This is a genomic window from Vagococcus sp. 211, assembly GCF_056322705.1.
In genome coordinates, this window is record NZ_CM150475.1 from 692057 (window position 1) to 749727 (window position 57671).

The following is a 57671-nucleotide window of genomic DNA, read 5'->3' on the forward strand; positions in this document are numbered from 1 at the left end:
TATTTTGAGCTTCGTCTACTAGCTCGATAATTTTACTAAAGAGGGTATCTTGGCTCTCTTTAGATACTTTCATCGTAAAAGCATCTCCTACGTTAATGGTTCCAGCAAACACATCATCATGAATGGTTTTTTCAACAGGTAAGGATTCACCCGTAATCGCGGCTTCATCAATGGAGCTGTGATGAGACATGAGAATACCATCGATTGGAATACTTGCCCCTTTTGGTACTAGTAATAAATCATTAATATGCAATGTTTTGACGGATACTTCTGTTGTTTGGTTGTTAGCATCTAATAAAAAGGCTGTTTCTGGTTGTATTTTCATTAGACCTTCAATTTCTTTTTTACTCTTATTGGTTGTAAATTCTTCTAATGAGCCACTAAGTGAGAAGATGAAGGTAAGCATAATACCTTCAAAATAATACTGAATGGTACAGGCGCCAATTGCGGCTAAGGCCATTAGTAAATCGACATTTAAGTGTCGGTCGTTAATCGTATCAATGATGCCATCTTTGGTTTGATGAAACCCACCAATAATCATTCCGATGATAAAAATGTAAGGAAAACTTTGCCCTCCTGTTTTTTCAACGATGAGTCCAACGACCATGAAAATTCCACATAATAATGTAGCGAACATACTGCTTTTTTCTTTTATATATGACATGTTAATCCCTCCTACATGTTGAGTATATCACAAAAAAAAATAGATTAGAATGATTATAATGTACACGGGATTGATAGTCATTATCAATGAGAAAAGATAAAAAAAGAAGCCTTATAAGGGCTTCTTTTCGTGTTTATTTGGCAATTAACCAGTAAGCAATAACGATGATTCCAAGTGCGATTCGGTACCAACCAAATACTTTAAAGTCATTTTTCTTAATGTAACTCATTAAGAATTTAATGACAACAATTGATACAACGAAGGCGACGACAGAACCAATTGAGAGCATCATAATTTGGTTGAAATCAAATTGATTCCCTTTAAGCACAAATTTCAATATTTTAAGGCCACTGGCACCGAACATCACAGGGATACCTAAAAAGAAAGTAAATTCTGCAGCAACGAAACGAGAACAGCCAATTAAAATGGCACCAATAATGGTAGCACCAGAACGTGATGTCCCTGGAATAAGTGAGAGCACTTGGAATAGCCCGATGATAAAGGCCGTTCGGTACGTCAAACTTTCTAGATTCGTTGTGGTAGGTTCTCTGTCTTTGTTACGGTTTTCAACTACAATGAAGAGGATACCGTAAAGGATGAGCATAATAGCTACTGGCAAGAAATCATGAAAATGAGCTTCCAAGTAATCATCTAAAAAGATACCCAATACTGCTGCTGGGATACAAGCAAAAGCGACTTTAAACCACAGTGACCACGTTTGTTTTTTTTCTAAGGATGATTTTGATGGAGAAAAAGGGTTTAATTTACTAAAGTAGAGTACAACCACAGCCATAATTGCGCCAAGTTGGACGACCACATTAAACATCTCCATAAAGTCTTTAGATGCGTTCACTTTGATGAATTCATCCACTAAAATTAAGTGCCCTGTACTACTAATAGGTAACCATTCTGTGATGCCTTCAATGATTCCTAAAAAAATAATTTTTAGAATATTAATTATATCCATAGGTGTGTCATTCCTTTCTTATAAAACGTCATAAATAAAGCGTCTTTTCCTAGTTTAATCAAATTGAGAAGAGAAAGAAAGGTTTTTTTCTATTTTTCAACGAACAAATATGTAAGGTGTGGAAAAACATTTCCATTGTGGAGAAATTATAGTAAAATTGTAGGGAACAATGAAGGGGAGTGTAAACCATGTTTAATTTTTTAAAGAAAAAGAAACAGCCTGTTGAAACAAAACAAGATAATCAATTATATGCTTTAGGCAATGGTGATATTGTAGGGATTGAGGAAGTTAATGATCAAGTGTTCTCTCAAAAAATGATGGGAGATGGGTTTGCTCTTGTGCCGACAAGTAATACTGTATTCTCACCAGTATCAGGGAAAGTAACGAGTGTTTTTCCAACAAAACATGCTATTGGCTTTTTAATGGATAATGGATTAGAAGTCTTGTTACATATGGGAATTGATACAGTTGAACTTCAAGGTAAGCCTTTTTCAATCAAAGTGAGTGAAGGGGATACGGTTCTTGGAGGACAAGAAATTGGGACGATTGATTTAGAGATGTTAAAAGAAGCAGGGAAAGATAATCCTCTAATGGTTGTTTTTACAAACACTGCAGATAAATTAGACTCATTAAGCTTAACCAAGGGAACAACAACAGAAACAACGGTTATTGGTGAAGTGGTACCGAAATAATAGGAAAAGATAGTCTGCTTTTAAAGCAAGACTATCTTTTTTTTAGTATAATGAGACTATTGTTTTTAATCACATGTCCAAGCACCTTCCTTAGTTATCTTACAGGTGTCACCTTCAGCTATTTCAAACGTTTCGTTGTTAGAACTTTCTATGGAATGAATCTTGTCTAAAGTTTGCTGGATGACAGTCAGAGGTTGGGCTCCGTTTAGGGCGTATTCTTCATTGATGACAATAAAAGGAACGCTGGTAATACCATAATTATGAGCTATTTGTAAATCATCTAAGACAAGCTGGATGGTATCAGGTGAATAAAAATAATCTTCCCAGGTAGTTAAGGATAGATTAAGGGAACCCATGGTTTGTTTTATGACGGTATCATCGCTAATGTTTTCATTTGTTACAAATAACGCGTGTTGAAGGGCGTCAAAAGCATCCCAAGCTAAGTCATGACCGCCGATTAATTCTGCTGCTTTAACAGCAATGAGCGGTTTTTTTGATGTTGGAAATAAAAAAGATTGCTGTGTCATCCCTTCAATATTGAATCGGTGAAGATCATCGTTTTGGTTCGCGTGAGCCCAGTGGGACAAAATAGATTGTTTCGCTTCTTCGTGGGAGCCAAACATGGTGGCTAAATCACGACTAGTAAAAGCCAAAGCAAAGGGACGATGAATGATGTCAGCTTCCGGATAGAGCGCTTTGATTTGTCTCATGCGATAAGACATGGGGAAACAGAAACTACAAATAACATCATGAAAAAATTCTATTTTCATTTAATTCACTCCTTTAGGTTATCAAGAGTATAATCAAAAAAAGGGGATAAAACAATAAAAATGCTTATTATAAGTAAGCTGTTTGGAAGGGGAAAAAGAAAGTCTATGACAGAGCAAGGAACAGAATATATAAATGAATTAAAGGACTTTAGACCTCTAACGATTAGGGAGCGATGGGAAATTTATGCCAGATTAACGATTCCACAAAGGAAAGTGATAGATGGTCATCGGAAATTTTTGATTCGTTCAGCTTTTATAGAAGACTCTTATTTAAATCAATCCGATTGGGAGTTTGTTGATTTAAAGATTGATGAGACGTACCCAAAGAAAGATAAAACAGAGCGTCTGTTGTATTGTGAGTGTGGAAGACGTCTGAAATTCCAATATATTTTACGATCAAAAACAAGTGGCGATAGTATCAGATTAGGTATTCAACATTTTAAAGATCATTTAAACATGCCAAGTGAAGTGGCAAAAGAAGTGAACCAAAGAATGAATCAAGTTGATTTTGGTTTGGATGAATTATTGTGGCGAAAAAGGCATAATCAGGATTTTCCATTATTTTTATGGAAGAATCTGGTGGATGGGTTATACATACATCAGCTAACGAACAGTGACGTTAAAATAAACGAGCGACTTATTGAAAGAATAAGAGCGTTTAAAGAAGCTAATATGCCTATCTATCAAAGCGATATGAGACAAGTAGAAGCGTTCATACTTGAGATAGAAAAAAACAGTTTGAAAACAGTGACAGAAGAGGACCGGTTAACAAAAGAGTACGAAAGTTACGTCAATCGTCTATCAGAAACACCTAATATAGCTGACTTATTTGATCAAATGTTGGTGTGGTCGCATCAAATAAAGGCCAATTGGCACATTACCAATGCGGGACCAACCTTGCCGCCTACTTTCTTTTCTCAGTTATGGAGCATATTAGAACAAAGTACAGATGGAAATCAACGTCAAGTGATGAAGAAGCTTCATCAGTTTTCTAACAAAGGGATGGGCAAATGGTTGCAACCTGTTGTTTATGAAGAGTTGCTAAGTGCATACACCTGTTATGGTCCGAGCGCTGACTTCTTAGCTAATATTCCCTCCATCTTAAGAGATGGATTCTCACCGTTTATCGTCTCAGCGTCTCAACAAGAAGTTAGAAATGAGGAAGCTGAAATACGTGTTGTTAACCAGGATACACTACCAGAAGTGATGCCTGATCAGTCTATCTTGGAGATGTTGTCTCAACTTGATTCAGACAAAAAAGACTCCGTTGTCGCCCTAATACAGGACATGTTAAAAAATGACAAATAACTAGTATCAGTCAAGGTAGTTACGTATATTAACTGAAAATTGATACATAACTACCTAAAATGATGAACATCACTTTAATAAGTAGGACACTCGTGATAAAATGAAAGCATAGACATTAAGTTATCTGTGTATTTAAGTAAGGTAGGTTTGAGTGTGAATCTAACCATAGATAATTTGGAAGAAAGTGGAGGGAATAGGATGAAACGAAACAATATGACCAAAATAATTACCGTATTATTCACAGCCTCACTCATGTTTCCAATGACACAAGTGTTTGGGGAAACATCGGGAACAACAGAAACAACGGAATCAAGTGAAACAATAGGAACAACTGATACTGTAGAAACAAGTGCTACAACAGAGGAGAACGAACCTAAAAAAGTGGTGAAAAAAACAGTATCTGTCATGCATACCAATGATATTAATAATAAAGTAGCCTTTGATTCAAACAAAGATAACCCATCGATTGGTTTAGCAAAGCTTAAAACATTTAAAGAAAAAGAAAAGCCAACATTACTCGTTGATGCGGGTAATTCAATTTATCCTTCTGAACAACAATCAAAGGAAGCCAGTGATACGAATATTAAGGCAATGAATTTAGTGGGGTATGATGTCATGTCCGTAGGTTGGAGTGATTTGGCATCAGGCCTTCATAAAGACAGCGAGCGACAAAAGAAACTCGCATTTCCGATTGTATCAACTAACATAACGTATAAAGAGAAAAAAGAAGGTCCTTTTAAACCGTATCAGCTCATCACTAAAAAAGTAAACAATCAAGATGAATCCTTTGCTATCTTAGGACTAACATATCCAACAGATGAACAAATGAAAGAAGTCGATGATTTAAACTTTAAAGAGCCAATGACAGCTGCAGTTGAAACGATAGATGCCATTGGAGATAAGGCTGACTATGTTGTGATTATGACACATCTAACGAATAAAAAAGTCAAAACAGCAGACTTAGCTCGTGACTTAAAGAAAGAATTCCCAACTAAAAAAATCTTCATTGTTGATGGGGACTCTACTGAAAGTAAAAACAAAGTGACAAAAGAGAATGATATTCTTTACAGTACGACTGGGAAAGACTTTAAAAATGTTGGTCTTATGACCGCAACAATTGAAGAAGAAACAGTCAATGAGATTGTTAAGGAAAGTATTGAACAACGCGCAGATATCCATCCGTACGACGAACTAAAAAACGTGTCAGGGGACAAGGACATCGTAAACATTGTGGATAAAATAATAGAACCTGAGGCTAGTGAAAGCTCTTCTACTGATAGCGACATAGAAGAGCCAGGTGTTCCCAAAGAGCCTACAGACGAAGTTGAAACAGCTATTGATCAGCTGAAGAAAGAAATTGCAGTGATGAATAGTTTAAAAGAAGAGGATTTTACGGCTCATAGTTTTAAACCTTTCTCAGTGGCATTAGAGGAAGCAAAAAAAGGAACGGATTCAGAAGAACATGCTTTATTCTCACTACAAGAGTTACAGGATAAGGAAAAAGGCTTGGTTTCGATTAAGGAATTAAGAGAGACAGTTGAAAAGGTAAAAAATTATCAACAAAATGCATATACACCTGCTTCATTTAAACCTTTTGAGGTCGCACGAGGGGAAGCTTTAACTTTATTAGAAGAAGCTAAAAAGGTTGAAAAAACCATTACAAGTGAAGATGTGGTACGTATCAAAACAAAATTAGATGCCAGCATTGATGGGTTAATTCCAGCGAAGAATTTGACAGGAAGTCAAGGACTACTACCTAAAACTGGTGAGGCAAAAGCCATGTATGGATTAGTTGGTGTTGCTATCATTGCTTTAGTGATAGTCATGATCATGAAGAAAAAGAAAAAAGATTAGAATGAATTAAGTGAAAGTAAAGCTGAGATGATGTGTCTCAGCTTTTTTTATTTAGGAATAAATGATAATGATTTTCAATTATCATTTATGTTATAATAACCAAACAGGCTTATTTTAAGTCTTGTGAAAAATAAAATTTGTTTAATGTATGAGAGGGATGGACAATGAATAAGTTAAAAGTTCAAGAGTTAATATCAGTTGGGGTATACGCGACAGTTTATTTTTTTGTAGTGGCGATAGGTACCTTTATATTAAGGTTTACAGTACCTACTTTCAACACGATTTTAATACCTAGTATGTGTGCGTTATTAGCAGGAACGGTTTACTTACTAGTAATAAATAAAATACCTAAATTTGGTGCGATTACATTGGTGGGATCAGTTATGGCTATTTTTTTCTTAGTATTTGGCTATTTTCCATTAGCTTTTATTCCGAGTGCGTTGTTCCCATTATTGGCAGATATCGTGCAAACAAAATCCAATTTATCTGAAGGTATCAAAACAAAAGTAAGTTATACCTTGTTTAGTTTTGGTTTAGTTGGGCCTATATTACCTTTATGGTTTATGAAAGAAGCATACATCACGTCTCTTGTATCTAAGGGAAAGGATATGGACTATGTAAATAGTGTCTTTGCACCTATTACATCTGTTTCTTTTATTGTTTCCATGGGATTAACCATTATAATGAGTTTGATTGGATTAAGTATTGGTCAACGCATCTATAATAAACATTTTTCTCCTAGTCTTAAGAAAGAACAGATTCATGGCAAGTAAGGGGATATCATTTGACCCAAGGAGTAAGCTAGCAACGGTATTTGTTGCTAGCTTATTACTAATGTTACGGGTCCCTTTAAGAATAGAAGCAGCATATATCACTTTTCTCTTTGTTTTACTGCTCATCAATGGTGGGATAAAAAAAGGAATGGCTTTATATAGTTTGTATTGGGTCCTTTTATTACTAGAACACTTTGTTTTTACAAGCATTACAAATGGTTTAACTGCTCTTATTTCTTTTTTATTAGTAGGGAATCGATTGATGTTAGGACCAGTCATGGCTGGTGTTTTTGCAGTGAATAGAACAAAAATTAGTGAATGGATTACGGCTTTAAAGCAATGGCACTGTCCCAATAGTTTGTTAATCCCATTTATTGTGGTCTGTCGTTTTTTTCCAACAATCGTTCAAGATTTCAAACACATTAGGAATGCCATGAAGTACCGTGGAATTATTACTCATCCTTTAGACATGATAAAAAAACCTTTCCAAACATTAGAGTTTATAATTGTACCTATATTAATTTCGGTGGAGACAACATCCTTAGACGTCTCAGCAGCAGCTTTAGTAAGAGGTCTTGGGAATCCTGGAAAGCATACGAGTGTCTATGAGGTGAGGTTGAAAAGACAAGATTATATCTTACTTGGTCTTTTAGTAGGGGGATTATTGTGGGGAGTGATACTAGGATGATTGAGTTAAAAAACATGAGTGTTTCTTATGAAGAAACGAAGATACTAACAGACATTAATTTGTCTGTTTCCACAGGAGAATGCCTAGTACTATGTGGCCCTAGTGGTTGTGGTAAATCAACGCTTATTCGAGTCTTAAGTGGTCTGGCGCCGGAGCTTTATCCAGCAACGATTGAAGGTGATGGGAAAGTAGGAACACTGTTTTTACCAACGGATCATTTCACTCAATATGTTCAGCAATTAGGCGTGGTTTTTCAAAACCCTAAGACACAATTTTTTACTAACGATGTGTATTCAGAATTAGCTTTCTCTATGGAAAACCAAGGAGTTGAGCGTCAGACAATGATTGAAACCATTGATTATGCCTCTCAAGAATTTGGTTTGACTTCTTTATTGGATAAGAGCATGTTTCACTTGTCTGGAGGAGAGAAGCAACGTGTCGCTTTTGCTTCTGCTTCAATATTAAAACAGCCCTTATTACTTTTAGATGAGCCGTCTAGTAATTTAGATGAAGCAGCGATTCATCAAATTAAAGAATATTTGTACATGGTGAAACAACAAGGAGTGACTATTGTTATTGCAGAGCATCGCTTACACTATTTGATGGATGTAGCGGATCGCTTTGTTTTAATGACAGAGGGGACTATTAAGAAAACGTTGACAAGGGCTGATATGTTGGCATTAACATCTGAGCAGTTACATGACTTAGATTTGAGAGAAACAAGAAATACGCCTCTTTCGTTATGTAGTGATCCAGTCAATGTTCCCGTTATGACGACCATTGACTTAGAGCGTGTGACGTATCAAGAAAGAAAAGGGACAAGGAAAATTAATATTGATCACCTTACGATAGATAATCAGGGAATTACAGGAATCATTGGCCCTAATGGTTCGGGGAAAACAACTTTGTCACATGTATTGACCGGGTTAATTAAAAAAAGGAAGGGTATCATCACAATAAATGGCAAGAAGATGACACCTAGACAGTTGGTTGAGTGCAGTTTTTTAGTGATGCAGGATGTCAATCTACAATTGTTTTTTGAAACCGTAGAAAAAGAATTAATCACCTATGCTAAAAGGCTAGATTTACTTGATTCAGTCATACATCAGCTGAACCTAGAATCGTTACTTTGGCGCCATCCCAAAACGCTCTCTGGTGGAGAGAAACAAAGAGTAGCCATAGGAAGTGCGATATTGTCTGGAAAAGAGATGATTATCTTTGATGAACCGACCAGTGGCTTAGATTTAAAACACATGGAAGAGGTTAGCCATCTGCTTAAGTGGTTAAACGAATTAGGTGTATTAGTGATTGTTATTACTCACGATAAGGAATTTATCAAAAAAACGTGTCATAAAGTAATTAACTTAAACGCAGGAAGTGTTATATAGTTTTAGATTGAATCTATTTTTTGTGTGATTAATCAACTTTTTGTCGTTCTATTATTTGAAATATGTTAAACTAACAACTAGAAATAGTTATAGGAGGTAAGTAATGTCAGCAACGGTGGTTTGGGTTTTATTTTTTGTTGTGGTTCCTGTTCTGTGTTTTAGTTACAGCGTGTTTTATCGTCCCACAAGTTTGTGGACAGGTTTTTTATTTTTCATATCAGTGTCAACCATCTATTTAACAGTTATCGTCAAGTTAGAAGCAGTTAATAGCAGATTAGCTGTTTTCCTCGCATTACCAGCTATTATCTTGCTATTATTGATCAGTATTTTTGGCATGACTGCAGGTGTTATTGGCTTGTTCTGGAATGAACGGGTCTTGTTAAAAAAAGAAGGTTTTTCTATCAGTAATTTATTGCCACTCATCGTAGGGGTTGGTTTAATTTTATTTCAAGTGATGCTATTGGTTGTTGCTTATTATAGTAGTAATCCGTATATTACAAGTTTATCTAGCTTCATCTCACTGAGTTTTGGCTATATTGTAAGTATTTTTTTCTTTTATTTTTTAACGTCTCTTCTTTATAATTGGTTTCCAATCACCTATAAAGTAGACTATATTATTGTTTTAGGAGCAGGATTGATTAATGGAGAAAGAGTGACGCCTCTTCTTGCTAGTCGTATTGACGCAGGGGTAGCGTTGTATGACAAACAAGTTAAAAAATATCAGCATCATCCAACGATAATATTATCAGGTGGACAAGGACCGGATGAAAAAATATCAGAAGCACAAGCGATGATGAATTATATTGAGGACAAAGGTTATGAGATTAACTGTGTTTATTTAGAAGAAAAATCAACGAATACAAAAGAGAATTTACAGTTTTCTGAGCAAATTGCTTATAAGAATGATAATATTAAAGATTTTAATCGTAAAAACATTGTCTTGGCATCTAATAATTACCATGTGTTAAGAGCGGGCAAATTAGGGAATAAGATTGGAATATTTGCAAGAGCAGTCGGATCAAGGACCAAATGTTATTATTTACCAACAGCATTTATTAGAGAGTACATTGGGTATTTACATTTTTCTAAAAGAAAACATATCATCGTGCTGAGTTCTATTTTTGTGGTGTCCTTATTGTTTTTAGTGATACAACTTATTCTATAAAAGAATGATTACTTAAGATAACTATCAAAATAATATATTTTGATAGTTATCAACTAGTAACCATTCTTTTTTTTGGTAACATGCTTATTTTTATAGTATTCAAAGGAGACTTTGTTTGATATAGTTAATTTAATTAAATGTGTAAGGGAAGGGTTTGTTGTATGAAGAACAAAGGATTTAAATTAGTAGCACTGTTTTGCTTAGTGAGTATCGGCTTATTTTTGACAGGTGGTAAGGCATATGGAGAGATGCCTACAATGATGGATTTGATGAATCAATCTGACTATACTGTTAATCCATCGGACCAACCGAAATCAGCCATTTTAATTGATGCCAATACGGGGCATGTTTTATGGGAAGATAAGAGTGAAAACTCTCATAACCCAGCGAGTATCATGAAATTGATGGCAATCTATTTGACGTATGAAGCCATGGAACAAGGAAAATTTAATAAAGAGACGATGGTTACAGCAACAGAACGTCATGCCCAAATCGCTCAGATTTATGCGATTAGTAATAACAATATTCAGGCAGGGGTGTCGTATCCAGTGAAAGAGTTAATTCCAATGGCTCTTGTTCCGTCATCAAATATTGCAACAATGATGTTAGCGGAATTGGTAGAACCTGATGCGGTGACATTTTTAGAGAAAATGAATGCCAAGGCACAAGAGATGGGAATGAAAGAGACTCATATTGTGAATGCAACGGGCGCTGAAATATCTGCTTTTCAAGGATTATACGGAATGCCTGGTGTCGACCAAACAGCCTTGAATCAAGAAGGGTCTAATGTGACAACAGCGAAAGATTTTGCTATTTTTACGTATCATCTATTAAATGATTACCCAGATATTTTAACGTATACGAAAGATCCTAAGGTCACAGTAATGAAAGGCACACCTTATGAAGAAACCTTTGATACTTATAACTATTCACTGCCAGGATTAGAGTATGATTATCCTGGTGTAGATGGATTGAAAACGGGATCAAGTCCTTCAGGTGCTTTTAACATCGATATGACAGCAGAAAAAGATGGCTTACGTTTGATTGCTGTGGTGTTTGGTGTTGGAGATTGGTCAGATCAAACGGGAGAATACAAACGTCACCCATTTACTAATGCGATTTTAGATTATGGTTTTTCTCACTTTACCTACAGTAAGGTTTTAGATAAGGGAGAGCAAGACTTGAACGGTGTTCCGGTTATTCTTCAAGAAGATGCCTACGCTGTTGTTAAAGATAAAGCAACACCAACCTTTAATGTGACGAATCAAGGGATTTTAGAAATAGAGACATCGTTACCTCTTGTATCCGAAACTGTCAATGTCCCACAAGTTAAAGTGTTAGACAAAAAAGGCAAAGACTTGGTGTCCAGTGATAAAAAAGCACCCAAAAAGAAGACAAGTTTAAAGACGATAGGGAAAGATTTATTGAATCATGAGTTAGATTTTAACCGTCCTATTGTGAAGTATACAACGATTGCTTTGCTTATCATTGTTATCTTGTTGTTAATGATGATTCTTATTTTGGCTAATCAAAATAGAAAGAGAAAAAAAGCACGGAAAATGCGAGGAAAAAGTGGTAGATAATTGAAATGAGGGTAGGTTATCTATACTATGGAGTAAGGAGGAGATAACATGATATCATTAACGAGTACATATGAAATGAACAATGGCGTTGAGATTCCAGTTTTAGGTTTTGGCACTTGGCAAACACCAGATGGAGACGTTGCTGAGAAAGCTGTTTTAGAAGCTTTATCTGCCGGTTATCGTCACATCGATACCGCAGCTATTTATGGGAATGAAGAAAGTGTAGGCCGTGCGATTAAAGCAAGTGGTATTCCTCGAGATGAGTTATTTATCACAACCAAATTATGGAACACGGATCGTTTATATTCAGATGTTTCAAAAGCGTTGGATACCTCTTTGGAAAAATTAGGTTTAGATTATGTGGATTTGTATTTAATTCATTGGCCTAATCCAAAACCATTCAGAGATAAGTGGCAAGAAGTGAATCAAGAGACATGGAAAGCCATGGAAGAAGCTGTGGAACAAGGGAAGGCTAAAAGTATTGGCGTATCTAATTTCCACCCACATCATTTAACATCGTTACTTGAAACATGTCGCATTGTTCCTGCAGTGAACCAAATTTATCTTAATCCAAGTGACGCTCAACCTGATATTGTTAGGTATTGTTCAGAGCATAATATCTTGATTGAGGGATATAGTCCACTCGGGACAGGGAAAATTTTTGCTGTACCGGAACTACAAACCTTATCAAAAGACACTGGGAAAAGTGTGGCACAACTTGTATTACGTTGGTCGCTACAAAAAGGTTTTTTACCCTTGCCAAAATCTGTTACACCAGAGAGGATTATTTCTAATGCTCAGTTGTTTGATTTTGACTTAACAGAGGAACAGATGGCAGTGATTGATGCTGTTCACGGCAAAGCAGGTAACGCGCCAAATCCAGATACAAAAGATTATTAATAACCAAAGAGATAGCACAAGAAAGTAGTGCTATCTCTTTTTAAAATGATAGGCTATCAGTTGCAAGATATTTTTAATTAGGATATGATGTTTAGTTGTAAATAAAGAGAGGTGAAGAAATGGAAAAATTTATTAAGCTCATTTCGAATAGAGCCATTATTATTGGGTTACTCATACTACTTCAGTTGGGGTTATTGTTTGCTATTATCTTTAGATTTAACGAATATTTTGTTTATTTTTATACGACATACATTATCGTCTCCGCTGCAGTTATTATTAAGATTGTCAATAATCGAAGCAACCCCGCCTATAAGATTGCCTGGATCATTCCAATTATGTTAATTCCCATTTTTGGTACGATTATTTATTTGGTTTTTGGTCGTGTGCGGTTCTCTAAAAAAGACAAGCGGAAAATGCGGTTAATTCAAGCAAAAGAAAAAGAAATGAATGATAAAACAGTCAGGGACGTAGCGATAACAGATGGTAATTTAGACGCTATGATTCAGTCTAATTACTTGAGCCAATTTGGTGAAGGTGAGTTGTTTAGCCATACAACGAGTGACTATTTTCCTGTGGGGGAAGAGGCTTTTGCTGCCATGTTAGAAGAGTTAGAAAAGGCAGAAAAATACATCTTTATGGAGTACTTTATTGTCAGTGAAGGCAAGATGTGGGATGCTATTTTAGAGGTCCTTGGACGAAAAGCAAAAGAAGGCTTGGATGTTAGGTTTGTTTATGACGACTTTGGCTGTTTGTACACCCTTCCTCACTACTATTACCGTAAATTAGAAAACATGGGTATCAAGTGTTGCGTATTTAATCCATTTATTCCTGTTTTATCACCTATCTTCAACAATCGTAACCATAGAAAAATCACGATTATTGATGGGAAAGTTGCCTTTACAGGTGGCATTAACTTAGCAGATGAATACATCAATGAGTACAACAGAATTGGGCATTGGAAAGATAATTCCATTATGGTAAAAGGAGAAGCCGCTTGGGGCTTTACGTTACTATTTTTATCTTTATGGGAATTTATTAATGAACCAGATCCTGATTTGTCTCGTTATTATCCTGAATTTAAACCAGGGGAATTACCAGAACCAGAAGGATACTATCAGCCTTATGTAGACTCACCCTTTGATCAGGAAACAGTCGGAATGAACACTTATTTGAATTTGATTAACCGAGCGAAAAAATACGTCTATATAACGACACCTTATTTAATCATTGATAATTTATTGATGGAAGCCTTATGTACTTCGGCAAAAGGTGGCGTTGATGTTCGTATTATTACACCACATATTCCAGATAAATGGTATGTCCACGCTGTAACCAAATCAAATTATGCCCAGTTAATTGAAGCAGGGGTTAAAATATTTGAGTACACACCTGGGTTCATTCATTCTAAAACCTTTGTTGTGGATGATTTGTATGCAACCGTTGGAACAGTGAATCTTGATTACCGTAGTCTATTCTTACATTTAGAATGTGGTGTATGGATGTACAAATCTAAAGGTGTTGAAGCAGTTTACAGAGATCACTTAGACACAGAAGCTAAGAGTCACCAGATTACGTTGAAAGAGGCAGAAGATATTACGTGGGTTCAACGTGTTGGCCGTGCTGTTTTGGGTGTTTTTGCTCCACTGATGTAACGAAAGGACTCCTTATGAAAAATAAGGAGTTTTTTTCGTGCCCTAAAGAGAAAAGTATTATATGATATGTTACATAAGACTAGGAAGAAGTGAGAACAATGAAAAAAGCGGTTTATTTGGATCATGCAGCAACGACGCCTATGAGACCTGAAGTCATTCAAGAGATGGTCCGTGTGATGGAAACAGTGTACGGTAATCCGTCCAGTACGCATCAGTTCGGAAGAAAAGCACACTTTGAATTAGAGATGGCTAGAGAACAAGTGGCCAAGAGCATTCATGCTTTACCAGATGAAATTATTTTTAATAGTGGTGGAACAGAAGGGGATAACACAGTCATTATTCAAGCTGCTCTTGCCCGGCAAGAATTAGGGAAACATTTGATTACGACAGAGGTAGAACATAGTGCGGTCTCTGAAGCGATGGCTTATTTAGAAATGACAGGCTTTGAGGTGACCTATTTACCTGTAGATGCGACAGGTTCAATCACAGTAGAATCAGTAAAAGAAGCGTTGAGGGATGATACGATTTTAGTCAGTGTCATGTATGGTAACAATGAAACGGGTGCTATTTTCCCAATTAGAGAAATCGGTGAGGTGTTAGAACAGCATCAAGCCTTATTCCATACAGATGCCGTCCAAGCATTTGGTACTGAAGTCATCAATGTAAAAGAATTATGTGTTGATTATTTATCCATTTCAGGTCATAAAATAAACGGTCCAAAAGGGATTGGGTTCCATTACGTGAAACAGGGGGCTGTGATACCTGTGTTGTTCCATGGGGGAGACCAAGAAGAAAAAAAACGTGCTGGAACAGAGAATTTGTCTAGTATTGTTGGGTTGGCTAAAGCAACGGAATTACTAACAGATGAAGTGAAAGAACAGCATGCCACAACTTATCGCATGTTTAAAGACATCTTATTAGAAGCTTTGGAGCAACAAGGAGTAGCCTTTGAGTTAAATGGTCATCTTCCAAGCGATTTGGCACACATTCTAAACTTGTGGATTAAAGGTGTCCCTAATAATCTATTGTTGTCTCGTTTGGATTTGGCAGGTTTTGCTATTTCTACAGGCTCTGCGTGTTCTGCGGGGGATGTCAAACCTTCTAAAATAATAAAGAAACTACGTCCAGATGAGCAAATAGCCGCATCAGAGTCTATTCGGATTAGTTTTGGATTAGGTGTGACAGAAGAAGATATTCGTCGATTTTCTAGCACGTTGATAGAGAGTATCGAGCAATTAAAGTCATAAGAAAGATAGATTTTTGTTTGGAGTTTGTTATAATGGAGTAGAATTGATTTATTAGGAGGATGAGCATGGCATTTTTTGATAAAGCAACAGTAGAAGGTTGTTCAGTGTTTTATAAAGTGAACGAAAAAGCAAGACCATATGCTTTTAAAGATTATGGATTTAAAGAAACCGCTTCTGGAAACTTCCAGTTTGTCAGAGCATTGGATACAAATCCACAAAACAAACAAAGCCCTAAATTAAAATTAACCGTTGCTTCTGATTTGAAGACATTGAAAATGTCGATTACAACGGCGAATGGCATGAAAGCAATGAATGTCTTCAAAGATGAGAAACAAAAAGAAAAACAAGATCAATTTTTCTATATTATGGATGATATGATTCATTTTTCTTGCTTAGAAAAAGCATAAGACAGATAAGGGACCCTGTAATCGTGGGTCTCTTTTTTTGTTAAATTCTAATAAATTAAGTGAAAAAGATGTAATTTATGGAAAAAAGTTCTATAATAGAGGAACTGAAAATACGACCTTCAAATCGTAGTGAGATTCAGAATCGAGAAGAAATGATGGTGAAGTAATGACAGATAATAGTCAAACAAGAGTAGTAGTAGGAATGAGCGGGGGAGTGGACTCTTCTGTAACAGCCTTATTGCTAAAAGAACAAGGGTATGATGTCATCGGTGTGTTCATGAAAAATTGGGACGATACAGATGAGAACGGGGTATGTACTGCTACAGAAGATTATAAAGATGTGGCTAAGGTAGCGAACCAGATTGGTATACCTTACTATTCAGTTAACTTTGAAAAAGAATACTGGGACAGAGTTTTCGAGTATTTCTTAGAAGAGTACAGACAAGGTAGAACGCCTAATCCTGATGTTATGTGTAATAAAGAAATTAAATTTAAGGCCTTTTTAGATTATGCTATGCAACTTGGTGCTGATTTTGTCGCAACAGGACACTATGCACAAGTAGAAAGAGATGAAAACGGCCTATCTCATATGTTACGTGGTATTGATCAAAATAAAGACCAAACGTATTTCTTAAGTCAATTATCTCAAGAACAATTAGAGAAGACGATGTTCCCTTTAGGTGGCATGGAGAAAAAAGAAGTGCGAGAGATTGCAGAACGAGGAAATTTAGCTACTGCTAAGAAAAAAGATTCTACTGGTGTGTGTTTCATTGGTGAAAAGAATTTTAAAGAATTTTTAGGGAAATATTTACCAGCACAACCTGGAAAAATGGTGACTTTAGAAGGAGACGTTAAAGGAGACCACGCCGGTTTAATGTATTATACAATTGGTCAACGTCAAGGGTTAGGTATTGGTGGTGGACAAGGGGATTCAAGTGAACCATGGTTTGTTGTGGGCAAAGAATTAGCAACGAACACGTTATTAGTCGGACAAGGCTTCCATCATGACCATTTATATGCCACACATTTGGATGCCAGTATGATTCATTTCACAACCAATGAACCAAAACCAAAAGAATTTGAATGCACGGCTAAATTTAGATACCGTCAACAAGATACTCGTGTAAAAGTAATATTAAACGAGGATCAAACCAAAGCAAAAGTTATTTTTATTGAGCCGGTTAGAGCGATTACACCAGGGCAAGCTGTTGTTTTTTATGATGGCATGGAATGTCTCGGTGGCGGTGTGATTGATACGGCTTTCAAAGATTCAGAAACGTTACAATACGTTTAGTTATTTTATTATCGTTGTTGACAATGTCCAAAATATAGGATATAGTTCGATTTGTAAAACAACTGAATAGATTAGTTAGGTGAGGCTCCTATACAAACATAGGCTACTGCCCAAAAACATCGAGAGATGCCAATGGGTATAACAGAGATTATCGATATAAGGTATTCTTTAACGTAGCTAAAGCAACTGCTTTTACGTTGTATAGTGCTAAAACTCCACGAATTCAATCTTTGCTATTGGTCTTTTTAATATGCAGTGATACAACCTTTCGTCGAGTTTTGGCGGAAGGTTTTTTGTTTGTTTAACATCTATTTAGTGAAAAAAGAAAGGAATGAGGACAATGGTAAAACAGTAACATTGAGATTAACTTACTTTGGAAGCACAGAGTATTGGGCAGGGATTTATTTGCGGAATGAGTTGTTGAAAAAAACAGCTAATACCCCATTAATATCTGAACTACCCTTAGAAGAACAAGACAATTGGCATGTGGTAGTGTTAGAAGATGAGCGTGTTGTAGGAACATTAATGCTAAGCGAATGGGACAACAAAACGATGCGAATTCAGCAAGTCGCAATCGACCCTTCTATGCAAGGACAAGGTTTAGGTCTGAGATTAATGGCGTTTGCAGAACAACTTGCTAAGGAATTAGGATTCAAAAAAACCTATTTGACTGGTAGAGAATCAGCGTGGCGTTTTTATGAACAATTAGGTTATCTAACAAACCATGACATAATCACTGGAAAGGGTGTTCTTCTAAAGGAATTTGAGAAGAAATTAACCCATAATACATACTTAAAGGAGATGGAAACAAATGGATGACAGTAGTCAGAGTCGAAGTTTTAAGGGCTCGCGGAAAAGAATGAGTTTTATTAAGCAGAATGCTATTGTTTATTTGTTTCTAAATAATCAATACTAGGATGAATTTACTCTTTTTAATAAAACACTTCTTTCGCCAGCCCCATCACTAAAATGATACGGGAAAAGAAGAGAGAAGGTTAAACTAGTATGGAAAATAAAACGCATAAAGAAAAAAATTACACATTTTTTGCCCAAGCAAGTGCAGAAAATATTTTAAGCATGTTTAATAGCTCGTTAAGAGGATTAAGCAATCAAGAAGCAGATCAATCAAGGGAAGAATTTGGAGAAAATGTTATTTCTCATGGAAAAAAGACTCCGTTTATTGTTGAGGCGTTAAAAGCTTATTTTACGCCTTTTACAGTGGTATTAATCACATTAGCTATTATTTCATTTGTTACTGATTATGTGATTGCTCCAGCAGGGGAAAAAGATTTGATGGGTGTATTAATCATTGTTGCCATGGTTGTTTTGAGTGGAACGATGACATTAATTCAGTCTGTGAGGTCTAATCAAGCAGCAGAGAAACTAAGTAATTTAGTTAAAGTAACAGCAACGGTTCTTCGAAAAGGGGAAGAGGCAGAATTACCTATTGAAGAATTAGTGTGTGGTGATGTGATTAAATTATCTGCTGGAGATATGATACCTGCTGATATTCGGTTATACCAAACGAAAGACTTATTTGTTTCTCAAGCTGCGATGACAGGGGAAAGTTATCCTGTTGAAAAACGAGCACAGTATGACATGGATGATACGGCATCAGAAACAGATTTTGAAAACATGGCCTATATGGGAAGTAATGTCGTGAGTGGTAGTGCTCTTGGTGTTGTAGTAGCCGTGGGTAACGATACATTATTTGGCCAAATTGCCAAAGACGTAACAGAATCGTCTACTGTAACAAACTTTGATGTGGGGATTAGCAAGACGTCATGGTTATTGATTCGTTTCATGTTAGTTATGGCGCCTGCAGTCTTCTTAATTAACGGGTTAACAAAAGGGGATTGGTTAGAAGCTTTTCTATTCGGTTTATCTGTAGCCGTGGGATTAACACCTGAAATGTTACCGATGATTGTTACAACGAATCTTGTAAAAGGTGCGTCAACAATGGCTAAAAAAGGCACCATCGTTAAAAATTTGAATTCCATTCAAAATTTTGGAGCCATTGATATTTTATGTACAGATAAAACAGGAACATTAACACAAGATAAAATCATTTTAGAATATCATTTAGATGTGGATGGAAAAGAAGACAGTCGTGTGTTAAAACATGCTTTCTTCAATAGCTATTATCAAACAGGTCTGAAAAATTTAATGGATAAAGCCATTATTGATGCGGCTGGAGAAGAATTGGATATTTCAGTGGATGATTATAAAAAAGTCGATGAAATTCCTTTTGATTTTACTCGTCGTCGTATGAGTGTCGTGATTGAAGATAAAACAGGCAAGACACAAATGATTACTAAAGGTGCTGTAGAAGAGATGCTTGATATCTCTAGCTATGTTGATTACAAAGGCCAAATCATGCCTTTAACTGAAGATTTACGTCAAACGATTTTAAAAACAGTGGATGAGTTAAACGAGGATGGTTTAAGAGTAATTGGTGTCGCTCAAAAAACGAACCCATCAGTGGTAGACGAATTTTCAGTGAAAGATGAATGTGAGATGGTTCTAATAGGGTACTTGGCGTTCCTTGATCCGCCAAAAGAGTCAACAAAAGAAGCCTTAGAAGCCTTAGCAAAACATGGAGTCACAGTTAAAGTATTGACTGGAGATAACGCACTTGTGACTAAATCCGTATGTAAACAAGTTGGTTTAGAAAACGAAACCTTAATTTCTGGTAATGAGTTATCACAATTGAGTGACAGTGAATTAAAAGTGGTGGCTGAGAAGCATAACATTTTTGTTAAACTAACACCTGCTCAAAAAACACGTTTGGTTCGTGTATTGAGAGAAGCAGGTCACACGGTTGGATTTATGGGAGATGGTATTAACGATGCGCCAGCAATGAAAGAAGCAGATGTTGGTATATCTGTGGATACAGCAGTAGATATTGCCAAAGAATCAGCAGATGTTATCTTATTAGATAAGGATTTAATGGTATTAGAGCGCGGTATTTTAGCAGGTCGTATCACATTTGGTAACATTATGAAGTACGTTAAGATGACAGCAAGCTCTAACTTTGGGAACATGTTCTCTGTTGTAGTAGCAAGTATCTTTTTACCTTTCCTTCCAATGTTACCTTTACAATTACTATTCTTAAACTTAATTTATGATATTTCATGTATGTCTATTCCGTGGGATAATATGGATGATGAGTATCTAGAAGAACCTAAAAATTGGGACGCGTCAAGTATGGGGTCATTCATGGTGTGGTTAGGGCCAACAAGCTCTATCTTTGATATTACAACGTATGCTCTGATGTTTTATGTTATTTGTCCCGCTGTAGTAGGTGGCCCTTATGCCTCTCTTAATATAGAACAACAAGCATTATTCATTGCAGTGTTCCATGCTGGTTGGTTTGTTGAGTCATTATGGTCACAAACATTAGTCATTCACACGTTACGTACACCTAAGATTCCATTCTTACAAAGTAATGCGTCATTCGTTGTGACGACTCTAACAACATTAGGTATCGCCATTGGAAGTATTTTACCATTTACTGCTTTTGGTGAGAATTTAGGGTTAGCACCACTACCCGCTTCTTTCTGGGGTTGGTTAGGCTTAACCGTTGTTGCATACTTAATCTTGGTTATGTTTGTTAAGAAGTTATATGTTAATCGTTACGGTGAGTTACTCTAACAATAAGAATAAGGCAAACCATTAAAGGTCTGCCTTATTTTTTATTTGAACAAGGTCCATTTCTTTTTGACACAAAAGGAGAGATAGATAAGACTAATTAGTTGTTATATTTTGTGAAATCGCCTAATCTTATAATTAAAAGACAGTGAGGATAAAGGGAGAGGTAACAGAATATGTATCAAGTAGTAGAGATGTATGGTGAAAATGAGCCATGGTGGTTTTTTGAAGAATGGCGTGAAGACATTATAAGTGAGCAATTATTTTCAACTTTTACAGAAGCTGAAAGCTACTTCCTTTCAATGTATGATAAACTAGAAGACGAGTATGAAAAAAATAGATGTAAAAATCCGTATATGGTTGCATTTTGGAACGAGGGAGAACTAATTTTTTGTGAAGATTGCGATGAAGATTTACAAGCCTATAAAGGATTGATTCTATTAAAAGACAACAAAAAAATAGACGATAAGGATAATGAAAACAATGAAACAGTTGATCATAGCGGAAAAGCCAAGTGTTGCTCGAGACTTAGCAAAGGTTCTAGGTGCTAATGAAAAGCATAAGAGTTATATAGAAGGAAAAGATGTGATTGTCACATGGGCATTGGGGCATTTATTAGGATTGAAGATGCCTGAAGACTACAATAAAGAATGGTCAGAATGGCGTATGGAAGATCTACCCATGGTACCAAAGAAATCAGGAATAAAACCTTTACCAAAGACCCGTCCACAATTAAAAGCGATTAGTCAATTAGCGAAACGTGGGGATGTATCTGAAGCAGTAATAGCAACGGATGCTGGACGTGAAGGAGAGTTGGTTGCTAGATGGATTCTAGAGTATGCTAAATTCAATAAGCCGGTTAAACGATTATGGATTTCTTCTCAAACAGACCAAGCGATTAAACAAGGATTCCGTCAATTACGCCCAAGTAAAGAGTATGATAATTTATATGCCTCAGCTCTAGCACGTTCTGAAGCAGATTGGTTAATCGGACTTAATGTAACAAGAGCGTTGACTGTAAAATACAAAGATAATTTATCAGCAGGTAGGGTACAAACCCCAACACTTGCCATGGTTAGAAAGCAAGAACGTAAAATAGAGACGTTCAAACCTGAAACCTACTTTGTTATAGAGATGGAACATCAAGGCACTAAGGGGCAAATGACTTTAAGTCATCCAAGAAGTTTAAAAGAGGAAGAAAAAGTACAAGGAAAAGTAAAAGAGCTCATGGCTCAGTCGTTTTCAGTGACAGATATCACAGAAAAAACCAATAAAGAAGCAGCACCACTTCCTTATGACTTAACAGAAATACAAAGAGAAGCCAATATTCGTTATCAATATTCAGCGAAAAAGACACTATCTGTGATTCAATCTCTATACGAAACACATAAGATTGTCACGTACCCAAGAACGGATTCAAAACATTTAACGACAGATATGAAGAGCACCATGACGGATCGTTTACATGCAGTTCTTGTGATGAATCCAACTCTTGTTAAAGGGATTATTAAAAACGGAAGCAAGGTACAACAAACCAATGTATTCCAAAATCAAAAAGTAACGGATCATCACGGATTGATACCAACAGAACAAGCCCCACGCTTAGAAAAATTAGACAATGATGAAATGAAAATTTATCGGTTAATAGTTGAGCGCTTTTTAGGGTTATTCCAAGGTCCTTCTATTACAAGTAAACAAAAAGTTACGGTGTCTAGCGGCAAGGATTCTTTTGTGTTCCAACAAACAAAAGTATTAGAGGCTGGATGGAAAACAAACGCTGAAGGTCATAAACAAGGTCTATCAGTGACAAAAGGCCAAAAAGTAAAAGCTAATTTTTCTTACCGAAAAGAATTGACGAGCCCACCAAGTTTTCTATCAGAAGCAACTTTACTGGGGCAAATGGAAAAACATCATTTAGGCACGCCGGCTACCAGAGCTGAAATTATTGAGAAGTTAATCAGTAGTGAACTCATGGCTCGTAGTACAGGCAAGTTATCAACAACGCCTAAAGGAAAACAGCTACTAGAGCTTGTTAATCCTTCCTTAGTTACACCAGAATTAACTGAGAGTTGGGAAAAATCACTGGCAGCAATCGAAACAGGCCAATTAAGCAAAGCAGCCTTTATCAAAGAGATTGAAAAAGAAGCCCATCGTTTAGTGAAAGAGATCAAACACAGCGAGTCTAAATATGTAGACCATTCAGTAACCATGAAAGAATGCCCAGAGTGTGGTGAGAAATTAAGAGAAAAGAGTACTAGAGATGGTGTCATCTATCTATGTACCAGTGACTCATGTAAGTATCGCCGACGTAAAGATGCGAAAGTATCTAATAAGAGATGTTCCCAATGTAAGAAAAAAATGGTGATACTAGAAAATAAAAACGGTTCGTACTTTAAATGTATGACGTGTAATCTAACGGAAAAGTTAGAAAAACAAACCAAAAAGAACCGTAAAATGAGCAAACATGAAGAACGAAAATTAATGAAAAAAATGAATCAAGAAGAAGAGGAACAAGAAAGCCCCTTAGCGTTAGCTTTAAAAGCTGCGTTGGGACAAGAGACAGACTAGGCCTTAGTCTGTCTTTTTTTTATTAAGACCAAACCCAGACACTAGAAAAGCTTGTTTATATTTAGTATGATATTAGTAGTGGAATAGTCCGTAACGATTTGGATGAGTGATGTATAAAGACTGAAGCAGAGTTCAGACCTTAATTAGACAAATAAATCCAACTCAAGTCCTATGACAAATGATCGTTTAGATAGCATAATAGTAATGTAAGGTAAATGAGTTAATAAAACTTACTAGGGAGGCTATATACATGCAAGAAAGAGAAAGAATTTTAGAATTAGTAAAAGTAGGCGTGATTTCAACTGAAGAAGCGTTAATATTATTAGAGAATATAGCGACAGAAAAAGACGAAAAATTAATTGATAAAGAAGCCACTGATGCCAATAAAAGACAACCGGTAGTAGACGAAGCCAAAAATTATTATGATTCACTAGAGACTAGTCTAGAAACGGAAGACCAAGTCGCACAAGAAACAATGGAGGCTGAATGGAAAGACAAAGAGCAATTAGAAGAAATTTTATCAGCATTAGCGGAAGAGGCTAATCAAACATCTGTTAAGTTAGATGAAGTCAATATTAAAATTCAAGCCATTGAAAAAGAAATTCGTGAAAAAGAAGAAGAAATCATGGTTCTGAATACATTAGAAGATTTGGAAGAATTATCTGACTCTAAGCTAGCAGAACGTGAGCAAATGCAACATGACTTGGCTTATTTTAACGATACATTATCAGAGTTAAAAGAAAAGAAAGCTGATTTACAATTGAGCTTACGTACTATTAAGAAAGAACAAAAAGAAAACATGAAGGAAGAATGGAAAAATAAATTCGATATTCCTGAAGATTGGAAAGAACAAGCTAACGAAACCTTTGATCAAGTATCTGATCGATTAGGAGATGCGGGTAGCCAATTTGGTCAATTCATTAAAAAAACCATTGAAGCCGTATCGAATACTGTTAATGATAACGTTGATTGGAAAGATATTAACATCAAAGTACCAGGTGTTGCCACTCAAACCTTCTCACATGAATTTGTTTATCCTGCTAACGATGCGACAATTATTGATGTCAAAGTAGCGAACGGTAAAACAACATTCAAATCATGGGACAAAGAGGATGTTCGTGTGGAAGCAGAGATTAAGTTCTACGGAAAAACATCGAACCAAACACCTTTTGAAGCCTTTTTAGAACGCAGTGATATTGAGGTAGATGAAGATAAGATATCTTTCCAAATTCCTAACAAACGAATTAAAGCAGACTTAACCTTCTACTTACCGGCTAGACATTATGACCATATTTCAATTAAAATGTTAAATGGTGATATTAAGTTGAAAGACTTAGAAGTGAATGATATTTACTTAAAAACAACCAATGGTGACATGGCGATTAAGCGCATTGAAGCTAGCATGCTTGAATTGGAGAGTGTGAATGGTGACGTTGATATTAAAGAAAGTACCATCAAAGATTTAATTGGTGATTCTGTTAACGGTGATATGATAACAAAAGCAGCCATTGAAAACATAAAGATGTCTTTAATTAATGGAGATATCCGTGTTACGCCAGAAAAAGATGAGCTACAACGTATGGTAGGTAGTGTAGTAAATGGTACAATTAAAGTCGCTGTTCCAAAAGAAAAAAGCTTGATGGGAACCTGTAAAACAAGCTTTGGTAGCATTAAACATCGTGTAGAAAACATTGATATTACACGCGAAAAGAAAGACAGAGCAAGCCAATTGATCGAGTTTGTTCGTGGAGAATTATCAGAAGAGGCGTTAAGTATTGAATTAACGAGTACAACTGGTAGTATATTAATTAAAGATACTGATAAATAATCAGTGAATGATAGAGGGAGTGAAAGCAAATGAATCGTCGATTAACAAAATCAAGAACTAACATTGTCTTAACAGGGTCACTAGCTGGAGTAGCAGAATTCTTCGGGATTGATGCAACCATCGTTAGAATCATTTATGTCTTGTTGTCGTTATTTACACTAGGATCACCTGTTTTAATTTATATTGCTTTAGCCTTATTAATGCCTAAAGCACCACAAGGTTATTCAAGAGATAATAGAAATGACTATGATAGAGGATTTGACCATCCCTATAAAAGTAATCCATATACCAACAAAGAAGCCCGTCGTCCCAGAAAAGAAGCAGTAAAAGTCGAAAAGGACGATGATGACTGGAGCGATTTTTAGTGTCTTACCTACAACGACTTATCGTTAATACGATGGCATTTATTTCACTCTCAGTTTTATTTCCATCACAGTTTTATGTTAGTAGTTTTGTTATTGCTATTGTAGCAAGTGTGGTGTTATCCTTCCTTAACTTAATTGTTAAGCCGGTACTCCACATCTTGTCACTACCGATTACACTACTAACCTTAGGATTATTTAGTTTTATTATCAATGGGATGATCTTAAAATTCACATCAATTCTTGTTGGTGAACAAAACTTTGCTTTTTCAAGTTTTGGCTCAGCCGTATTCATATCAATGTTATTGTCATTAGTGAATGCGATTGTGGCAGATCATCATGCAAGTAAATACGATTAAAAGAAACCCATCAAAAAAGCCTATCACCTTTTATCAGGTGATAGGCTTTTTGTTATTTTGTCACATCTCCTGTGTTGATCACAGGTTGTGTTCCTTTGTCTGTAATAATAGAAACCAATAAGTTATTAATTAATTGGACTTTGCGATCATCTGTAAAGTGAATGTCTTGTCCGTCTTCAATTTGTTCCAGAGCCATTTGAGTCATTGAGACAGCTCCTTCAACAATGGTTTGACGAGCAGATAAAATAGCTTTAGCTTGTTGTCGTTGCAACATGGCACTAGCAATTTCAGTGGCATAAGCCAAATGATTGAGTCGTGTTTCAATAACCTCTACGCCAGCAATAGCTAAACGTTCTTCAAGCTCTTTAGCAAGTTCTTCTGAGACTTGGCTTGTGTTCCCTCTTAACGTTATATCATCGTCTGTAAAGCTGTCATAAGGGTACTGAGAAGCGATATGACGAATGGCTGTTTCGCTTTGTATTTCGACAAAATCACGGTAATTATCAACACCGAAGATTGAACGATAAGTATCTACCACTCGAAAGACAACCACAGCCGAAATTTCGATAGGATTGCCATCAGAATCATTAACCTTTAAGACGGAACTATTTAAGTTTCTGACTTTAAGAGAAATACCTAATTTTTGAGCTAAAGGAACGGTAATGAATAAGCCGCTTTCTTTAATAGTACCAAGGTATTTTCCAAAGAATAAAATGGCTTTGGCTTGATTAGGCCCAACAATGGTTAAGGAACTGATAAATAGGGCCGATATTAAAAAGATAATCACCCCAGTAATAATTAAAGACATGTTTTCATGGAGTGCCCCTTGAATAAATAAGTAACCACTGAGGAGAACTAAGGCTATTAATAGAACCAAACCTAAGTACCCATTCATATAAAATGTTTTTTTCTCTTTCATGTTATCCTCCTTTTAGTCTATTACTAAAAGTCTCACTGAGTTACCTTGTTTTTTTGTGAGTGCTAGTGTAGAAGGTGTACCCACCCAAACAAAACAGACCACAAATTAAGAAAAAGACAGCCATAGATGATGGATCAGAGCTGAAGCCTCCGATAACGATGATTAAACCACCGATAATGGCAAAAATAGGCGCGACTAAACCAACAAAGGTATGCTTAATTTCTTTTTTAAAGTATAATTGTAAGACTTTAATATATAATACCATATAAAAGACATAGCCAAAAACAATCGCGATTTCACTAATGTCACCGGTTTTCATCCAGCCAAAATATTGGGTCAGGTAATGCATAACGAACCAAAATAGACTGACAGCAAAACTAATCAAAGACGACGAGGTAAAGTATTTCCGTCTATCTTGTAGCGTTTCAATATTACCTGAGAAGGGCATCATTTCTTTGGTTGCAAGAGCATAAGGCATACGAATGTGACCAAGAACAACACCATTGACCACACCAAGCATGGCAATCAAAATAAATAAAAGGATAATGATACGGCCGCTGTTTCCAAGTAACATTTGTCCGACGGTCATAATAGACCCATCTCCAACAGACATGATGTATTCAGGTCCTAATATCTTATTCATACCTAAGAAATAAGCAAGATAGACAACCAGGACGATAATTGGCCCCATAATAAGTGCGAGAGGCATGTTTTTCTTTGAATCCTCTACCTCATCAGAAATACTCAGAGCAATGGCCCAGCCATCGTAAGAAAAGGCTGTAGGAGCAAGAGCAGCTAACCAACCCCATCCCACATTTGTTACGGGTTGAAGAGTAATATCAGAAGGAATAGTTGGCTGTGGGGCTTTCCAAAAAATGGCCAACAGACCGATACCTAGTAAAGGAATTAATTTAATCATGGATGAAATGATTTGGAAATGACCACCGATTTTACTTGATAGGATATTAATCAAGTAAAAAGAGACTAAGTAGACAAAACCAATGCCCATTTGGATGTTTAAGTCATTTGGCAGGTTGAAGAGTAGGCATGTGTAGATACCAGCAGCCCAAGACACAACAACAGCAATTGTTGGGTAATATAGAAAGGTTTGAAACCAACCAAAAGCACTAGCAATGCCATTAGAATAAAAATCTTCAAAATAGGCAACCATTCCACCATTTTTTTCTGTTCTCATTGCTAAACTACTTAAAGAGACACTACCAAAAATAATACTAAAAGCCCCAATGATAAAAACAAGTGCCCCAAGGAAAACATTTCCTCCGGTAAAACGTAAAATATTATCGACTTTGAAAAAGATACCAGATCCGACACATATGCCGACAATCATCGCAGTGGCAGTCCAAAGTCCGTAAGTTTTCTTCTCTGTAATAAAAAGTCCCCCTTAAATTCTCATATTGGCAATATACCATAAATCAATAAGTAGTAGAATAGTTAATAAACGCTTTCAAGAATAAATTCATAAATAAGTCAAATTTCTTTAAATAATTGAAAACTATTCATATTTTTTTCGATATGTTAAACTATAGTATAGAATAGAGTAAATGGAAAATGGAGGGTTATAATGACTAAAAAGGAAATAATTAGCAACATTGTATGGTTTGGAGGCTTGATTTTATTTCTGACACTGATGAGACTCTATGTTTTTTCTCCAGTGATTGTTTCAGGTGATTCTATGAATCCTACAATGGTCAATAAAGAGCGCGTTATCAGCTTAAAAAATAAAGAAATCAAACGTTTTGATATTGTGACATTCCCAGCCCCAGATGCCCCAAATAAAAATTACATTAAGCGTGTCATAGGCTTGCCTGGGGATAAGGTAGAATACAAAGATGATGTGTTATATATTAATGGTGAAGCGTTAGAGGAACCTTATTTAGCAGAATCTAAAAAGAAACCAGATGAGTTGCGATGGGGACTACCTTTAACACAAGACTTTGAGTTACAACGTTTAATTGATGATACAGGTCAGCCACTGTTTACTTCTGATACTGTACCTGAGGGTGAGTATTTTGTGATGGGGGACAATCGTCAAAATTCAAAAGATAGCCGCATGATAGGGACAATAAAAAAAGAAAACATTATGGGAGATGTCTGGTTTTCATTTTGGCCTCCTCAAAAAATGGGCTTTGTTAAATAAAAACATGATTAGGTATCATGTTTTTTTTTATACTCGAAACTATGATAAAATTAAGATAAGACTTTGTTGAGGGAGGTCACAGGATGAGTTTACAATTTATTATTGGAACAGCAAGTAGCAATGGACCAAGAGCATTGGTTGAGGAAGCAACAGAGTGGTTAGATAGCCACCCTAAAAACGAAGTGTACTATTTAGTGCCAAACCACGTGAAATTTGAAACGGAAATTGCCGTTTTAAAAACCATGCATGAGCTACCAGGTTATAAAGAATCCGACAAAATAGCAGCCATGCGGTTACAAGTGTTCAGTTTTTCACGGCTTGCTTGGTATTATTTACAAAACACAGCAGCCTATCAGAAAAAAAGCGTGACAGATTCTGGTAAATTTATGCTGATAAAACAAGTCTTGTTAGAGCGTCAAGAAGAGTTGACGTTATTTAAACACGACATCAACAAGGCTGGATTTATTCAGCAATTAAGTGATATTTTTGATGAGTTTTTTCAAGGGAATATTGACAATGAAGCCCTTCAGCGATTAGTTAATGATCCAGAGAATCATCAAGATTTTAAGAAAAAAATGGCAGATATTACGTTATTGTACAGTGCCTATCAAGATAAATTAAGCCTTCATCAGCAAGATGGCCAAGTATTACTGACAGAATTGGCTCACTATTTTTATGGCCAAGATATGAACCATGTAATGTTTATTATCACCGGCTTTTCTAATTTTACAGCGCAAGAACAAGTGTTGCTAGAAAGCCTCTTAAAAAATGCAGGAGAGGTGAAGCTCCATCTTATTTTAGATCAAGGGCGTCCGAATCAAGGGTTGAGTACACAAGAGCTATTCTTTACCACTCAAAAAGTCTATCATTTAGTGTATCACTTAGCTAAACGTCATAATGTCCCTATTTTGTTTGACAAAAAATTAAAAGATACCGCAACACCTATGACCACGCTAGATGAGTACTGGCAAGAAACGCAAACCTTGTCCCCTGCCAAAAAAGTTCCGGCATTAGATGAAGCCTTGGAGATATGGTCAAGTGATGATAGTTACGGAGAAGTATTAAATATCGCTCAAGATATTCGTCGCCGAGTTAGTAAGGGAGGGCTGAGGTATCAAGATATTATTATTTTAACGCGAGACATTGAAGGGTATAGTAAGCTGATTGAACCCATGTTTATTGCGAATGATATTCCTATCTATATTAACACTGAATTATCCATGGTACAGCATCCTTTAGTAGAGTTCATTGGCGCATTGTTTGATATTAATCAATATTATTACCGTTATAAAGATGTGATGCGCTTTTTACGAACAGAATTATTCATGCCTAATAGGACGGAAATAGAAGACGTATCCATATGGAAAACCACTCAACTAGATTACCGTCGTAGCATTGATTACACAGAAAATGTGGTCCTAGCCTACGGGTATAATGGGACAGATTGGATACAACAAAAGGATTGGGAATATGTTTACTATGAGTACAATCAAGAAGAGGTTGGCTTAGATAAAGATGTAGAGATTCAACAAGTATCGAATAAGATTCGACAAGATATTAGAGATCTACTTCCTCCTTTTTTTAAAGAATTAGAGGCGTCTCAAACAGGCATAGAAGCCTGTACTATTTTTTATCAGTTTTTGATCACTTCTGGTGTGGAAGAACAAATAAAATGGATGAGAGAGCAAGAGATTCAGCGTGGAGATTTGGTTAAAGCTAAAAATCATGAACAAACATGGCAAAGTTTGATGGCCTTACTGGATGACTACGTTACTTTATTAGGAGACCTTCCTTTTGTTATAGAAGACTTCATTCAGATTTTGACCAGTGGGATGGAGGGAGCGAATTATACCAAGGTCCCAACTACCCTTGATCAAGTCACATTAACCTCCATTGATATGGTTCGTGGAAAAAAAAGCAAGGTATCTTATATTATTGGCAGTACAGATCAAGTATTGCCACAAAAAATTGAGAATAAAAGCTTACTGTCAAATGAAGAACGAGTGGGGATTGAACCTTTCTTACAAGAAGACCAATACTTTTCTAGTAATGTGAGCCATGATACAGCCAAAGAGCCTTATATTTTTTATTTATCTTTATTATCTGCAGAAGACAAAGTTATCATGACGTATCCAAGAAAAAGTGACAGTGCCAAAGAGTTAAACCCATCTCCTTACATAGGGATATTGAAAAAAGGGTTGGATAAAGGGGTTATCTACAGAGAAACCTACAGCCACCGTGGAACACCAGCTCAAGAGTTGTTGGAGCAATTTATTGTCACAGACCAACAACTTTTAACGGATATCATTCGTATTCATAGAGAAGTTAAAGAAAATAATCATGGGATACCATGGTTGTGGCAACGATTAGAACAACGAGTGAGGACTAAGCTACCTCTCAAAACAGAGCGAGTGCTAGCCAGCTTAACCCACAAAAACATTCCAGAAAGCTTGAATACAAAAGCCGTGGATTCTCTTTATGGGGATACTGTTTATGCTTCTGTTTCTAAAATTGAAAGTTTTTATCAGTGTCAGTACAAGTATTTTTTAATGTACGGACTTAAGTTAAAAGAAAGAGATGTGTACGAATTATCCCCGGCTGCGGCTGGAGATTTTTATCATGAAGCTCTGGATATTTTCTTTAAAGAACTAATCAAACAGAAAAAAGAGTTAAGCACCATGAGCGATATAGAAGTACAACTCTTTGCAGAAGATGTCTTAAGAGAAGTATTGGGTGAAAGTAAGTTCAACATATTAAGTTCTTCTAATCGCATGCTTTATGTGAAGTACCAGTTATCACAAACGATTCAGCGTGTGGGCTGGTCATTAAAACAGCAACAAATAAAAAGTAACATGACCACTGTTCAAACGGAAGTTCTTTTCGGTGAGGCACTGCAACAGGTAGGGTTATCCAGTCTTGTGATTCCTCTTCCAAAGGATAAAAAAGTGAAAGTGCGTGGAAAGATTGACCGAGTGGATAAAATGATGGTGGATCAGGAACTGTTTGTTTCAGTGATTGATTATAAATCAAGCAAACACAATTTTGATTATGTGGATGCTTATTATGGACTGGCATTACAGATGATTACTTATTTAAATGTGGTCTTACAAAACGCAGTAGAGCTTGTGGGGCAAGAGGCTAAACCTGCTGGGGCTTTCTATTTACATGTCAAAAATCCGATTCTATCAGACCCAACAGTGGATGAAGAAGAGGTTTCTATTAAATTATTAGAAGAATACCGTATGAGTGGTCTATTGGTTAATGATGAAAAAGTACTAGAAAACTTAGATAAAACCATGGAGCCAGGTGTGAAATCCCTGGTTTACCCGTATCATCAAAATAAAACAGGACAACAAGCCTTGGTGTCGAAACAATTTGTGTCAGAAGAAGAGCTAAACTTATTGATGTCACATGGGAACAAGAAATTTGAAGAGGCTGGTAAAGCGATTTTTAAAGGATCAACGAAACTGGATCCTATATACAAAGATAAAGAACGTGTCGCCTGTCGGTTATGTCCTTTTAGAAGTGTGTGTCAATTTGACGTCATGTTAGAAGAAAACGACTACCACAGACTAGAAGCATTATCAGACGATGATATCATCCGAAAAATCAACGAGGAGGGATAAGGAATGAGCCAGACAACCACAAAGAAACGATTCACTAAAGACCAACAAAAAGCCATTTATGATGGCGGAGAGAATCTACTTATCTCTGCCTCAGCAGGTTCGGGTAAAACCACCGTACTTGTGGAGCGCGTGATTCAAAAAATTAAATCTGGGATTAACATTGATGAATTATTGATTGTTACCTACACTGAAGCTGCTGCCAAAGAGATGAAGCAAAGGATTCAAGTAGAAGTACAAGAAGCAATCAATAAGGAAGAGGATTTAGATAAAAAACAACATTTGATTCAACAGTTAACTCTTTTACCAACCGCTCATATAAGTACATTACATGCCTTTTGTTTGCAAGTGATTCGAAAGTACTATTATTTAATTGATATTGATCCTGTCTTTCGACTATTGACAGATGAAACAGAAATGCTGCTGTTAAAGGAAGATGTTTGGGAAGAAACGAGAGAAACCTTATATGGTGAACGTAAAACCTCTTTTTATCAATTAACAGAAAATTTTTCAAATGATCGAAACGATCAGGGATTAACAGACTTAGTCTATTCCTTGTATGACTTTGCTAAGGCCAATCCTGAACCAGAGGTCTGGTTAGATTCCTTAGCTGAAGTTTACAACATAGATTCTTCTTTAAAAGAAAGTGACTTGTATCAACAATTCATGCGTCCAGAGATTCGACAAACTGTAGATCAAGCCTTAATTAATGTGGAGAAAGTAATTAAGATGATAGAAGGCGAACCTGATTTTGATAAGACGCTAGAAGTGTTATTGACTGATAAAGCTCTCATTACGTCTTTGTATCAAAGTATTGATGAAGACCGCCTGGAAGACTTTTACGAAATACTTACTACGGGAAAATTTGTCACAATCAAAGGGCCTAAAAAAGACAAAGTACCAGAGGAAGTTATGGAGCTCTACGGAGAAGTCAAAGAGCTAAGAGACAATCAAGTCAAAAAAATCATAACTAACATCAAGAAAACCCATTTTAATCAGTCTCCTGAAGTGTTGGTGTCACATATTCAACAAAGTAAAGCCATGGTTCAAGAAATGATTTTAGTGGAGAAAGCCTTTATCAAAGCTTATATGACTGAAAAACAGCGTAAAAATGTGGTAGATTTTAACGATTTGGAACATTTCACGTTGAATATATTGAGGAAAAGAGGAGAAGAGGGCTTTGAAGCCTCTGAAGCCTCGACTTTTTACCGTGGGAAGTTCAAAGAAGTATTAGTGGATGAGTACCAAGACATCAATCAATTACAAGAGAACATTATTTATTGGCTCCGTGACATTACCACAGATAAAGGGAATTTATTTATGGTTGGGGATGTGAAACAGTCTATCTATGCCTTTCGTTTAGCTGATCCGAACCTGTTCATTGAAAAATACGAAAGGTACGAGCAACACGAAGACGGTCGTTGTATTGTATTGGCTCAAAACTTTCGATCAAGAGGAAGTGTCCTTGATTTTACTAACTTAGTCTTTAGGCAATTGATGAACAAAGAATTAGGTCAGATTGTTTATAATAAAGATGCGGAACTGGTAGTTGGAGCTACTAATTTCCCAGATAGCCAAGAGCATGATACGGAGTTATTATTATTTGAAACAGAATCCGATGACCGTTTTGAAGACTCAGAGGGAATGGATGTCACCTTTGAAGTAGACAGTAAATCTGAAGGTGAAATTCTCATGGTCGCTCGAAAAATTCAAGAGATGATAGCCACAGGATTTCCAATTTTTGATAAAAAGAAACAAGAAAACCGACCTCTGACTTATAAAGACATTGTTTTGTTGACACCTACTAAAAAGCATAATTTGGTGATATTAGATACGTTTAAAGAGCTAGGTATTCCTTTACAAGTGAACGACACACAGAATTACTTCCAAGCAACAGAAGTTAAGATTATGGTGTCGCTGTTACAAATGATTGATAATCCGTATCAAGATATCCCTATGGCTTCTGTTTTAAGGTCTCCCATTGTAGGTATAAAAGAAAATGATATGGTCTTAATCCGCCAGTATGATCCAAAAGGCTATTATTTTGATGCGTTGGAGACGTATTTGAAAGAGGAAACAAGTCGAACAGAATTATATATCAAAATAGAAGCCTTTTATGCGTCTTTTAATCATTGGCGAGAGGTGTCACGCAGAGAAAAATTAATGACACTAATTTGGCATATTTATGAAGATACAGGCTTTTTGGATTATGTAGGAGGGCTACCATCTGGCGCTCAGCGACAAGCTAATTTACATGCTTTATACGAGAGGGCAACGATGTATGAAGAGATGAGCTTTAAGGGGTTGTTTCAATTTGTTCGCTTGATTGAAAAAATGCAAGGGAAAAACAAGGACCTGGCAGAACCACTTGTGGCGGCAGAAGAAGACGCAGTTAGAGTCATGACAATCCATGCCAGTAAAGGGCTAGAATTCCCAGTGGTATTTGTCATGGATATGAGTAAACAGTTTAATCTGACGGATATTAATAATCAATCTTACATCTTTGATGAAACCTTGGGTGTGGGGATTAAATACTTCGATGCGAATAACCGAAGTAAGCATCGAACGGTTCCTTTTAATATTTTAAGAGAGCAAAAACGTCGGAAGATACTAGCAGAAGAGATGCGTAAGTTGTATGTTGCTTTAACCCGTGCAGAAGAAAAGCTTTTTTTAGTTGGCTCTTATAAAAATAAAGAGGCGGCATTGAAACAGTGGTCACAACACGTGACATCGGAGAATATGGTCTTATCGGTTACCGCTAGGTTATCTCAAAAGAGCTTAATGGACTGGGTTGGCCAAACCTTGATCCGCCATCCTAAATTGATGGTACAATACCCAGAAATACAATGTGACCCATTAAGAGGGTTAGACACCGCACCAGGTGATTTTAAGGTGACGTTCTACCGAATCGATGACATATTGGTCGGAATCGATGGTGGTGAAAAGGTGGAGAAAGCGTTGATTGATACGCCAGATACGCCTAATCCTAAGTTGTTAAAAGAGATTGTAGACCATTTGAATTTTGACTATCCTCATCATTTAGCAACCATGACAACGAGTTACCAGTCTGTGTCTGAAATTAAGAGCATTTTTGCCGAACCGGACACAAAAGAACTGAAGATTATTGATCTTAGTCGTCAAAAGGAAACAGAACTAGGCTTAAAACTTACAAACAATGAACTAGCCACACCTAAATTTTTAGAGAAAACAACAGAGGTTAAGAGTACTGATATTGGGACAGCGACCCATTTATTGATGCAACTATTACCCCTAGATACCCAACCGACGAAAGAAAGTGTCACCCAGTTGTTGGAAGAATTGGTGGCTAATAAAGTGGTGGAAGAATCTGTCGCTAAGAGAGTATCCATTCAACATATTTTAAGCTTTTTTTCTTCTGATTTTGGTTCGTTTATTCTTGAAGAGCAAGAAAACGTTGTGAGAGAACAACCCTTTTCATTACTGTTAAAAGCATCAGATATCTTTGCTGATTTTGATGGAGGAGAGAAAGATACAGTATTAGTTCATGGGATTATTGATGGCTTTGTTGAGACAGATACGGAATTAATCCTGTATGATTTTAAGACAGATTACTTATCACCAACCCCAGATCAAGAAGAAATAACGAAACTGGTGACTAAATACAAAGGTCAGCTGAATTTGTATAAACAAGCCTTAGAACAGGTCAAAGGAAAAAAAGTGACAGGAGTTAAATTAATTCTTCTTCAAAAGAATATCCAGGAAGAGGTCTTGTATCTACTATAAACATCTATTAGAATAAAGTAACATAGAAAAGTAAAGGAGTGAGGCAATGTATAAATCAACAAAGGAATTAAAAGCGGATGCTAAAGAGTCCTTATCTGGACGTTGGAGCGAGGCAGTTAAGTTAAATTTAGTACCTTCCTTGATTAAAATTGGCATGGTATTGTTTACGATGATACTGGTATCTGGAGTGGTCTTTTTTGTGTCTAAGATGGATATTTATGAATCAAGTACAACGTACGGTAGAAGCACAGTATACGAGTCTGTTTTAAACGTCGATGGGGAAGATCTTTATACAGACGGAGGTAGTGCCTCTCCAGTAGCTGCTATTACGTCAGCAATGAGTTCAAGCAGCTTTAGTCCCATTCTTATGTTTATCATGACGTTCTTGACAGTAGGGATTTCTTTTACGTTCTTAGATATTGTTAGAAGACAAAAAAAAGAACAAGTTAGAATGAAGGATGCTTTCAGATTGTTTAATGGGATTGATTTTGTTCCGGTATTATTAATCAATGTGTTAATGTACTTCTTTAAAATGTTTTGGACGATGCTATTTATTATTCCAGGACTTATTAAGGCATATTCTTATTCTCAATCTAACTTTATTTATTACGATATTTCTTCTTGGAAAGACACAAGAAGCATGGGCGCAACAAGTTTTATTACTGAGAGTCGTGAATTAATGGATGGTCATAAATGGCGATTGTTTTGGTTAGACATTACTTTTATTGGCTGGCATTTATTAGGAATGATGACAGGTGGTATTGCTTACCTTTGGATTTATCCCTACATTAATGCAACAAAAGCAGCTTTTTATAATGATTTAGCGAAAGATCAATTTTTACAACCAGCTGTTCCTGAGATGGATGTAGAAGAAGATTGGACGAACTTCTAAAGAATGAGATAACTCTCATTCTTTTTTTATGAGATTTACATCTATTAATCAACTTAATCTAAGAAGAAAATAGTATAGTAAGAACATACCAATTTTCCCGAATTGGTTTTTCATACTTTAACTCCAACCGAGAGATAAAAGTAAATAACAACCTTCATTTCCACTAGAGCGACGGCTTTAGTGGTTTTTTATTCTCTTTTTTAGTATAATAAGAACAAATGTTCGTTATAAAAAGAGGTGATAGCATGAGCGATTTAACATTCCCATTACAAAATGACACGTCCCGTAAAATTATTCATATTGATATGGATGCTTTTTATGCATCCGTTGAAGAACGGGAACACCCTGAACTGAAGGGGTATCCTTTAGTTATTGCTAAACATCCTAAAGATACTGGGGGACGTGGGGTTGTGACGACTGCTAATTATGAAGCTCGTAAGTTTGGTATTCATTCAGCCATGAGCGCTCAAAAAGCGTATGAGCTATGTCCGAAAGCTAATTTTATTTCAGGTAACAGACAATTGTATGCACAAGTATCTCAGAAGATTCATCAGATTTTTCATCGGTACACTGATATAATTGAACCTCTTTCTCTAGATGAGGCTTACCTAGATGTGACTGAGAACAAGTTACATGCTAAAAGTGCTATACGGATTGCTCGAATGATTCAGCTAGATATTTGGAAAGAAGTGGGGCTGACCTGTTCAGCTGGTGTGAGTTACAATAAATTTTTAGCTAAGCTAGCATCTGATTTTGAAAAACCAAAGGGCCTGACCACTATATTACCGGGAGAAGCTATTGCTTTTTTAACCCCTTTACCGATTGAAGATTTTCAAGGGGTTGGTAAAAAAACGGTGCCTAGGATGCATGAATTAGGGATATATACGGGGGAAGATTTATTGAAATGGTCAGAGATGGACTTGATTCGTGAGTTTGGTAAGATGGGGTACTCTTTGTATCGAAAAGTAAGAGGCATTCATTTAGCACCGGTAATGGCTAATCGGGAGCGTAAATCAGTAGGTAGAGAAAATACTTATGGCAAAGTATTACGTTCAGAGTTAGAGGTGATAAAGGAACTAAGAGAGTTGTCATCAGATGTAGAAAAGGCATTGGAAAAGACTCAGTTACATGGTCAAACGGTGGTGTTAAAGGTTAGAAACAAGGCCTTTGAGACGATAACTCGACGCAAAACATTGCCTGATTTTATTTCCAAAGAAGAAGATATCTTCTTTTATAGCCAAAGTCTTTGGGAAGAGTTGGGAGAGATAGATCAAGGCATTCGTTTATTAGGCATTACGGTGACAAATTTGGAACCAACCACGTTTGAATTAATTAAACTTCCTTTGTGGGACAAGGGTTAAAAAAAGGAAAAGACCGGTGTCTTTTCCTTTTTCTACTTAATATTGATGTGTCATTTCTAATAATTTGTTCTTTAAATCTTCTTCCATTACAGTCAATTCAATTTCTGCATGTTTTCGTTTCTCTTTTCCTTCTTTTTGAATACGAAGGGTTTCTTGAATGGTTTCGATTAAGTCGTTTTGTGTTTTTTGTAATGTCTCAATATCCACAATACCACGCTCATTTTCTTCTGCTGTTTCAATGGCTGATATTTTTAGCATTTCAGAGTTTTTAGTTAATAGATCGTTAGTGGTTTGAGAGACTTGACGTTGGGCTGTGACCGCGTCTTTTTGTCTTAATAAGGTTAAAGCAATAGCCACTTGGTTCTTCCACAAAGGAATGGCTGTATTAATAGATGCTTGTATTTTTTCAGCAAGGGCTTGATTCGTATTTTGAATGAGGCGAATCTGCGGTGCTTGTTGAATGGTAATTTGTCGAGCTAATTTTAAGTCGTGGGTCCGTTTTTCAAGACGGTCGACAAATTGATTTAAATCACTGACGATTTGAGCATCCATTTGATCACCTGTTTGTTCGGCTTGTCTAATGGCAGCAGGAATGGTTTCGTTAGTTAACTCATCAATTTTTATTTCTCCTGCCGCTATGTAGATATTCAGCGCATCAAAATAGTCTTTATTTTGGTGATATAGCTGTTCTAACATAACATTATCTTGTAAGAGACCATTCTTTTCACGATCTAATTTAATAGCGATCTTATCAATTTGTGCTCCGATTTTTTGATATTTTGCTGTAATCTCATAAACAGATTGTTTTACTTTACCAAACATTTTTTTAAAGATGTTTTTTTCTTGGGCTTCTAATTCATTAGGACTTGCTTCATTTAAGCGATACATTAACTCTGTTAAAGAGTCACCCATAGGTCCGATGTCTTGGGCTTGTACATGAGTCAACATCGTATGAGAAAATTCGCTTAATTTTTGTTGGGCAGCGGCACCGTAACTTAACACGGCTTGACTGTCTCCAGTGTCAATTTGAGCGGCCAAGTTGATGGCTTGCTGTTGACGTTCGGCAGGTAATTTATCAATCATCTTGACGGGTTGAGTATCCTGATTGACAAGAGGAGAACCTGTTTGTTGTGGACTAACCTCTTGTTTGGGTAAATCAAAGGGATTACTTAGTAAATCATCTAAGGTTGAATCGTTTAGTTGGGTAGGGTGTGTATTATTCTCTGTCATTGTTTGTCTCCTTGTCTAAATGTAGTTCGTCTACTGTTGCTTGACGTTGTAAATTTTGCTTCGCAATAGACATTTCAACGTCTAAATCAGCCAAATCATCTGATACAAAAGAAGTGTAATCTTTTACGATTAAACGAGAGACCTCTTCAATCGCTATCGCACTTTTATTAAGGTATTCGTAAGTGTTTTTATTTTTAATGTCGTGATCGTTAATTTCTTTGTATTTATTGGTTAATTCAACAATGTTTGGTAAGTGATTATATAAGAAACCATTTGCTAATGATAGTTTTTGTGGTTCTTTTACTAGTTCTTTAAAAAGACCTTTAGAGGCTTTTATTACGTCGGTTTTTAGATTAATGGCTTTCAGTTTTGCCACATCGTCCATGTTTTCTTCAAGGGTAGCAATGTGTTGCTTCGTTTCTAACATGGTTTGACGGAAAAAAGCAATGTCTTTTTCAGACATACCATTGTTGTGATAGTGAGTATCTAATTCATCTGTTAAGTAAGGCAAAGATGTATCAGAAGAGGCTTTGTGTTTAGTAAAGATGCTTCGAAACAGATAGAAGACACCTAAGATAATTGCCATTAGAAGACCTAAAGAAATTATCATATTTGTTATACCGTATGTGCTATTATTGAAAAACAGGGCGAAAAAGGACAAGCCGATAATGAGCCATAGGGTTCTGCGTAGTACTTTGTTATTTTTTTTCATTGTTTCACTCCTCAAGGTTTTAGTAGTAGTTATGTCCTTGTTATTAACCATAGTTTATCACACCTGAAAAAATTGAGTATCAGTCCCGAGATTGATTTATTTATCCTCCTTCTATTTTAAGCTATAATCCAACTTAATTCATCACTTAAGATTGAAAAGGACAAATGTTAACGGTATTATGAAAGTAAGACGACCCAAGATAGGAGAAAAGCTTATGAAGGATCCATTTGAAGAAAAAACGCTACATCGAGAGACGATATATGAAGGTCAGGTCATTACAGTAGTGGTTGATGATGTGTTATTACCAAACCAAGAGACCTCTAAGAGAGAATTGGTGTATCATCAAGGAGCTGTTGGTATATTAGCTATTACAGAAGCTAATAGAATAGTGTTAGTCAAACAGTATCGAAAAGCGTTAGAACAAAGTTTAATCGAGATACCTGCAGGAAAAATAGAACCAGGGGAAGTAGCACCTTTAGAAACGGCTAAACGAGAGTTAGAAGAAGAAACCATGTATCAATGTCAAGAGATGACTTACATGACTAAATTTGCAGGATCCCCAGGATTTTGTAATGAGTGGTTATATTTATATAGAGCTAAAGGTTTAAGGAAAGTTGACAATCCGTTGCCAAGGGACGATGATGAATTTTTAGAATTATTAGAGTTAACTTTAGAAGAAGCCACATCTGCTGTGGCTTCAGGTCAAATATGCGACGCTAAAACGATGATTGCTATCGCACAATGGGAAATAGAAGAACTAAAGAAGGGATAGTCCATGTTTAAGAAAGAAAAGAAGCAAGTAAAAGAAGTAGCAAGAGAGACTCAGAAACCAGAAGAAAAAAAGCCAATGCAACAACAACTATTAACTAGAAGTAGAGTCAGAGAATTTAACAAAGATAAGAAGCGAAACACGTGGTTAAACAAAGCAATTATTCTCGTTGCGATATTATTAATCATCATGATTTATGCCATCTTAAATTATTAGTAGGAGTGACTAGAATGAAAATTGGAATTATTGGGGCAATGGAAGAAGAAGTAACTATTTTATCAAAAGAATTGAGTAACATGAAGGAATGGTCTGAAGCAGGAGCAGTCTTTTATTCGGGGACAATAGGGGAGCATGAAGTGGTGCTGACTCAATCAGGCATAGGCAAAACATTAGCAGCTGTAACGACAACCTTATTAATTAGCCATTACCATGTGGATTGTGTCATTAATACAGGTTCAGCAGGAGGGATAGGATCAGGTTTATCGATTGGGGATGTGGTTATTTCGGATAAATTAGCTTATTTTGATGCAGATGTGACAGCTTTTGGTTATGACTATGGACAAATGCCTCAGATGCCTTTGTATTATGAAGCTGATACAAACTTAGTGGCATCAGCGATGGAAGCATCTGTTAAGAGCTCTCTTAATGGAAAAGTGGGCTTGATTGTATCTGGAGATACGTTTGTGAGCAGTGAAGATAAGATAAAAGAAATCAAATCTCATTTTCCAGAAGTGTTAGCTAATGAAATGGAAGGTGCAGCGATTGCCCAAGTTGCTTATCGTTATAAGACCCCATTTGTTGTTATTCGTGCGATGAGTGATGTGGGAGACGACGAAGCAAGTGTGAACTTTGATGAGTTTATTGTACAAGCAGGTGAGAACTCTGCTAGAATGGTACTAGCGTTATTAAATAATTTAAAATAAAAGGAGTTAGCGATAATGGAAGCGTTAATATCTATTGATTACACGTATGATTTTGTTGCAGATGATGGCAAGTTAACAACGGGTAGTTATGGGCAACAATTAGAGGAAACGATTGTGTCCTTAACGGAAGAGTTTTTAGCTAATGGTGATTACGTAGTATTAGCCATTGATGGGCATGATCCTTCTGACCAATATCACCCAGAAAACACGTTATTTCCAGAACATAATGTCATGTGCACCACAGGAAGAGACTTATTCGGTAAGTTAAAAGAGGTCTATGAAAAAAATCAAGATAATCCAGGCATGTACTGGATTGATAAACGCCATTATTCTGCTTTTAGTGGCACCGATTTAGATATTAGACTAAGAGAACGACGCATTGATACGGTTCATTTAGTTGGGGTGTGTACTGATATTTGTGTCCTTCATACAGCGGTTGACGCGTATAATTTAGGGTATAAAATTGTTATACATGAAAAAGGAGTACAGAGCTTTGATGAAGAGGGGCATCGTTGGGCGTTACGTCATTTTAAACAGACCCTTGGAGCTGACATTAGATCATAAAAAAAAAGACGCCTGTTTTGGCGCCTTTTTTTAGATATGAAAGAAACGGATGAGAGTCATCGCAAGAATGACTTGTAGAGTACCAACCGATAAGCCATAAATCAAGAAACGTTTGCCTTCTTTGAAGAACTTAGAAAAGTCTAAACGTAACCCGATAGCAGCAAGAGCAGTGATTTCAAACCAACTACTAATAAAGTGAGCAGATTCTCCGATTTGTTGTGGTAATTGAGTAAAGCTATTAATGACGCAACAAACAAGGAAACCGAGAATATACCAAGGTAATGGTAATTTTTTCTTTTGTTTTGTTTCTGTTATAGACGTTTTATTTTCTTTCGCAGCGATGCGAGAAAAGGCGAAGACAACGACAACTAATAGCATGATTCTCATAATTTTGAAGAGAGTCGCGAATTCAACGACTTCAGGACTAACCATGCTAGCACTTGCGACCACTTGCCCAACGGATTGTAACGTCCCACCAATAAGTGCGCTTTGTGTCAGGGTATCTTGATAAAAATAAGTGGCTATTAGTGGTAAAGTCAGCATAAGAATCGTACCCAGTAAATTGACTAGAGTGATAATCTGACCTTTTTCTTCTTCTTTTGCGTTGATTTCAGGAGCGATAGCACCAATTGCGGAGGAGCCACATACCGCGTTTCCACCTGCCATAAGTAGAGACATAGTTGTGGAAAATGCCATTTTTTTACCTAAATAATAAGCAAAAAGAATCGTACCAAGCATTTGTAGAACAACAAACATAGCACCATTGATACCCATTTTTGCAATGGTTTGAAAGGTAACTGTTGTTCCTAACAGAACGATAGACCATTCCAATAATTTACTTTCTGAGAATTTGGTTCCTTTGTTGAGTATTGGTTGTTGTTTTAAAACGGTATTTCCTAACAGGATACCGAGCAGAATGGCTAGTGTTGCTGGACCTAAGGTGGGTAGCCAAAGGGCAATCACTTTACTAATTGACGCAACAATCACTGCTGCAATAAGCCCAGGTAGAATACCTAAATATTTATTTTTCATCGTATCACACTTTCTTAAGCTTAATAAAAAAAGTATACGCTTTAATCTTGCAATTGAAAAGTAAATAGTTACTATAGTTATTATAACGAAATATAATAGTTAGGAGACAACGACATGTTTAAGTTGCTAAACACATTTAAAATTGTTTATGAAAGCAAAAATTTTTCGGAGGCGGCTGAGATGTTATTTATCTCTCAACCGGCTGTTTCTAACCAAATGAAACAGTTGGAAGAGGAATTGGGGTGTCCTTTATTTACACGTAAAGGAAAACAAGAGATGGAACCTACTGAAGCAGCAACTATTTTGTATCAAAGACTGCTTCATTTAACGGATGACTGGACAGATACGCTAAGCGAGATGAAGCAGGACTATCACCCAAAAGTTGTTTGTAAAATCGGGGCGTCCCACACTTTTTCAGTTTACTATTTACCTGAATTAATGGTAGCGTTGACAACGGAATTTGGTCAAGTTGAATTTGAACTTGAGATGGGGAATTCGGAAGAGGTATTAGAAAAAATTCAAAAGCATGACTTGCATTTTGGCTTCATTGAAAAACCCCTTGTGACAGATGGCGTAGAGCGTGTCGCTATTTTGGAGGATTATTTAGTGTTAGCAGGAGATGTGGATAGTGACACTTGGTTGTGCCGAGAACCAACATCCGGGGTATTTCATTATATGGAACAATATTTGAGAAGCCAAAACATCACAGAGAAAAAAATGATTGTTAAAAACAATGAAATGATTGTTAAGTTACTGGAAAAAGGAATCGGTAAAAGTGTGGTATCGAGTAAAGCTATCCCTGTAGGTGTTCCTTACGAACGTTTAAATGATGCCTATAGACGTCCCTTTTATTATTTACAAAAGGAACATATCACCAATGATGATTTAGTGGCGGTTGGGGAGTATATTAAGAATTACTACACAAAAAAAGATGGGCTTAGTAATTAAGCCCATCTTTTTTCTTTATTCGTAGACAGCACGTGTGCCACCAATTAGTTTTGGCCGAGTACCAAGAGCTGTGACATGCGCCCCGCCTAATTCTTTGATACTAGGTCTAATCGGTACTTGCACATGTTTAATGTGCATACCAATAGAAGTGTCACCAATGTCAATTCCTGCTTTTGCCGTGATGTGCTCAACAACAACAGGATGAGTCATGTGTTTGTATGCAGCTGTAGCACAGGAACCACCAGCATGTAATGCAGGGACTACAGCGACTTCTTCTAGACCGTATTCGCGAGCAACGTGGGATTCTACTGTTAGGGCCCGGTTGATGTGTTCGCATCCTTGAACGGCTAAATAAATATTCTTTTCGTTTAGAATACTGAGTAGCGTAGTTATAATAATATTACCGACTTCTTCACTGGAATTTTTACCAATAACGCCACCCATCACTTCGCTTGAACTACATCCTAGGACAAAAATATCCTGAGATGACAGAGAAGCTTTGTCAATCAGTTCTAAAGTTATTGTTTCTAAATCCGTTTGTAATTGATGTGTATCAAGCATCTGTTATCATCACCTTTTCTTTGATTGTGTTAGACACATTATAGCACAAAGGGAGGGGCAATTATGTGACGAAGGGGCTAAAATCGTTTAAACTGTATGTATAAGATAAAAAGGAGTGGAGCAAATGAAAAAAGTTATTTTATTAGTAGCACCAATTACCTGTGCCCAACAAGAAGAATTAACTCAAATAGCACCAAACCATGATCTATTTCAATTATCAGAGCTTCCTGACAATAGATGGCAAGATATCGAAGTGATTTATGGATGGAGTAAAAAAATAGATGTCGAAAAATTAAAGACTGAAAGTACCAATTTGCGCTGGATTCAAGCAGAATCAGCAGGATTTAATCATTTACCACTACCTTTTCTCCAAGAAAAAAATATCATGCTATCTAATGCTAGTGGGGTACATGGTAACCAAATGAGTGAAACCATTTTAGGAATGATTTTTAGTCACACAAGAGGGTTGAAAACGTCGATTAATAATCAGAGAGATAAGGTATGGGAAACACCCAAAGGATTGACTGATTTAGCTAATAAGAAGGCTATGATTGTTGGAACTGGAGCGATTGGTCAGCGTTTAGCAGAAATATTAGCAGTGTTCAATGTTGAGGTCATTGGTGTGAATAGAAGAGGCGGGCAAGCACCGTTCTTTAAGACCGTCATTCAGCAAAATCAAATGGGACAACATTTAGGAGAGGTAGATATTGTTGTGTCATTGCTACCATCAACTTTAGCTACCAAGCATTTATTTAATAGCCAGTTGTTTGGTCAAATGAAAAAAGGGAGTTTGTTTATTAATGCGGGTAGAGGAGATACGGTGAAAACATCGGATTTAATTACTGCTTTGGAACAAGGACCTTTAGAGTTTGCAGGTCTGGACGTGTTTGAAGAAGAGCCTTTGTCGGTAGATAGTCCTTTATGGGAAATGGATAATGTGATGATCACACCACACACATCTGGTGTTTCTGATCAATACTATGAACGATTATTCCCTATTTTTAAAGAAAATATAGTCTCGTTTCAAAAGGATGACGTTCTTGTACGCAATCAAGTATCTATTGAGCAAGGCTATTAGTTAAATAGCAAAAATAAGTTAACAATGGAGTAGAAAAAATCCTTTGGTTATGATAAAATTAAAAGGATGTTAATTAGATTGGACAGAGTTGGAGGATATAACATGTATAAACTTCTATTATCAGCAATGATTATTTTATCAGTGCTAATCATTATTGCCGTTATGATGCAACCTAGCAAACAAAATAGTGCTGCTAGTGCCTTTAGTGGTGGTTCAAGTGAGTTATTTGGTAAAACAAAAGCAAGAGGCTTTGAAGCCTTCATGCAACGCGCCACAGCAATTCTAGGTGTCGCTTGGATGGTTGTCGCTATTTTACTGGCGGTATTATCTTCAAAATAATGATTTTCTAGTCTCCTGTTCTGACAGGGGACTTTTTTATTGGTACAATGTAGAAAAAGAATGCTTAAGGATGATGAGAAATGTTAGATAATGCAATTTATTTTAAAAATGGTAAGCGAGCAATTTTATTATTACACGCTTATACAGGAAGCCCAATGGATGTCAGAATGTTGGCTCGTCGTTTAGAAAGAACAGGTTACACTGTACTTGCTCCAATGTTTTCAGGTCATGGATCAAATGATCCATTTGATATATTAGATCAAAGCCCAACAGTTTGGTGGGAAGATGCAAAAGCTGCTGTTGATTTTTTAAAAGCAGAAGGTTTTGACGAAATTGCTGTGTTTGGTTTATCTATGGGTGGCTTATTCGCAGTTAAAATGTTAGAAGAATATTCGGAAGGCTTAATTGGTGGTGGTGCTTTTTGTTCACCGTTAAAACCAAGTTCGGCTCATAATATTCTCCCTAATTTTATGAAATATTGTGAATTCCTTTTTAATAAACAAGACTTGACACCGGATCAAATTAATATGAAATTAACTAAATTAGAGAGACCACTAGATCAACAATTAAACAGTATCCATCACGTAACAGAATCAGTGTATTTCCAATTAGATCAACTAGAATATCCGTTGTTTTTTGCTCAAGCTGGGCAAGATGAAATGATTGATGGTGATTTAGTGTATGATGTTGGCCGAAAAGTAGCAAAAAGTCAGCATGAAATTCATTGGTACCCAAATAGTACGCATGTGATTACTGTAAGCAAAGATCGTCGACGTTTTGAAGAAGACGTGGTGAATTTCATTGAGGGTCTACCGTGGAATGAGGAAAAATAATCATGAAAGAAACATTAAAACAAAAAATTAAACTGTATATGGAAAGCAGTAAAAAGAAAACCTTTTCCATTGAACAAATTGCTGAAGGTTTAGCATTGCAAAAAAGCGAAGATTTCAAATTACTTGTACAAACCATTGCTCAAATGGAACGAGAAAAGACTGTTGAGTTTAATCAAAAAGGCAAGATAAAACTAAGTAAAAAAGATGAGAAAATCATTGGAACGTTTAGAGCAAATGAACGTGGTTTTGGATTTGTCAGTGTGGAACAAGAAGAATCAGATATTTTTATTTCAAAAGACTTTACAGGCTATGCTTTAGAAGGAGACCAAGTCGAAGTAGAATTATTAAAACAAGGAGATCCTCTGTCAGGACAAGCCGCCGAAGGTAAAGTTATCGGAATTACAGAGCGCGCTGTGACACAATTAGTGGGGATTGCAACCATTTATGATGAGAGCGAAGTGCAAAAGACGGGTCTTTACGGTTACATGACACCTAAAGATAAGAAAATGAACCGTTACCGTGTTTTCTTAGCGGATGAAGGATTAAAACCAGAAGATGGTAGTGTTGTATTGGTTGAATTGACCCACTACCCAGAGCCTAACTACACCAATTCAATGGAAGGTCTCGTTAAACAAGTTATCGGACATAAAAATGACCCAGGAATGGATATTTTATCCATTGTGTTACAACACGGTATCCCTGTAGAATTTGACGAAGCCACACTTAAAGAAGCAGAAGCTATTCCAGATGTTGTATTAGAAGAAGAACGAGTGGGACGAAAAGATTTAAGAGACGAACCCATTGTGACAATTGATGGTATTGAAGCAAAAGATTTAGATGATGCAGTCACTGTGAAGCGACTACCTAATGGTCATTTTTTCTTAGGTGTATACATTGCAGATGTGTCGCATTATGTGACAGAAGGAAGTGCCCTTGATCAAGAAGCGGTGGATAGAGCAACCAGCGTGTATTTGACAGACCGAGTGATTCCGATGTTACCAAGAAAATTATCTAACGGTATTTGTTCTTTAAACCCCAATGTTGACCGATTAGCAATGGGATGCGAGATGGAATTTAACCAAGAAGGACACGTTGTTGACTATAAGATTGAAGAAGTGGTCATTAATTCTAAAGCTAGAATGACATACGATGATGTTAATGCTATTTTAGAGCGTTCAGATGAAAAAGTATTGGCAACGTATCAAGCATTGATTCCAATGTTTGATGATATGGGCGCATTGCATACGTTATTGGAAGGTGTTCGAAATGACCGAGGAGCGATTGCATTTGATGATAGGGAAGCTAAAATTATTGTTGATGAAGAAGGTCATCCTTTAGAAATCGAACTAAGACACCGTCGTGCAGCAGAACGTTTGATTGAGTCTTTCATGTTGGCAGCGAATGAAACCATTGCTAAACATTACACGCAATTAAAATTGCCGTTTATTTACCGAATTCATGAACATCCGAAAGAAGCGAAGATTCAACGATTTTTTGAATTTATTACGAACTTTGGTTTAGTTATTAATGGTAAAAAAGACAATGTTGAACCTAAAGAGTTACAAAATGTTTTAGACAAAATTAGTGGCCGACCAGAAGAACCTGTGGTGAGTATGATGTTATTACGTAGTATGCAACAAGCTCGTTATGAAGAAAATCCTGTGGGACATTATGGTTTAGCCGCAGATGATTATACTCATTTTACGTCTCCTATTAGAAGGTATCCAGATTTATTAGTTCATCGATTGATCAAGGAATTTAAAGAAACACCTGTTAAGCAGTCGACCATAGACAAGTGGAGTGAACTAATTCCTGATATTGCTGATCATAGTTCTAAAATGGAACGTCGTGCAGTGGATGCTGAAAGAGAAACGGACGCAATGAAAAAAGCGGAATACATGTCAGATAAAATTGATGAAGAATTTGATGGTGTTATTACATCGATTACTAAGTTTGGTATGTTCATAGAATTGCCTAATACAATAGAAGGATTAATTCATGTGAACCAATTAAAAACAGATTATTTCCATTTTGTGGAAAATCATTTGGCTTTAGTAGGGGAACGTACTGGTGTTGTATACAAGATAGGTCAAAAGGTCCGTATCAAAGTAACTAAAGCAGATCCAGAAACAAGAGAAATTGATTTTGAACTTATTTCTGCGGAACCATTAACAGAGACGATTCAAATCCCTAAAACAACAAGTAGACCTGGAAAAGGAAAACCAGAGCATAAGGGACGATCTAACAATCATCGTCAAGGTCCTGAAAGAAAAGAACAGAGCTCTTCTAAGAAAAAGAATAAGAAAAAAGCGCCTTTTTATAAAAAAGTCGCACATAAGCCTAATACAGGTCGTAAGAAGAAATAATAAGGTGGTGTTGAGATGCCTAAAGGTGAAGGCAATCTAATTGCACAAAATAGAAAAGCTCGTCATGATTATTCAATCATTGATACTGTGGAAGCGGGCATCGTATTAAAAGGGACTGAAATTAAAGCAATTCGTCAACGACGTGTCAATTTAAAAGACGGCTTCGCAAGAGTGAAAGATGGGGAAATGTTTTTAATGAATGTTCATATCAGTCCTTATGAACAAGGTAACATTTTTAATCACGATCCGTTGAGAACCCGCAAGTTACTCATGCATAAAAAACAAATTAAACGATTAGAATTAGAAGCAAAAAACCCTGGCGTTACACTAATCCCACTTAAAGTATACATCAAAGATGGGTTTGCCAAAGTTTTAATAGGTGTGGCAAAAGGTAAAAAACAATACGATAAACGAGAAGATTTAAAACGAAAAGACATGAAACGTGAAATAGACAGATCCTTAAGAATGAGACAACGATAAATAGAGTAAATAAAAAGGGTGTTTTTTTATAAGAAAAAGCACTCTTTTTTTGTTTCTAAAATCTTTTATAAGTGTTGTTAAATTTTTTCGATTTACTTTGTGTTATTTCTCATTTGGTGTTATCATAGTCCTAGTTGGTTTTCGGGGGTAACCCGAGGCTGATGGGTGGAGATTTAGAGCTTAAAGAATGAGTCTTTTCACCGTAACTTGCCAGGAAGTATGTAACTCTCTGAGAGAGCATATTCTTAAAGAAATGAGGTGAAATGTGGTGGAAGAAAAATCCTGGATAATTGAAATTGCTGGAATTAAATTTGACGGTACAGTTTGTCTGATGACAATCTTAACATGTGTTATTGTATTTTGTTTAGTTTACTTTAGCAGTCGCAATTTACAACTAAAACCAAAAGGGAAACAAAACGTATTGGAGTTCTTTGTTGATTTTATTCGCGGAATCGTATCTGATAATGTTCCTAGTAAAGAAGTTAATGACTATCATTTACTTGGATTTACATTTTTTGCTTTTATTTTAGTATCAAACATTCTTGGTTTGGTTACTAAAGTGGTACTTTTCCCAGATGAGATATCACTCTGGATGAGTCCGACAGCAAATCCGTTAGTGGCATTAACACTGGCATTTATTGCAATCATACTAACGAATTATTACGGTATTAGAAAACAAGGTGTTAAAAACTATTTTGTTAATAGTTTTACAAAACCAACAGCTATCTTATTACCAATTAAAGTAATCGAAGAATTTACAAACGTTTTAACGTTAGGTCTTCGTCTATATGGTAATATTTTCGCTGGTGAAATACTGTTAAGTTTAATCGCTGGTTTAGGAGCAAGCAGCCCAATCAAATTTGTTTTTGCTCTACCGCTTGAAATGATATGGCAAGCGTTCTCGCTATTCATTGGTGGTGTACAGGCATTCATTTTTGTGACATTGATGATGGTTTACATGTCGCACAAAGTTGAAGCTGAAGAAGAAATGTAGTTTTCAAACACAGTAAAAATTCGCAGCAAAATGAGACACAAGTTAAAAACATAATTAGGAGGAGATTAGTAATGCAATATATTGCAGCAGCTATCGCAGTTTTCGGTGCTTCTATTGGAGCAGCTTATGGTAATGGTAAAGTAATTTCAAAAACACTAGAGTCAATGACTCGTCAACCTGAAATGTCAGGACAATTAAGAGGTACAATGTTCGTTGGGGTAGCCTTAATTGAAGCGGTTCCTATTTTAGGTGTGGTAATCGCCCTTATATTGGTCTTCAAGTAAGAACCTATACATATTTGATGAAGATAACTTAAGTGTCTATGAGAATGGATACGCTTAAGTAACCCAAGAGGAAGGAAGTGTAGTAATCAAATGGTAGATCAGTTAGTAGTCGCTAATGCTGAACCAACTATGCTGAGTACAATCCTTTTCGTTACTGTTTCTTTTCTTATATTGTTATTGCTTTTAAAGAAATTTGCATGGGGACCACTTGTGAACATGATGCAAGAGCGTCAAGATAAAATTTCGAATGATATCGATAATGCTGAAAAGTCAAGAATCGATGCTGAAGAATTAGCAAAACAAAGAGAATTGGAACTAAAACAATCACGTACAGAAGCACAAGTTATTATTACTAAAGCCAAAGAAACGGCTGAAAATAATGCCCATGCTATTCTAGTCGATGCTCAAGAGCATGTGAAAAAGATGAAAGTCCAAGCAGATGCAGATTTGAAAATCGAGCGTGAACGAATGATTGACGAAGCAAAACAAGAAGTAGCAGATTTATCTATAGAAATTGCATCTAGAATTCTTAAAAAAGAATTAACGGCTAGCACTCACCAAGAATTGATTCAAAGTGGTATTGAGAAGCTAGGAGTGGATGGCGATGAATAGAAAATACGAAGTAGCTAAAACATATGGAAAAGCCCTATATACTGAGGCTCTACAGAAACAAGCTGTTTCAGAAATTTATCAAGAAGTACTTCAATTAAGAGAAGTGTATAGACAAGTCCCTGACTTAGGGGATATCTTGACAGATGATCGTTTGTCTATCTATGAAAAAGTCAATATTGTTAAAGATTTAGAAAACAGTTTTAGTGATGATGTCGCTAAATTTATTCATACTATTTATGATTATGGACGTATGAATGAGATGCCAAGAATCATTGATGAGTTTGAACACTTGTACTATGAACAATTTGGTATTGCAGTGGTTGATGTAACGACTGCTGTGGCATTATCTTTAGAGCAACGACATGAATTAGAGCAACGGTTAGCAAAACAATATGCAGTAGATAAAGTTGTTTTACGTCCTAAGTTAGACCCAGCGATCATGGGTGGAATGATTGTCGAGTCAGAGTATCGTGTGATTGATCAAAGTGTTCGTTCAGAACTAGAGTCAATTCATGCTGCTCTAAGTAAATGATACATATTGACAAGGTGAGAGGTGACATACATGAGTATTAAAGCGGAAGAAATTAGCTCGCATATTAAACAGCAACTTGCTAAATACGAAGAGTCTTTAACAGTAGACGAAGTTGGTACTGTCTCTTACGTTGGGGATGGTATTGCACGTGCTTACGGTTTAGAGAATGCAATGTCTGGAGAACTTTTAGAGTTTGACAACGGTGTATTTGGTATGGCGCAAAACTTAGAGTCAGACAGTGTCGGTATTATCATTTTAGGAGATTTTGGAAAAATTCGTGAAGGCGATAAAGTGAAACGAACTGGCCGAATTATGGAAGTTCCAGTTGGGGAAGCTTTAATTGGTCGTGTGGTAAACCCTTTAGGTAAACCAATTGATGGTCATGGACCAATCAGCACGAAAAAAATGCGCCCGATAGAATCAGAAGCTCCAGGAGTGATGGATCGTCAATCAGTGTCTGAACCTTTACAAACAGGTATTAAAGCGATTGATGCCCTAGTTCCAATAGGCCGTGGTCAACGTGAGTTAATCATTGGTGATCGTAAGACAGGGAAAACATCAATAGCGATTGATACAATTATTAACCAAAAAGATGAAAACATGATTTGTATTTATGTAGCGATTGGACAAAAAGAGTCTACCGTTAGAAATCAAGTTGAAACATTAAAAAAATATGGTGCAATGGATTATACAATTGTTGTATCAGCCAGTGCGTCACAACCAGCACCGTTATTATATTTAGCCCCTTATGCTGGAGCAACAATGGGTGAGGAATTTATGTACAATGGTAAGCATGTTTTAGTTGTTTATGATGATTTATCTAAACAAGCCGCAGCTTATCGTGAAATTTCCTTACTACTGAGACGTCCTCCAGGTCGTGAAGCGTTCCCAGGAGATGTGTTCTACTTGCATTCACGTTTATTAGAACGTGCAGCTAAATTAAGTGACGCCCATGGTGGTGGATCAATGACAGCTTTACCATTTGTTGAAACGCAAGCAGGAGATATCTCAGCATATATTCCAACGAACGTTATTTCAATCACAGATGGTCAGATTTTCTTAGAAAGTGATCTGTTCTATTCAGGTATTCGTCCTGCTGTTGCAGCCGGATTATCTGTTTCTCGTGTTGGTGGAGCGGCTCAAATTAAAGCGATGAAGAGTGTAGCAGGAACGCTACGTTTAGATTTAGCTAGTTATCGTGAATTGGAAGCATTTACTCAGTTTGGTTCTGATTTAGATGCGGCAACGCAAGGTAAATTGAACCGTGGTAAACGTACAGTAGAAGTTCTAAAACAAAACGTCCATGAACCAATAGCTGTTCAAAAACAGGTATTAATTTTATACGCTTTGACGAAAGGCTTTTTAGATACTGTTCCAGTAAATGATATTCTAAGATTTGAAAAAGAATTGTTTGAATATGTTGGGAACAACTACCCTGCTATTTTTGACACAATTAAAAATACTAAAAATTTACCAGATGCAGCTGACATGAATAAAGCTATTGAAGAATTCAAAGACATGTTCGAATCAACAAGCTATTCTGTTGCTGACGAGATGAAACAATCTTAGAAAGAGGTGATTGGGTATGAGCGGTTCATTAATAGATATAAAGAAAAAAATTGCCTCTACCAAGAAGACGAGTCAAATCACGAGTGCCATGCAAATGGTTGCAGCCTCTAAGTTGACAAAATCAGAACAATCATCTAGACGTTTTCAAGAATATGCTTACAAAGTGCGTTCAATTACAACGCATTTAGCATCTTCACAATTGGAAGCAATTGAAAATGCTGATTTTTCAAGCTTTGAAGATGACTATCAACAATATCATAAATTGTTGATAGATCGTCCAATTAAGAAAACAGGCTATATTGTTATTTCTTCTGATAAAGGTTTAGCAGGAGGCTACAATAGTTCTATCATTCGAAACACGATGGAAATTTTGAACAAAGACCATGAGGATCAAAGCGAAGTAGTGTTGATGGCGATTGGTAGTACAGCCGCTGACTTTTTCAAAAATAGAGATATACCAGTTGCTTATGAATTGCGTGGCTTGAGCGATCATCCAACCTATAACGAAGTAAGGAAAATAGTAAACTCTGCCATTCAAATGTACAATAATGAAGTTTTTGACGAACTATATGTTTGTTACAATCATCATGTCAACACATTAACTTCTGCTTACCGAGCAGAGAGAATGTTACCTATTGCAGATTTGGATGCTAAAGAAGCTGAAACATACGAGCAAGAGTATATTTTAGAACCTTCTGAAGCAGCTATTTTGAATACTTTATTGCCTCTATATGCTGAGTGTTTAATATATGGAGCAGTTTTGGATTCTAAAACAGCTGAACATGCTGCCCGTATGACAGCTATGAAGAGCGCAACTGAAAATGCCGGGAATATTATTGATGATTTAACAATCTCATATAACCGTGCTCGTCAGGCTGCGATTACTGAAGAAATTACTGAAATAGTTGGTGGAGCAGCAGCGTTAGAAGATTAACGGGGAGGAATTTTAGACATGAAATTAGGAAAAATAGTCCAAGTAATTGGTCCCGTTGTCGATGTGGCTTTCCCATTGGATCAATCGTTACCGGATATTAATGATGCGTTAACGGTTTATAAAAAAGAAAGCAAACAAAAAGTTGTTCTTGAAGTAGCCTTGGAACTTGGTGACGGGGTTGTTAGAACAATAGCAATGGAGTCAACAGACGGATTACAAAGAGGTATGGAAGTACTCCATACCGGCGGCGCTATTACTGTACCAGTTGGTAGAGAAACGTTAGGTCGCGTGTTCAACGTGTTAGGAGAAGTTATCGACTTAGGCGACGAACTTCCTGATACAATGGATCAAAAAGGGATTCATACAAAAGCACCAGCGTATGAATTTTTAAGTACAGATACTGAAATTCTTGAAACAGGTATTAAAGTAATCGATTTATTAGCCCCTTATCTTAAAGGTGGTAAAGTTGGATTATTTGGTGGTGCCGGTGTAGGGAAAACCGTATTAATTCAAGAGTTAATCAACAATATCGCGCAAGAATTAGGCGGTATTTCAGTTTTTGCTGGTGTAGGTGAACGTACACGTGAAGGGAACGACCTTTATTTTGAAATGAAAGACTCTGGTGTTATTAAAAAAACTGCCATGGTTTTTGGACAAATGAATGAACCACCTGGAGCGAGAATGCGTGTCGCTTTAACAGCCTTAACAATGGCAGAATACTTTAGAGATACTGAAAAACAAGATGTTTTATTATTTATTGATAATATCTTCCGTTTCACACAAGCAGGTTCAGAGGTGTCAGCACTTCTTGGACGTATGCCATCAGCCGTTGGTTACCAACCAACATTAGCCACTGAAATGGGACAATTACAAGAACGTATTACATCGACAAAAGATGGCTCTATTACATCGATTCAAGCCATTTACGTACCAGCCGATGACTATACGGATCCGGCCCCTGCGACAGCTTTTGCCCATTTAGATGCAACAACTAACTTGGAGCGTTCATTAGCTGAGCAAGGTATTTATCCAGCTGTGGACCCATTAGCTTCATCATCAAGTGCTTTAGAACCTGGTATTGTAGGTCAAGAGCATTATGATGTTGCTACTTCTGTTCAACGATTATTACAACGATATAAAGAATTACAAGACGTTATTGCAATTCTTGGTATGGATGAATTATCAGATGAAGAAAAAGTATTAGTCGGCCGAGCACGTCGTGTTCAATTCTTCTTGTCACAAAATTTCCACGTTGCGGAACAATTTACAGGACAACCTGGTAGTTATGTACCGTTACAAGAAACTGTCAGAGGTTTTAGAGAAATTCTTGATGGCAAGTATGACCATTTACCAGAGGAAGCTTTCCGAAGTGTTGGTCGTATTGAAGAAGTAATTGAGAAGGCTGAAAACTTAGGTTATTAAGAGGAGGAAAAATAATGAGTTCCTTCGTTGTGAATATTGTCACACCAAGCGGCATTGTTTATGATCATGAAGCAAGTTTTTTAGTAGCCAGAACAGAGGCAGGTTCATTAGGTGTCTTACCTAATCATGCCCCTCTAATTTCTCCATTGACTATTGATGGTGTACGAATTGATCGTGCCTCATCGAATAAGTCGGGAGAAAAGATATCAGATTGGGTCGCGGTAAATGGTGGCATTATTGAAATAAGAGATAATGTTGTTAGTATTATTGCCAATAGTGCTGAAACGGATGATAACATTGATGTTACTCGTGCGGAAGAAGCCAAAAAACGAGCTGAGAAGAAAATCGAAGCAGCTAAAAAACATGATAATGAATCTATTGACTTAGATAGAGCTGAAATAGCTTTACATAGAGCAATTAACCGTTTGAATATTGCTAATAAAAGAAGGTAAAGAGATTTTCTCTTTGCCTTTTTCTTTATATAAAAAATAGAAAGGATGATAGTATGCCAATTTATGGAGTAGATAGTATTGTGACAATATTAAGTCATATTATGTTTATTTATTTGACCTTTTGGGCATTGCAGTCATTACGATTAGACCAATTATTTAAAAAAGGCAACCAATTTGAGAAACAAAGAAAAACGGTGTACTT

At 36.4% G+C, this 57671-nt stretch carries 53 protein-coding genes and 1 riboswitch (2 of these 54 running past the window's edge); of the genes, 44 read left to right on the forward strand and 9 right to left on the reverse strand.

Annotated features, from left to right (window positions below):
* A protein-coding gene (locus tag ACVWM0_RS03485) for a heavy metal translocating P-type ATPase (RefSeq protein ID WP_476473243.1) crosses the window boundary here: on the reverse strand, positions 1 to 664 show its start. The gene continues 1211 nt to the left of window position 1, outside the view; the window shows 664 of its 1875 coding nt (coding positions 1-664); the start codon lies at positions 662 to 664; the stop codon falls past the left edge of the window.
* Positions 665 to 797: 133 nt separating this feature from the next.
* Entirely contained in the window at positions 798 to 1631 is an 834-nt protein-coding gene (locus ACVWM0_RS03490) for an undecaprenyl-diphosphate phosphatase (RefSeq protein WP_476473244.1), read from the reverse strand.
* Positions 1632 to 1819: 188 nt separating this feature from the next.
* Between ACVWM0_RS03490 and ACVWM0_RS03495 the strand changes: the two genes are divergently transcribed.
* On the forward strand, positions 1820 to 2323 hold the full coding sequence (locus ACVWM0_RS03495; protein ID WP_476473245.1) for a PTS sugar transporter subunit IIA: 504 nt from the start codon (positions 1820 to 1822) through the stop codon (positions 2321 to 2323).
* Positions 2324 to 2388: 65 nt separating this feature from the next.
* Here ACVWM0_RS03495 and ACVWM0_RS03500 read toward each other — a convergent pair whose 3' ends face one another.
* The gene (locus tag ACVWM0_RS03500; protein WP_476473246.1) at positions 2389 to 3093 is read right to left on the reverse strand and encodes a DsbA family oxidoreductase; all 705 of its coding nucleotides are present in this window, start codon (positions 3091 to 3093) and stop codon (positions 2389 to 2391) included.
* Positions 3094 to 3198: 105 nt separating this feature from the next.
* Here ACVWM0_RS03500 and ACVWM0_RS03505 point away from each other — a divergent pair, with 105 nt between their 5' ends.
* The 19 genes from ACVWM0_RS03505 (at position 3199) to ACVWM0_RS03595 (ending at position 26120) form a co-directional block, all read left to right on the forward strand.
* The gene (locus ACVWM0_RS03505) at positions 3199 to 4401 is read left to right on the forward strand and encodes a hypothetical protein (protein ID WP_476473247.1); all 1203 of its coding nucleotides are present in this window, start codon (positions 3199 to 3201) and stop codon (positions 4399 to 4401) included.
* A 198-nt stretch (positions 4402 to 4599) separates the two neighbouring features.
* Complete coding sequence (locus ACVWM0_RS03510) at positions 4600 to 6255, forward strand: LPXTG cell wall anchor domain-containing protein (protein ID WP_476473248.1); 1656 nt, start codon at positions 4600 to 4602, stop codon at positions 6253 to 6255.
* A 164-nt stretch (positions 6256 to 6419) separates the two neighbouring features.
* The gene (locus ACVWM0_RS03515) at positions 6420 to 7028 is read left to right on the forward strand and encodes an MptD family putative ECF transporter S component (RefSeq protein ID WP_476473249.1); all 609 of its coding nucleotides are present in this window, start codon (positions 6420 to 6422) and stop codon (positions 7026 to 7028) included.
* Complete coding sequence (locus ACVWM0_RS03520; protein ID WP_476473250.1) at positions 7018 to 7716, forward strand: energy-coupling factor transporter transmembrane component T; 699 nt, start codon at positions 7018 to 7020, stop codon at positions 7714 to 7716. The genes ACVWM0_RS03515 and ACVWM0_RS03520 overlap by 11 nt, the downstream gene beginning before the upstream one ends.
* Positions 7713 to 9104 (forward strand): ABC transporter ATP-binding protein, encoded by a 1392-nt coding sequence (locus ACVWM0_RS03525; protein ID WP_476473251.1) that lies wholly within the window; start codon positions 7713 to 7715, stop codon positions 9102 to 9104. Before ACVWM0_RS03520 ends, ACVWM0_RS03525 begins: the two co-directional genes overlap by 4 nt.
* 103 nt (positions 9105 to 9207) lie before the next feature.
* Positions 9208 to 10269 carry a YdcF family protein gene (locus ACVWM0_RS03530; RefSeq protein WP_476473252.1) on the forward strand — a complete coding sequence of 354 codons (1062 nt, stop codon included), beginning with the start codon at positions 9208 to 9210 and terminating at the stop codon, positions 10267 to 10269.
* Positions 10270 to 10430: 161 nt separating this feature from the next.
* Positions 10431 to 11852 carry a DUF1958 domain-containing protein gene (locus ACVWM0_RS03535; protein WP_476473253.1) on the forward strand — a complete coding sequence of 474 codons (1422 nt, stop codon included), beginning with the start codon at positions 10431 to 10433 and terminating at the stop codon, positions 11850 to 11852.
* 48 nt (positions 11853 to 11900) lie between these two features.
* Positions 11901 to 12752, forward strand: a complete 852-nt coding sequence (locus ACVWM0_RS03540) for an aldo/keto reductase (protein WP_476473254.1) — start codon at positions 11901 to 11903, stop codon at positions 12750 to 12752.
* 119 nt (positions 12753 to 12871) lie between these two features.
* Complete coding sequence (gene cls / locus ACVWM0_RS03545) at positions 12872 to 14404, forward strand: cardiolipin synthase (RefSeq protein WP_476473255.1); 1533 nt, start codon at positions 12872 to 12874, stop codon at positions 14402 to 14404.
* Between the two features lie 98 nt (positions 14405 to 14502).
* Positions 14503 to 15651: a cysteine desulfurase family protein gene (locus ACVWM0_RS03550; RefSeq protein ID WP_476473256.1), complete on the forward strand. Its 1149-nt coding sequence runs from the start codon at positions 14503 to 14505 to the stop codon at positions 15649 to 15651.
* 65 nt (positions 15652 to 15716) lie between these two features.
* Positions 15717 to 16058 (forward strand): cysteine desulfurase, encoded by a 342-nt coding sequence (locus ACVWM0_RS03555; protein WP_476473257.1) that lies wholly within the window; start codon positions 15717 to 15719, stop codon positions 16056 to 16058.
* Between the two features lie 166 nt (positions 16059 to 16224).
* Positions 16225 to 17352, forward strand: coding sequence for a tRNA 2-thiouridine(34) synthase MnmA (mnmA, locus tag ACVWM0_RS03560; RefSeq protein WP_476473258.1), 1128 nt, complete (start codon positions 16225 to 16227; stop codon positions 17350 to 17352).
* 64 nt (positions 17353 to 17416) lie between these two features.
* Positions 17417 to 17586: riboswitch (M-box (ykoK) riboswitch) on the forward strand.
* A gap of 63 nt (positions 17587 to 17649) precedes the next feature.
* Positions 17650 to 18171, forward strand: coding sequence for a GNAT family N-acetyltransferase (locus ACVWM0_RS03565; RefSeq protein WP_476473259.1), 522 nt, complete (start codon positions 17650 to 17652; stop codon positions 18169 to 18171).
* 186 nt (positions 18172 to 18357) lie between these two features.
* A complete protein-coding gene (gene mgtA / locus ACVWM0_RS03570; protein ID WP_476473260.1) occupies positions 18358 to 21006 on the forward strand; it encodes a magnesium-translocating P-type ATPase in 2649 nt (882 codons plus the stop codon).
* A gap of 173 nt (positions 21007 to 21179) precedes the next feature.
* The gene (locus tag ACVWM0_RS03575) at positions 21180 to 21554 is read left to right on the forward strand and encodes a DUF1033 family protein (protein WP_476473261.1); all 375 of its coding nucleotides are present in this window, start codon (positions 21180 to 21182) and stop codon (positions 21552 to 21554) included.
* Positions 21487 to 23571 carry a DNA topoisomerase 3 gene (locus ACVWM0_RS03580; protein WP_476473262.1) on the forward strand — a complete coding sequence of 695 codons (2085 nt, stop codon included), beginning with the start codon at positions 21487 to 21489 and terminating at the stop codon, positions 23569 to 23571. Before ACVWM0_RS03575 ends, ACVWM0_RS03580 begins: the two co-directional genes overlap by 68 nt.
* A 250-nt stretch (positions 23572 to 23821) precedes the next feature.
* On the forward strand, positions 23822 to 25399 hold the full coding sequence (liaX, locus tag ACVWM0_RS03585) for a daptomycin-sensing surface protein LiaX (protein ID WP_476473263.1): 1578 nt from the start codon (positions 23822 to 23824) through the stop codon (positions 25397 to 25399).
* Between the two features lie 29 nt (positions 25400 to 25428).
* On the forward strand, positions 25429 to 25764 hold the full coding sequence (locus tag ACVWM0_RS03590; protein WP_476473264.1) for a PspC domain-containing protein: 336 nt from the start codon (positions 25429 to 25431) through the stop codon (positions 25762 to 25764).
* Complete coding sequence (locus ACVWM0_RS03595) at positions 25764 to 26120, forward strand: phage holin family protein (protein WP_476473265.1); 357 nt, start codon at positions 25764 to 25766, stop codon at positions 26118 to 26120. Before ACVWM0_RS03590 ends, ACVWM0_RS03595 begins: the two co-directional genes overlap by 1 nt.
* A gap of 52 nt (positions 26121 to 26172) precedes the next feature.
* On the opposite strand, the gene ACVWM0_RS03600 is transcribed toward ACVWM0_RS03595, so the two are convergent.
* Both ACVWM0_RS03600 and ACVWM0_RS03605 read right to left on the reverse strand, forming a co-directional pair.
* Entirely contained in the window at positions 26173 to 27039 is an 867-nt protein-coding gene (locus tag ACVWM0_RS03600) for an SPFH domain-containing protein (RefSeq protein ID WP_476473266.1), read from the reverse strand.
* A gap of 40 nt (positions 27040 to 27079) precedes the next feature.
* The gene (locus tag ACVWM0_RS03605; protein WP_476473650.1) at positions 27080 to 28429 is read right to left on the reverse strand and encodes an APC family permease; all 1350 of its coding nucleotides are present in this window, start codon (positions 28427 to 28429) and stop codon (positions 27080 to 27082) included.
* A gap of 192 nt (positions 28430 to 28621) precedes the next feature.
* Here ACVWM0_RS03605 and lepB point away from each other — a divergent pair, with 192 nt between their 5' ends.
* The 5 genes from lepB to dinB all read left to right on the forward strand — a co-directional run bounded on the left by lepB (position 28622) and on the right by dinB (position 38835).
* Positions 28622 to 29197, forward strand: coding sequence for a signal peptidase I (gene lepB / locus ACVWM0_RS03610; protein WP_476473267.1), 576 nt, complete (start codon positions 28622 to 28624; stop codon positions 29195 to 29197).
* An 83-nt stretch (positions 29198 to 29280) separates the two neighbouring features.
* Entirely contained in the window at positions 29281 to 32823 is a 3543-nt protein-coding gene (locus tag ACVWM0_RS03615) for a PD-(D/E)XK nuclease family protein (protein WP_476473268.1), read from the forward strand.
* Positions 32824 to 32826: 3 nt separating this feature from the next.
* The gene (gene addA, locus ACVWM0_RS03620) at positions 32827 to 36582 is read left to right on the forward strand and encodes a helicase-exonuclease AddAB subunit AddA (RefSeq protein WP_476473269.1); all 3756 of its coding nucleotides are present in this window, start codon (positions 32827 to 32829) and stop codon (positions 36580 to 36582) included.
* A gap of 46 nt (positions 36583 to 36628) precedes the next feature.
* On the forward strand, positions 36629 to 37474 hold the full coding sequence (locus ACVWM0_RS03625; protein ID WP_476473270.1) for a DUF975 family protein: 846 nt from the start codon (positions 36629 to 36631) through the stop codon (positions 37472 to 37474).
* Positions 37475 to 37719: 245 nt separating this feature from the next.
* A complete protein-coding gene (gene dinB, locus ACVWM0_RS03630; protein WP_476473271.1) occupies positions 37720 to 38835 on the forward strand; it encodes a DNA polymerase IV in 1116 nt (371 codons plus the stop codon).
* A gap of 36 nt (positions 38836 to 38871) precedes the next feature.
* Here the strand turns inward: dinB and ACVWM0_RS03635 are convergent, their stop codons facing one another.
* Both ACVWM0_RS03635 and ACVWM0_RS03640 read right to left on the reverse strand, forming a co-directional pair.
* Positions 38872 to 40065: a toxic anion resistance protein gene (locus tag ACVWM0_RS03635; RefSeq protein ID WP_476473272.1), complete on the reverse strand. Its 1194-nt coding sequence runs from the start codon at positions 40063 to 40065 to the stop codon at positions 38872 to 38874.
* The gene (locus tag ACVWM0_RS03640) at positions 40052 to 40777 is read right to left on the reverse strand and encodes a 5-bromo-4-chloroindolyl phosphate hydrolysis family protein (protein ID WP_476473273.1); all 726 of its coding nucleotides are present in this window, start codon (positions 40775 to 40777) and stop codon (positions 40052 to 40054) included. The genes ACVWM0_RS03635 and ACVWM0_RS03640 overlap by 14 nt, the downstream gene beginning before the upstream one ends.
* Before the next feature lie 214 nt (positions 40778 to 40991).
* Between ACVWM0_RS03640 and ACVWM0_RS03645 the strand changes: the two genes are divergently transcribed.
* The 4 genes from ACVWM0_RS03645 to ACVWM0_RS03660 are packed head-to-tail and all read left to right on the forward strand — an operon-like array spanning position 40992 to position 43033.
* Positions 40992 to 41549 (forward strand): NUDIX domain-containing protein, encoded by a 558-nt coding sequence (locus ACVWM0_RS03645; protein ID WP_476473274.1) that lies wholly within the window; start codon positions 40992 to 40994, stop codon positions 41547 to 41549.
* A 3-nt stretch (positions 41550 to 41552) separates the two neighbouring features.
* Positions 41553 to 41762, forward strand: a complete 210-nt coding sequence (gene macP, locus ACVWM0_RS03650; protein WP_476473275.1) for a cell wall synthase accessory phosphoprotein MacP — start codon at positions 41553 to 41555, stop codon at positions 41760 to 41762.
* A gap of 14 nt (positions 41763 to 41776) precedes the next feature.
* Positions 41777 to 42469: a 5'-methylthioadenosine/adenosylhomocysteine nucleosidase gene (locus ACVWM0_RS03655; RefSeq protein WP_476473276.1), complete on the forward strand. Its 693-nt coding sequence runs from the start codon at positions 41777 to 41779 to the stop codon at positions 42467 to 42469.
* A 15-nt stretch (positions 42470 to 42484) separates the two neighbouring features.
* Positions 42485 to 43033 carry a cysteine hydrolase family protein gene (locus ACVWM0_RS03660; RefSeq protein ID WP_476473277.1) on the forward strand — a complete coding sequence of 183 codons (549 nt, stop codon included), beginning with the start codon at positions 42485 to 42487 and terminating at the stop codon, positions 43031 to 43033.
* 30 nt (positions 43034 to 43063) lie between these two features.
* On the opposite strand, the gene ACVWM0_RS03665 is transcribed toward ACVWM0_RS03660, so the two are convergent.
* The gene (locus ACVWM0_RS03665; RefSeq protein WP_476473278.1) at positions 43064 to 44065 is read right to left on the reverse strand and encodes a YeiH family protein; all 1002 of its coding nucleotides are present in this window, start codon (positions 44063 to 44065) and stop codon (positions 43064 to 43066) included.
* Positions 44066 to 44179: 114 nt separating this feature from the next.
* Between ACVWM0_RS03665 and ACVWM0_RS03670 the strand changes: the two genes are divergently transcribed.
* A complete protein-coding gene (locus ACVWM0_RS03670) occupies positions 44180 to 45013 on the forward strand; it encodes a LysR family transcriptional regulator (RefSeq protein ID WP_476473279.1) in 834 nt (277 codons plus the stop codon).
* 15 nt (positions 45014 to 45028) lie between these two features.
* Here the strand turns inward: ACVWM0_RS03670 and ACVWM0_RS03675 are convergent, their stop codons facing one another.
* Positions 45029 to 45574, reverse strand: coding sequence for a TIGR01440 family protein (locus ACVWM0_RS03675; RefSeq protein WP_476473280.1), 546 nt, complete (start codon positions 45572 to 45574; stop codon positions 45029 to 45031).
* A 124-nt stretch (positions 45575 to 45698) separates the two neighbouring features.
* Between ACVWM0_RS03675 and ACVWM0_RS03680 the strand changes: the two genes are divergently transcribed.
* The 14 genes from ACVWM0_RS03680 to ACVWM0_RS03745 form a co-directional block, all read left to right on the forward strand.
* A complete protein-coding gene (locus ACVWM0_RS03680; RefSeq protein WP_476473281.1) occupies positions 45699 to 46652 on the forward strand; it encodes an NAD(P)-dependent oxidoreductase in 954 nt (317 codons plus the stop codon).
* A 102-nt stretch (positions 46653 to 46754) separates the two neighbouring features.
* The gene (gene secG, locus ACVWM0_RS03685; RefSeq protein ID WP_476473282.1) at positions 46755 to 46991 is read left to right on the forward strand and encodes a preprotein translocase subunit SecG; all 237 of its coding nucleotides are present in this window, start codon (positions 46755 to 46757) and stop codon (positions 46989 to 46991) included.
* Between the two features lie 80 nt (positions 46992 to 47071).
* A complete protein-coding gene (locus ACVWM0_RS03690) occupies positions 47072 to 47824 on the forward strand; it encodes an alpha/beta hydrolase (RefSeq protein ID WP_476473283.1) in 753 nt (250 codons plus the stop codon).
* Positions 47824 to 50190, forward strand: a complete 2367-nt coding sequence (rnr, locus tag ACVWM0_RS03695) for a ribonuclease R (RefSeq protein ID WP_476473651.1) — start codon at positions 47824 to 47826, stop codon at positions 50188 to 50190. The genes ACVWM0_RS03690 and rnr overlap by 1 nt, the downstream gene beginning before the upstream one ends.
* 15 nt (positions 50191 to 50205) lie before the next feature.
* Entirely contained in the window at positions 50206 to 50670 is a 465-nt protein-coding gene (smpB, locus tag ACVWM0_RS03700) for an SsrA-binding protein SmpB (protein WP_476473284.1), read from the forward strand.
* Between the two features lie 268 nt (positions 50671 to 50938).
* On the forward strand, positions 50939 to 51664 hold the full coding sequence (gene atpB / locus ACVWM0_RS03705) for a F0F1 ATP synthase subunit A (protein ID WP_476473285.1): 726 nt from the start codon (positions 50939 to 50941) through the stop codon (positions 51662 to 51664).
* 71 nt (positions 51665 to 51735) lie between these two features.
* Positions 51736 to 51948, forward strand: coding sequence for an ATP synthase F0 subunit C (gene atpE, locus ACVWM0_RS03710; protein ID WP_476473286.1), 213 nt, complete (start codon positions 51736 to 51738; stop codon positions 51946 to 51948).
* 90 nt (positions 51949 to 52038) lie between these two features.
* Complete coding sequence (gene atpF, locus ACVWM0_RS03715; RefSeq protein WP_476473287.1) at positions 52039 to 52560, forward strand: F0F1 ATP synthase subunit B; 522 nt, start codon at positions 52039 to 52041, stop codon at positions 52558 to 52560.
* Complete coding sequence (gene atpH / locus ACVWM0_RS03720; RefSeq protein ID WP_476473288.1) at positions 52553 to 53092, forward strand: ATP synthase F1 subunit delta; 540 nt, start codon at positions 52553 to 52555, stop codon at positions 53090 to 53092. The genes atpF and atpH overlap by 8 nt, the downstream gene beginning before the upstream one ends.
* 30 nt (positions 53093 to 53122) lie before the next feature.
* A complete protein-coding gene (atpA, locus tag ACVWM0_RS03725) occupies positions 53123 to 54661 on the forward strand; it encodes a F0F1 ATP synthase subunit alpha (RefSeq protein ID WP_476473289.1) in 1539 nt (512 codons plus the stop codon).
* Positions 54662 to 54677: 16 nt separating this feature from the next.
* Entirely contained in the window at positions 54678 to 55595 is a 918-nt protein-coding gene (locus tag ACVWM0_RS03730; RefSeq protein WP_476473290.1) for a F0F1 ATP synthase subunit gamma, read from the forward strand.
* Positions 55596 to 55613: 18 nt separating this feature from the next.
* A complete protein-coding gene (atpD, locus tag ACVWM0_RS03735) occupies positions 55614 to 57017 on the forward strand; it encodes a F0F1 ATP synthase subunit beta (RefSeq protein ID WP_476473291.1) in 1404 nt (467 codons plus the stop codon).
* 14 nt (positions 57018 to 57031) lie between these two features.
* Entirely contained in the window at positions 57032 to 57469 is a 438-nt protein-coding gene (locus tag ACVWM0_RS03740; RefSeq protein ID WP_476473292.1) for a F0F1 ATP synthase subunit epsilon, read from the forward strand.
* A 53-nt stretch (positions 57470 to 57522) separates the two neighbouring features.
* Positions 57523 to 57671: the 5' portion of a DUF1146 family protein gene (locus ACVWM0_RS03745; RefSeq protein ID WP_476473293.1), read on the forward strand. 91 nt of this gene lie beyond the right edge of the window; the window shows 149 of its 240 coding nt (coding positions 1-149); its start codon is at positions 57523 to 57525; its stop codon lies off the right edge, out of view.

Bases quoted from the DNA above. Each gene is read 5' to 3' on its own strand.
- ACVWM0_RS03490 (WP_476473244.1), bottom strand. From the start codon at position 1,631: ATGGATATAATTAATATTCTAAAAATTATTTTTTTAGGAATCATTGAA.
- ACVWM0_RS03495 (WP_476473245.1), top strand. From the start codon at position 1,820: ATGTTTAATTTTTTAAAGAAAAAGAAACAGCCTGTTGAAACAAAACAA.
- ACVWM0_RS03500 (WP_476473246.1), bottom strand. From the start codon at position 3,093: ATGAAAATAGAATTTTTTCATGATGTTATTTGTAGTTTCTGTTTCCCC.
- ACVWM0_RS03505 (WP_476473247.1), top strand. From the start codon at position 3,199: ATGACAGAGCAAGGAACAGAATATATAAATGAATTAAAGGACTTTAGA.
- ACVWM0_RS03510 (WP_476473248.1), top strand. From the start codon at position 4,600: ATGAAACGAAACAATATGACCAAAATAATTACCGTATTATTCACAGCC.
- ACVWM0_RS03515 (WP_476473249.1), top strand. From the start codon at position 6,420: ATGAATAAGTTAAAAGTTCAAGAGTTAATATCAGTTGGGGTATACGCG.
- ACVWM0_RS03520 (WP_476473250.1), top strand. From the start codon at position 7,018: ATGGCAAGTAAGGGGATATCATTTGACCCAAGGAGTAAGCTAGCAACG.
- ACVWM0_RS03525 (WP_476473251.1), top strand. From the start codon at position 7,713: ATGATTGAGTTAAAAAACATGAGTGTTTCTTATGAAGAAACGAAGATA.
- ACVWM0_RS03530 (WP_476473252.1), top strand. From the start codon at position 9,208: ATGTCAGCAACGGTGGTTTGGGTTTTATTTTTTGTTGTGGTTCCTGTT.
- ACVWM0_RS03535 (WP_476473253.1), top strand. From the start codon at position 10,431: ATGAAGAACAAAGGATTTAAATTAGTAGCACTGTTTTGCTTAGTGAGT.
- ACVWM0_RS03540 (WP_476473254.1), top strand. From the start codon at position 11,901: ATGATATCATTAACGAGTACATATGAAATGAACAATGGCGTTGAGATT.
- cls (WP_476473255.1), top strand. From the start codon at position 12,872: ATGGAAAAATTTATTAAGCTCATTTCGAATAGAGCCATTATTATTGGG.
- ACVWM0_RS03550 (WP_476473256.1), top strand. From the start codon at position 14,503: ATGAAAAAAGCGGTTTATTTGGATCATGCAGCAACGACGCCTATGAGA.
- ACVWM0_RS03555 (WP_476473257.1), top strand. From the start codon at position 15,717: ATGGCATTTTTTGATAAAGCAACAGTAGAAGGTTGTTCAGTGTTTTAT.
- mnmA (WP_476473258.1), top strand. From the start codon at position 16,225: ATGACAGATAATAGTCAAACAAGAGTAGTAGTAGGAATGAGCGGGGGA.
- mgtA (WP_476473260.1), top strand. From the start codon at position 18,358: ATGGAAAATAAAACGCATAAAGAAAAAAATTACACATTTTTTGCCCAA.
- ACVWM0_RS03575 (WP_476473261.1), top strand. From the start codon at position 21,180: ATGTATCAAGTAGTAGAGATGTATGGTGAAAATGAGCCATGGTGGTTT.
- ACVWM0_RS03580 (WP_476473262.1), top strand. From the start codon at position 21,487: ATGAAACAGTTGATCATAGCGGAAAAGCCAAGTGTTGCTCGAGACTTA.
- liaX (WP_476473263.1), top strand. From the start codon at position 23,822: ATGCAAGAAAGAGAAAGAATTTTAGAATTAGTAAAAGTAGGCGTGATT.
- ACVWM0_RS03590 (WP_476473264.1), top strand. From the start codon at position 25,429: ATGAATCGTCGATTAACAAAATCAAGAACTAACATTGTCTTAACAGGG.
- ACVWM0_RS03600 (WP_476473266.1), bottom strand. From the start codon at position 27,039: ATGAAAGAGAAAAAAACATTTTATATGAATGGGTACTTAGGTTTGGTT.
- lepB (WP_476473267.1), top strand. From the start codon at position 28,622: ATGACTAAAAAGGAAATAATTAGCAACATTGTATGGTTTGGAGGCTTG.
- ACVWM0_RS03615 (WP_476473268.1), top strand. From the start codon at position 29,281: ATGAGTTTACAATTTATTATTGGAACAGCAAGTAGCAATGGACCAAGA.
- addA (WP_476473269.1), top strand. From the start codon at position 32,827: ATGAGCCAGACAACCACAAAGAAACGATTCACTAAAGACCAACAAAAA.
- ACVWM0_RS03625 (WP_476473270.1), top strand. From the start codon at position 36,629: ATGTATAAATCAACAAAGGAATTAAAAGCGGATGCTAAAGAGTCCTTA.
- dinB (WP_476473271.1), top strand. From the start codon at position 37,720: ATGAGCGATTTAACATTCCCATTACAAAATGACACGTCCCGTAAAATT.
- ACVWM0_RS03635 (WP_476473272.1), bottom strand. From the start codon at position 40,065: ATGACAGAGAATAATACACACCCTACCCAACTAAACGATTCAACCTTA.
- ACVWM0_RS03640 (WP_476473273.1), bottom strand. From the start codon at position 40,777: ATGAAAAAAAATAACAAAGTACTACGCAGAACCCTATGGCTCATTATC.
- ACVWM0_RS03645 (WP_476473274.1), top strand. From the start codon at position 40,992: ATGAAGGATCCATTTGAAGAAAAAACGCTACATCGAGAGACGATATAT.
- macP (WP_476473275.1), top strand. From the start codon at position 41,553: ATGTTTAAGAAAGAAAAGAAGCAAGTAAAAGAAGTAGCAAGAGAGACT.
- ACVWM0_RS03655 (WP_476473276.1), top strand. From the start codon at position 41,777: ATGAAAATTGGAATTATTGGGGCAATGGAAGAAGAAGTAACTATTTTA.
- ACVWM0_RS03660 (WP_476473277.1), top strand. From the start codon at position 42,485: ATGGAAGCGTTAATATCTATTGATTACACGTATGATTTTGTTGCAGAT.
- ACVWM0_RS03665 (WP_476473278.1), bottom strand. From the start codon at position 44,065: ATGAAAAATAAATATTTAGGTATTCTACCTGGGCTTATTGCAGCAGTG.
- ACVWM0_RS03670 (WP_476473279.1), top strand. From the start codon at position 44,180: ATGTTTAAGTTGCTAAACACATTTAAAATTGTTTATGAAAGCAAAAAT.
- ACVWM0_RS03675 (WP_476473280.1), bottom strand. From the start codon at position 45,574: ATGCTTGATACACATCAATTACAAACGGATTTAGAAACAATAACTTTA.
- ACVWM0_RS03680 (WP_476473281.1), top strand. From the start codon at position 45,699: ATGAAAAAAGTTATTTTATTAGTAGCACCAATTACCTGTGCCCAACAA.
- secG (WP_476473282.1), top strand. From the start codon at position 46,755: ATGTATAAACTTCTATTATCAGCAATGATTATTTTATCAGTGCTAATC.
- ACVWM0_RS03690 (WP_476473283.1), top strand. From the start codon at position 47,072: ATGTTAGATAATGCAATTTATTTTAAAAATGGTAAGCGAGCAATTTTA.
- smpB (WP_476473284.1), top strand. From the start codon at position 50,206: ATGCCTAAAGGTGAAGGCAATCTAATTGCACAAAATAGAAAAGCTCGT.
- atpE (WP_476473286.1), top strand. From the start codon at position 51,736: ATGCAATATATTGCAGCAGCTATCGCAGTTTTCGGTGCTTCTATTGGA.
- atpF (WP_476473287.1), top strand. From the start codon at position 52,039: ATGGTAGATCAGTTAGTAGTCGCTAATGCTGAACCAACTATGCTGAGT.
- atpH (WP_476473288.1), top strand. From the start codon at position 52,553: ATGAATAGAAAATACGAAGTAGCTAAAACATATGGAAAAGCCCTATAT.
- atpA (WP_476473289.1), top strand. From the start codon at position 53,123: ATGAGTATTAAAGCGGAAGAAATTAGCTCGCATATTAAACAGCAACTT.
- ACVWM0_RS03730 (WP_476473290.1), top strand. From the start codon at position 54,678: ATGAGCGGTTCATTAATAGATATAAAGAAAAAAATTGCCTCTACCAAG.
- atpD (WP_476473291.1), top strand. From the start codon at position 55,614: ATGAAATTAGGAAAAATAGTCCAAGTAATTGGTCCCGTTGTCGATGTG.
- ACVWM0_RS03740 (WP_476473292.1), top strand. From the start codon at position 57,032: ATGAGTTCCTTCGTTGTGAATATTGTCACACCAAGCGGCATTGTTTAT.